We start from the raw sequence: 57344 nt of genomic DNA, 5'->3' as shown, positions 1-57344 counted from the left end.
TTTCAGTCGTGCCGCCTGGGTAAAGTCCAGCATGCGGTTCAGCGGCTTGATCGCCTTCGGCACCAGTGCCGGGTCGACGAAGATCTCGTTGGTACCCTTGCGCAGGCAATCCAGCACCCGCTCCAGGGTATTCATCGCCATCCATGGGCAGTGCGCGCAGCTGCGGCACGCCGCGCCGTTACCGGCGGTCGGGGCTTCGACGAACTCCTTGTCCGGGCACAACTGCTGCATCTTGTAGAAGATGCCGCGGTCGGTGGCGACGATGAAGGTCTTGTTCGGCAGGGTCTGGGCAGCCTTGATCAGCTGGCTGGTAGAACCGACCGCGTCGGCCAGCTCGATCACCGCCTCCGGCGATTCAGGGTGCACCAGGATCGCGGCATCCGGATACAGCGCTTTCATGTCGGCCAGCTGGCGCGACTTGAACTCTTCGTGGACGATGCAGGCACCGTCCCACAGCAGCATGTCGGCACCGGTTTGCTTCTGGATGTAGCGGCCCAGGTGCTGGTCGGGCCCCCAGATGATGGTTTCGCCGTTGTCCATCAGGCTTTCGACGATCTCCAGCGCGCAGCTTGAAGTCACCACCCAGTCGGCACGGGCTTTCACCGCCGCGGAAGTGTTGGCATAGACCACCACGGTGCGCTCGGGGTGCTGGTCGCAGAAGGCCGAGAACTCCTCCACCGGGCAGCCCAGGTCGAGCGAGCAGGTAGCCTCCAGGGTCGGCATGAGCACGCGTTTTTCCGGGGTGAGGATCTTGGCCGTCTCGCCCATGAAACGGACACCGGCAACGACTACGGTTTGCGCTGGGTGGTTCTTGCCGAAGCGGGCCATTTCCAGCGAGTCGGATACGCAGCCGCCGGTTTCTTCGGCCAGCGCCTGGATGACCGGGTCGCAGTAGTAATGGGCGACCAGCACGGCGTTCTGGGCCTTGAGCTCGGCAGCGATGGCCGCACGGTACTCGGCCTCCTGCTCGGCTGTCAGCGGGCTGGGCTGCTTGGCGTCGAGGTGGGCCTGAACCAACAGGCGTTCGGAAATCTGGGTCATGATCGCTGGACCTGCAGGCGCGTGCGCGCGTCAAATCGAGTGTATCACCCGGCCCTGACAGATCGGCTAAGGGTGCCGGACGGCATGCAGGCCGCCACGGCCCTCTGCGGGCGCGGATTATTATCGGAGGCCGAAGGCTACAGATAATCCAGCGATTTCTAAAGCGGTTTTTGTGTTGCCTGTGCCGGCCTCTTCGCGGGCACGCCCGCGAAGAGGCCGGCACAGGAGAAGCGATCAACCCTGCGGCGACATGGCCGCCAGGTGCGAGGCCATGAGCATGGCGAACTCTTCCACGGTCATCTTCTGGCCGTTGAAATCGACCATGCCGTCGGCATAGTGCAGGCTGCTCACCACATCGGTGCCCTGCACCGTGGCCATGCCGCTCTGCAGCGCCATCACGCCGACCATTTCCCCGGCCTGGCTCGATTGCAGTGCGATGGCCTGGGCGTCGGTCTGGCCGTCCAGCAGCGCCTGCAAGGTCGCCAGGTCACCAATCATCGGCTTGGACAGCGACAGCTTGCTCTTCACCTCGGTGATCAGCTGCTTGCCGAGCTGATCGGGTGGCAGGTCGAAGCTGGCCGGGGCGGCAAAGCCCATCGACAGGTCGAAGCGGCTTTCGCCATTGGCAGTCTTGAACGACAGGTTTTCCACCGCCACCCGCGGCTTGGCGGCCAGCAGCTTCTGCAGGTCGGCCTGGAACCGGGCTTTTTCTGCCTCGTCCATCTGGATTTCCGGCATTGGCTCGCCGGCGGCTGCAGCGGCCTCGAACTCCGGCAGGTGCGACTGGTACCACGCCGACAGCGCCTGCAGCGCCGGCGCATTGAGCGAAGAAACGCTTACCGCCATCTGCGCCTTGCCCACCGCCCGGTCATCCCAGCGGATATCCTCGACCTTGTACTCCACGCGGCCACCGACAGTGTCCGCCCCCTCCAGGGTTTGCCGGACATTCTGCTGCAGGCCCTTGACCAGCAGCACCTGCTGCTTGGGCCCCAGGGTGACCTTGGTTTCGGCCAGCGCCAGGTCGACGTTGCCCACATAGATGGCCTCGTGCCCGGTAGCCGACAACTGGCCATTAAGCTTCAGGCCCGTGAGCTCGACCGTGGCTGGCGGCTGGTCATCGCTTACCAGCTTCATCAGCAAACGGTCGGCCTGGCCGCTGAAGGTCGAGGCCTTGCCTTGCTGGTCACCACTGACCTGCAGCTGCATGCCCGAGAAGTCGAGGCGGCTGCCGTCCGCTTCATCAAGCTTGACCGGCGCCAGCTGGATCAGGCTGGTCACATTGCCGCCGTAACCCAGGCTGGTCTGCGCGCTGACCGGAGCCTGCTCGCCGGCGGCCGCGAACCACGGCGCGGTGGTGTCGTCCTTCTGCAGCGTGCTGCTGCTGAATGCCAGCACCGGCATCAGCTTGAACGCCTTGACCCGCGACCAGGGGAACGGGCCGTGCTCGATCTGGTCGGTCACGCCTACGTCGAAGTTCAGCACCTCGCCATCACCCAGGCGGATGTCCCGGGCCTTGAGCCGGTACTGGGCGGTACTGCTGAACCAATGCTGCTCCAGCGACACCCGCTCGATGCTCATGCTGCCGCCGGTGCTCACCAGCGCCTTGTCGAGTTCGGCGTTGCTGCGCGACAGGGCGTTGTCGAGCTCTGTGGGAAGCTGCTTGCCGGTGTACCAGGCGCCAGCGGGGATTGCGACGGCAATAGCGATAGCCAGGCCGGAAAGGATGCCAACTGATTTCTTCATGAATAGAACCGATTGCTGTCCGTAAGGGGTTCGTATGCGGCCCTGGGCCGCAGGACGCCAAGAGTACCACTGCAACCCCAGGCATGGCGCTGGGCCAGCTGGAGAAATTGCGTTTTGGGAAAGGCCTGACATTCGCCGCAAGGCGGCTCACTACTTGTAAATTTTTACGAACACACAAATTGATCAAAATCGCAAAAAAACGCGCAAAAACCGAACAAAAACCTGTTTTGATCGACACATATTTCAAATCAGTAACATTTTGTCATGTTTAACTTGACACCAACCTACGCATCGTTTTTTATTTTCACCACTTTGCGCGCTCCCCCCGCGCCTCCCGCCGCTCCGACATAAAAGGTGAACAACATGGAGCCCACCCGCTCGCCCTTGCCGCATGCGCAATATCCCGTGCCCGTCGTTTACGCCCCGTCGCAGGAGCCATGCCAGCATGCAGCCTGACTACAGCGTTTCCGGCAACAGCCAACTGCGCAAAACCCTGCGCCTCTGGCACGTGATCATCATCGGCCTGGCCTACCTGACGCCGATGACCGTCTTCGACACCTTCGGTATCGTCTCCGGGATTACCGCCGGCCACGTACCCAGCGCCTACATCCTGGCGCTGGCCGGGATCCTGTTCACTGCCGTGAGCTATGGCACCCTGGTCAAACGCTTTCCGCAATCGGGCTCGGCCTACACCTACACCCAGCGCGCCATCAACCCGCACATGGGCTTCCTGGTCGGCTGGTCGTCGCTGCTCGACTACCTGCTGTTGCCGATGGTCAACGCGCTGCTGGCGAAGCTGTACCTTTCGGCCATGTTCCCGGAAGTACCGGAATGGATGTGGGTGGCCGCTTTCGTCACCCTGATCAGCCTGATCAACATGCGCAGCGTGAACCTGGTGGCGCACTTCAACCTGCTGTTCGTGGCGGTGCAGGTGGCGATCATCGCCGTGTTCATCTACCTGTGCGTGCGCGGCCTGGGCGAGGGTGAAGGGCTGGGTACCGCCTGGAGCCTGCTGCCGTTCGCCGACAACCAGACCCAGCTCAGCGCCCTGGCCGCCGGTGCGACCATCCTGTGCTTCTCGTTCCTCGGCTTCGACGCCGTCACCTGCCTGTCCGAAGAAACCCGCGACCCGGGCAAGACCATCCCGCGGGCAATCTTCCTCACCGCCCTGATCGGTGGCGTGGTGTTCATCACCGTGTCGTACTTCATCCAGGCCTACTTCCCGACCATGGCACGCTTCCACGACCATGAAGCGGCCCTGCCGGAAATCGCCCTGTATGTCGGCGGCAAGCTGTTCCAGTCGATTTTCATCGCCTGTACGGTGATCAATACCATCGCCTCGGGCCTGGCCTCGCAAACCAGCGTGTCGCGCCTGCTGTACGTGATGGGCCGCGACAACGTGATCCCGGCCAGCCTGTTCGCCCGCCTGCATTCGCGCTACAAGACGCCAGTGCTGAACATTGCCGTGGTCGGGCTGATCTCGCTGTCGGCGATCTTCTTCGACCTGGTCACCGCCACCTCGATCATCAACTTCGGCGCACTGGTCGCGTTCAGCTTCGTCAACCTGTCGGTGATCAACCATTGCTACCTGCGCGAAGGCAAGCGCCAGGGCCTGGCCAACCAGCTGACCTACCTGGTGGTGCCCACCATCGGCTTCTGCATCATCGTCTCGCTGTGGCTCGACCTGAATGCCAACTCGCTGCTGTTCGGTGGGGTCTGGGCGCTGCTCGGCCTGTTGTACCTGGCCTGGCTGACCAAGGCGTTCCGGGACGCCCCGCCCAACTACATCGCTGAATGACCCATGCTGCCGCCAACGCCCGCGCCTGATCGCGGGCGTTGCATTTGCTCGAAAAGGAAAGCCCTGATGCCGCTGCGTCGCCTCTCCATCCAGTGGAAAATCACCCTGCTCGCCGGCCTGTGCCTGCTGGCTATCGTCGCCCTGCTGGTGACCAACTCGCTGGCCCAGGCCCGGCGCAGCGCGGCACTGGTCAACCAGGCCAGCAGCGAGATGCTCGACAGCAGCGCGCGCCTGCGCCTGCAAACCCTTGCCGAAAACCAGGCGCTGCGCATCCAGCGCTATTTCATGGACGCCTATCAGTACGCCAATGGCTTCGCCCGCCTGGTGCAGGTGCTCAAGGCCCGCAGCGGCAGCGACCTGCGTGCCGAACTGACGCGCCAGGCGCAGGCCAGCCTGGGCGCCAACCCGGATGTGATCGGCCTGTACCTGGTGTTCCAGCCCGACGCCCTTGGCCCGGACAGCCAGTATGTCGGCCAGGATGCCGCAGGCAGCAATGACAGCGGGCGCTTCTCGCTGTACTGGTCCCAGCCCCGCCCCGGCACCCTCGAGTTCGAAGCCATGCCGGAATCGATGCTTGGCGATGCCGGCATCGGCAGCAATGGCGTGGCCAAGAACCGCTGGCTGACCTGCCCGCAGGACACCGCCAGCGCTTGCGTGCTGGAGCCCTACCTCGACGAGGTGAATGGCCGCCAGGTGCTGATGACCAGCATCGCCCTGCCGCTGCTGGAGCATGGCAAGGTGGTCGGTGTGGTCGGCCTGGACATCGGCCTGGCCAACCTGCAGCAGCTGAGCCTGGACGGCCGCAGCGAACTGTTCGACGGCCAGGGCCAGGTCAGTATTGCCAGCGCCACGGGCCTGCTGGCTGGCAATAGCCGCGACGCCAGCACGCTCGGCAATCCGATGGACAAGACGGTCACCGAAGGCCTGCTGCGCGTGGCCCACCCTTTCACACCGATACCCGGCGCTGCGCCCTGGCAAGTGTTGCTGGACGTGCCGGAAAGCGCGCTGCAGGCCCCCGCCGTCGCCCTCAACCAGCGCCTGGGCAAGCACAACCAGAGCGCCAACCTGATCAGCCTGCTGGTGGGCCTGGGCGCTGCGCTAGCCGGCTTGTTGCTGGTCGGGTTGACTGCCCGCGGCGTGTCCCGGCCGATCCTGGCGGTGGCGGCGCGCCTGCAAGACATCGCCAGCGGTGAGGGCGACCTCACCCGGCGCCTGGACTACGCCCGGCAGGACGAACTGGGCCAGCTCACGGGTTGGTTCAACCGCTTCCTCGACAAGCTGCAGCCGGTGATCGCCCAGGTCAAAGGCTCACTGCAGCAAGCCCGCGACACCGCCGACCAGTCGGCAGGCATCGCCAGCCAGACCAGCAACGGCATGCAGCAACAGCACCGTGAAATCGAACAGGTGGCCACTGCGGCCAACGAAATGAGCGCCACCGCCCTGGATGTCGCCCATAACGCTTCGCAAGCAGCCCAGGCCGCACGCGCTGCCGACCAGGCCAGCCGCGAAGGCCTGCAACTGATCGACAGTACGCGCCAGGGTATCGACCGCCTCACCGCCGACATGGACGCCGCCATGGGCGAAGCGCGAGCATTGGAAGACCGCAGCGGGCAGATCGGTTCGGTACTGGAGGTGATCCGCAGCATTGCCGAACAAACCAACCTGCTGGCGCTCAACGCCGCCATCGAGGCAGCCCGTGCCGGCGAAGCCGGGCGTGGTTTTGCCGTGGTCGCCGATGAAGTGCGCGGCCTAGCCCAGCGTACGCAGACCTCGGTGGAGGAAATTCGCCAGGTCATCGAAGGCTTGCAGCAAGGCACCCAGGATGTCGTCGATGCCATGCATGCAGGCCAGCGCCAGGCCCAGGACAGCGCCTCGCGCATGGAACAGGCGCTGCCGGCGCTGCAGCGCATCGGCGAGGCGGTGGCGGTGATCAGCGACATGAACCTGCAGATTGCCTCGGCCGCCGAAGAGCAGAGTGCGGTGGCCGAGGAAGTGAACCGCAACGTGGCTGGCATTCGCGATGTGACCGAATCGCTGGCGGGCCAGGCCGACGAATCGGCGCGCATCAGCCAGGCCCTGAACCGGCTGGCCAACCAGCAGCAGGCGCTGATGGAGCAGTTCCGCGTCTAACCTGTCAGGGCCAATGCGCCTTTTCGCGGGCTTGCCCGCTCCCACAGGTTTTGTACCGACTCCGAAGGCGGCACCGGACCTGTGGGAGCGGGCGAGCCCGCGAAGAGGCCCTGACAGGCGATACAGAATCAATGTTTTTACCGAGCACATCTTATGCAAACCGCAACCAGATCTACCTTCTTCGACATCACCAGCGAGCAGGGCCTGCTACGTACCTCGATCGCCGTCACCCTGTTCATTGCCCTTATCGGTATCGCCTTCGGCCTGGCCTCCGGCTCGTTCTCCATCATCTTCGATGGCGTGTACTCGCTGGCCGACGCCAGCATGAGCGGGCTGTCGCTGGTGGTGGTCAGGCTGATCACTTCGCACACCACCAGCGTGCAGATGTCGCGCAAGCTGCGCGAGCGCTTCACCATGGGCTTCTGGCACCTGGAGCCGATGGTGCTGGCGCTGAACGGCATCCTGCTCAGCAGCGTGGCCATCTACGCACTGATCAATGCCGTCAGCAGCCTGCTGCAAGGCGGGCGCCACCTGGAGTTCGGCATCGCCATGGTTTATGCGGTGCTGACCGTCATCGCCTGCGTGGCCATCGCCACCGTCGAGGCCCGTGCCAACCGCAGGCTGGGCTCGGATTTCGTGCGCATGGACGTCAAGGGCTGGGTGATGTCGGCCAGCATCACCGCCGCCCTGCTGATCGCCTTCTGCTTTGGTTACGCCGTGCAAGACACGCCATGGGAGTGGGTGTCGCCGTACATCGACCCGGCGGTGCTGGCGCTGGTGTGCCTGGTGATCGTGCCACTGCCGATGTCGGTGGTGCGCCAGGCGCTTTCGGAGATTTTCCTGGTGACGCCGGGCGACCTCAAGTTGCATGTTGATGAAGTTGCCAAGGCTTTCGTCGCGCGCCACGGGTTGCAGTCGTACCGCGCCTATGTGGCCAAGGTCGGGCGTTCGCGGGAGATCGAGCTGTACTTCATCGTGCCCAAGGGCATGGCGGCGAAAACCATCGATGAATGGGATGCGTGGCGCAACGAGATCGGGGATGCGGTGGGTGGCGAAGGGCCGGACCGTTGGCTGACGGTGGTGTTTACCGGGGACCCGGAGTGGGCTGAGTAAAGCAGCTGACGGTCACTCGCCCGGTGCAGGTGCAGGAGCGGCCTTGTGTCGTGGTCGGGATGCAACAGCAGTGCATGATCTGCTGGGGCCGCTTTGCGGCCCGATCGCGACACAAGGCCGCTCCTACAAGCGGGCACAAGCCGGTTGATCGTATCTAGGCATTGAAAAACGAAAAAGCCCGCGGCCGTTGCCGGTAGCGGGCTTTGACGTACTGGCTGGTGGATAAGGAGCTTGACGCAACTATCACGCTAACCTCTGCCCACAAGTCGAAAGGCCAGGAGTGGGATTTCGTCGGGCTCTTCGACGACTTACGTCAGACCCGCTCTCACCCGATATCAATCCAGGCCGACGAGATGATGAGCTGAACCTTCTATATGTGGCCGTCACCCGAGCGATGAAGATCTTGGCGATCAACAGTCTGGTGCTGCCCCTTATGGAACGCTACGTCGACGCGCTCGCCCCCGGTGCACGTCAAGCGTGCGGCTGATTAAATAGAGGAAAAAACATGAGCAAGAAAATCGAACACCGCGCTGAGTTTGTCGCTATCCCATTCAAGAACGCGACTAGCGGCGCATGGATCTTCAAGAGCACCTCCTACCATCAGGGCAGTACATCGGTCGCCTAGTTGAATGACCCTCCCCTTCCTTCAAGGGGAGCAAATCTTGGCTTCGCGGTTTACAACAGTTTCGCGACGGATCTCTCCCGCCCCCTCATCCTTGACGATTTTTGCGATTTTGATGTAACACAAACCAGTAACGGCCTCATAGTCAGCTCCGGCCTCTGGAATAAAGTACAGGCTGGTAAAGCACTGATACCTTCGGCTTGATGGTACCCCTGCATAAACCAGAACAATAGGACTGCCCGGCTTAATATAAACTTCGGAGCTATTTTTTACTCTATCACCACCCGGCACTCCCAGCATGCGGTCATTGAACTTACGATTATTTGCAACAGCCAACGACCTTGAATTAACTATTCCAGCACCAGGCACGGACCAATCGACACAGGTACTATCTGGTACCAGGCGAACCGTTTGATCAGTTATAACTCTTAGCCTACTTGAGGTCGCAGCCGACGGCTCCTGGTATGCCGTGGTAAAAGATTTTAGATTTGCCACTGTGGAACAGCCGGACAGCATCAATACCGAAATAAAAATCGAACCACATTTCCAAATGCATTTCTTGTTTTGCATGACTTATGTCCTATAAACTGTCAGCAGACTGGAATACACCACCTCTCGCCATTAACCAAACACGCACTGAACGGACGTTGATTTAGTTCAAGACGGCTGGCACTAACCCGGAAAATGCCTCATGCATATTTCATATGAGGAAGTTGTCTATTCCCCAAAGGACACTGCTCGGACCGGTACAGCTTCGATGAATGGCCGAACCTCCCTCTTCACCATCGCCACTGTTTCTCTCTACATCGTGCCGCATCAGCTTGGACTTAGTATTGCCTCAAGGGCAGGATTGTGATCCTAGTGAAGATTCGCTTCAAGAAGAGATTCCTCTAGTCCTGTCATAAAATCCGAGCATCCTCTGTTTCCTATTTTCTGCTGCGCGTGAAGGGCTGATCCGTTTTCCTAAATCGGTCCCCACCCAAGGTGCAGCTCCATGACTCACAACCGTGCAAGGGAGCGATGATGAGGCGCCCCCAGACTCACCCTGACCGGTCTTCTTACAGCAGCACTCCCGTTCTCAGCATCAGCGGCCATCAGCTCGGCGGCGATTATCGCCTCCACCCGTTCGCCTACCTGCCTTGAGTACAAAGTGGTCGGCATCTGCTACTGGCTGCTCTGCACGCCTGCTGCGGATATCGAGACTACTCCCAGAGAAAACTACCCCCACGGAAATTCGCAGCCTACTCGAACTCGAGTCACCTACCGCCTACGAATTACTCGCCGCGCTACCAAAGCAGAAGCGCCCTGACAAATATCCGCTGGAGCAAATTTCCGCACCTACGACGGAGCTCTCACACGAACTGGGGTGGGATGGCCTGGCACTCTCTGGACTGACCTTGGCCTCCCCCCATGCAGCCTCTCGGAAGACGCTTTCGACCCTGCCACCCTGATGGACATAGCGCCATCGGTCAACGCCGTCGGGTCGTATAGGTGGAGCTGACACCTCAGCTATAACTGCAGTTTTTTAAAGCATGCCGGAATAGGTAGGACTGGCCGTGGCGGAAAAACGATGATCTGCCTCAGCTACGAAGCTGTTTTTGATGATTTTTTCTTTGAGCACTAGGCGCAGGTGGGAGCGGAATGAAGGCAGGTGCTAACGCTGGCTGGACCAACGAAAAAGCCCGCAAACCAATGCAGGCTGCGGGCTATTTCATATTGAATCACGATGAAGCGAGCCTAAGGTTCGCTCCAAACGGCTGCAAGACTAGACATGGCTGGGACAAGCCCTCTTTCTAGCACTCACGAACCGCTGTGAATATGGTGGGTCGTGTAGGATTCGAACCTACGACCAATTGGTTAAAAGCCAACTGCTCTACCAACTGAGCTAACGACCCGTTGGATGGCGCGTATAATACTGATTTCTAACGGGAAATCAACACCCCACCACAACTTTTTTTAAAAATATCGCGTCGGGTCGGCAACACCGGCGGCCTTGAAGCCTTCGGCACGCAGGCGGCAGCTGTCGCATTTGCCACAAGCACGGCCGTCATCATCGGCCTGGTAGCAGGAAACGGTCAGGCTGTAGTCCACGCCACGGGCCAAGCCGGCCTGCACGATCTGCGCCTTGCTCATGTTCTGCAGCGGCGCCTGGATACGGAAGCCCTGCCCTTCGACACCGGCTTTGGTCGCCAGGTTGGCCATGCGCTCGAAGGCTTCGACGAACTCGGGGCGGCAGTCCGGGTAGCCGGAATAATCCACCGCGTTGACGCCGATGAAGATATCGCGGGCTTCCAGCACTTCTGCCCAACCCAGGGCCAGCGACAGGAACACGGTGTTGCGCGCCGGCACATAGGTGACCGGGATGCCTTCACCCGGAGCTTCCGGCACGTCGATGCTGCTGTCGGTCAAAGCCGAGCCGCCGATGCCGTTCAGGTTCAGGCCAATCACCTTGTGCTCGACCACGCCCAGGTCGCGGGCAACGCGGGCGGCGGCGTTCAGCTCGGCGCGGTGGCGCTGGCCATAGTCGAAGCTCATGGTATAGCAGCTATAGCCTTCGGCCTTGGCCATGGCGACCACGGTGGCCGAGTCCAGGCCACCGGACAACAGGATTACTGCGCGTTTCTCGCTCATGTGTAGTTGCTCCTCAACGTCCGGGTTCGTCGTTCCACAGCAGCTTGTGCAGCTGCAGCTGAAAGCGCACAGGCAGGTTGTCGGCGACAATCCAGTCGGCCAGCTCGCTGGCGTTCAGCTGGTGGTAGCTGGGCGAAAACAGCACCTCACCAGCACGCTCGGCGAGGTTGTACTGGATGAGTTTGGAAACCGCCCAGTCGTAGTCCTCGCGGGAACAGATAACGAACTTGACCTGGTCGTTGCCGGTCAGCTGCTCGATGTTCTCGTAGCGGTTACGGTGCGACTCCTCGGAGCCGGGGGTCTTCAGGTCGAGCACACGGCTGACCCGGGTATCGGTGCCGGCAATATCCAGCGCACCGCTGGTTTCCAGCGAAACCTCGTAACCGGCGTCACACAGGCGCTGCAGCAATGGCAAGGCGTTGGGCTGGGCCAATGGCTCGCCACCGGTCACGCAGACGTAGCGCGGCTTGAAGCTGGCGACCTGCTCCAGGATCGAATCGAGGGTGCGCAGGGTGCCGCCACTGAAGGCATAGGCACTGTCGCAGTACTGGCAGCGCAGGGGGCAACCGGTGAGGCGCACGAATACCGTGGGCAACCCAGCCGTTCGTGTTTCACCCTGCAAAGAGTAAAAGACTTCGGTGATGCGTAATGTGTCTTGCATGCTCGCCACGGGCGTGACAGCTAAACAGGCTGTCCGCCTCCGTCAGGCACTGTCGCGAACTCGACATAGCGTTATCCGCAACAGCGTGTTTACGAAAAAAGGGCAGTGATTCTAACGAAAAAACCCGCGACAGGCGCGGGTTTCTTTCAAACGGTACGGCTCAGAGCTTCTGCAGGTCACGTTGCGCCAGTTGCGCGGCCGAGGTGCCGGGGTACTGGCTGATGACTTGTTGCAGGATACCCTTGACCTTGTCGGTATGGCCCATGCGGCGCTCGACATCGGCCAGCTTGTACAGCGAATCCGGTACCTTGCTGTGCTTCGGATACTTCTGGCTGACCTGGGCGAAGGCCTGGCTGGCAGCTGGCAGGTCGCCCTTGGCCAGGTTCACCTCACCCAGCCAGTACTGGGCATTGCCGGCATACTGGCTGTTGGGGTACTTGCGCAGGAAGGCGTTGAACGCCTGGCTGGCCTTGTCGAAGTCTTTCTGCTTGATCAGGTCGAAAGCGGCATCGTAGTAGAGTTTCTCTTTCGCCGGATCACCGGGCTCGCTACTGGCGGCCGGTTGTTGCGCAGCAGCACCTGCTGCTGCATCGGGGGCGGCACTGGAGGCACCACCACCGGAGGAATTGTCAGGGGTCGCGGCAGGCGCGGCGCCACTGTTGATGCGACGGTCCAGGTCCTGGTAACGCTCCAGGTTTTCCTGCTTCATGCGCGACACATCGTTCTGCAGCTCTTCGATGATGCCTTGCTGGCGGGAAAGCTGATCCTGCATCTGTTGCAGCTGCATGAACAGCTGGCCCTGTGCAGAGGCAGGGGCCGAAGCCCCTGACCCGGCATAGGCGCCGCTCGTGCCATAACCCGCGGGCGGATAACTGCCCCCGTTGTCATCAACTACAGGAACCTCAGCCCAGGCCGCGAGCGGCAGGCTGAGTGCGAGGACGGTTACTACACGGCGGCCCATACGCATGAGAACTTACTTACGCAGTTCTACGCGACGGTTCTGAGCCCAGGACTGCTCGTCGTTGCCAGTGGCAACCGGACGCTCTTCACCGTAGGAGACCAGTTCCAGCTGAGCAGGGGAAACGCCCTGCAGAACCAGGTAGCGCTGGACGGCCTTGGCACGACGCTCACCCAGAGCCATGTTGTACTCGCGGGTGCCGCGCTCGTCGGTGTTGCCTTCCAGAACAACGCGGTTGCCGTTGGCTTTCAGGTCCTTGGCGTGAACGTCCAGAGCGCGCATGGCTTCTGGCTTCAGGTCCGAGCTGTCGTATTCGAAGTAGAAGGTGGTGATTGCGCGCAGAGCAGCTTCTTCGCTCAGGGAGCCGTCAACAGCACCAGCGTTGGCACCGTAGCCAGCGTTCGGGTCTACAGCAGCGCCTTCGCCTGCGTTGTCACCGCCCTTCGAGGAGCAACCTACAGCTACGGCCATGGCCAGAGCCAGCGCAGCAAATTTACCAAACTTCAGCATTTCCATCGTGAAACTCCTAATGAAACCCCAGTGTGTTAAGCAAAAGTATTACGCCGCAATCAGTTCAGGTAAGGGGACCAGGACGGTTCTCTGACTTCGCCTTGAGCGGTAGGAAGTGGGAGCCTCACGCGTCCATTAAGCGACACGAGCATCAAGACTCCCCGGCCCTGCTGGCGGGTGGCGTAGATTAGCATGGTGCCGTTTGGCGCAACAGTGGGAGACTCATCAAGACTCGTCTCCGAGAGAATCTTTACACTTCCGCGCTGCAAATCCTGGGCCGCAACCTTGAAGTTGGTGAAGCCCTGCTGGCGATGGATCATCACCAGGGTCTTTTCGTCCGCCGACAGTTTCGGGTTGGCGTTGTAGTTACCGACGAAAGTGACGCGCTCGGCACCACCGCCACCGACCGACTGCTTGTAGATCTGCGGCTTGCCGCCACGGTCGGAGGTGAAGTACAGGGTGTTGCCGTCCTTGCCCCAGAACGGCTCGGTATTGATACCCGGGCCTGCGGTGACACGGCTGATCTGGCGCGAGGCCACATTCATCACGTAGATGTCCGGGTTACCGTCCTTCGACAGCACGAACGCCAGGCGGGTACCGTCCGGCGACCAGGCTGGTGCGCCATTGAGGCCTTCGAAGTTGGTGACCTGCTCGCGGCGGCCGGTATCGATGTGCTGGATGAAGATGCGTGGGCGCTTCTGCTCGAACGAGACATAGGCGATACGCTTGCCATCCGGCGCAAAGCGTGGCGACAGGATCGGTTCACGCGATTGCAGCAGGGTCACTGCACGTGCACCGTCGTAGTCCGAACGCTGCAGGGTGTAGCGGGTGTTGTTGGTGGAGAAACGCTCGGCCGTCACGTACAGCATGCGGGTGGAGAACGCACCCTTGATGCCGGTGAGCTTCTCGAACGACTGGTCGGAAATGTAGTGGGCCATGTCACGCAGCTGGTCGACGCTGCCCGCCACGCTGCCGGTCAGCACTTGCTGCTCGGTGGCGACGTTGAACAGCGCGTACTGCACCTGCAGGCGACCGCCCGACGGCACGATGCTGCCGACCATCACATACTGTGCGCCCAGTGCTTTCCAGTCACGGAAGATCACTTCGCTGGCCTGCGACGGCTGGCTGATCATGTTCTGCCGCGGAATCGGCGAGTAGTAGCCGGAGTTGCGCAGGTCGTTACCGATGATGTCGGCCATGTCTTCCGGCAGCACGCTGCCGCCCTGCAGACCGAACGGCACTACCGCGATGGGGGTGGCCCGGTCGCTGCCGCTGGTGACCAGGATGTTCTTTTCCTCTGCCACGGCCATGCCTGCCACGCAGCACAGCATGACCAGCAGCCCTCTCAGACGTTTAATCACAACGCTAGATCCTCAGGTGTAAATGTCATCTTGAACGAACGATATTGGTTGAAATCGCTCGGCTTCATACCCTGCATTTCGGTCAGGCGACCGATGTTCTTCACCGCAGCCACCGCCGAACTGTCATACGGGCCGTCACCACTGGACCGGGCCACGCTGACGTTGGTGATGGTACCGTCCGGCAACATGTTGATCTGCAGGACCACCGTCATGCCCTTGCGCGCGGAAGGCGGACGTGCCCAGCCCTCGGCCGCGCGCAAGCGGATCAGGTCGTCGAAGTCGCCGGCCACCTGGTCACCCTGCTCGTCGGCCAGCGCCTGCTGCCGTTCGGTGGTGTCGGACAACAGCTCGGCCAGGGCCTGGGCTTTCTTGTCTTCCGCCGCCTTGCGGGCCGCTTCCTGTGCCTTTTTCTTCTGGGCGTCTGCAGCGGCCTTCTTCTTGGCCTCTTCAGCTGCCTTCTTCTTCGCTTCCTCGGCTGCCGCTTTCTTCTTGGCGTCCTCGGCTGCTTTCTTCTTGGCCTCTTCGGCCGCCTTTTTCTTGGCGTCCTCGGCGGCTTGTTTCTTCGCCTCTTCAGCGGCCTCTTTCTTGGCCTCTTCTTCGGCTTTTTTCTTGGCTTCTTCCTCGGCCTTCTTCTTGGCGATGTCAGCCTGCTGCTTCTCGGCGGCTTTCTTCGCCTCCTCGGCCTTCTTGGCTTCGGCGGCTTTCTTGGCCTCGGCAGCCTTGGCGGCTTCGGCAGCGGCTTCGGCTTTCTTGGCTTCGGCAGCCTCGCGGGCCTCTTCGGCCTTTTGAGCGGCGTCGGCTTTCTTTTGTTCCGCGGCCTTCACGGCCTCCTGCTCGACCTTCTTCTGTTCCAGCTGCTCGACCTCGGTCTGGCGCGAAGCGGTTTTCTTCGCTTCCCCGGCAATCTTCTGATTGGTCTGGGTGGTCGCCTGGCTCTTGGACTTGAGCTGGTACAGGGTAGCCTGAACGATCGGCTTGGATGGCGGCAGCTCAGGCGTCATGGCAAAACTGACGAACAGCAGGGCGAACACCAGCACATGCAGGCCGATGGCCCAGATACTGGGCCAGAAGTAGCTTTCCGAGGCGGATGGCTCTCGCTGTTGCATCAGGGCGCCTCGGTAATCAGGCCAACGTTACCGACACCGGCCTTCTGCAACCCGCCCATGGCACCCATGACCGCGCCATAGTCGACAGCCTTGTCGCCACGAATGAACACCTGGGTCTGCTTGCCCTGGTCACGGCCGGCAGCAATGATCTTGGTCACTGCGTCGGTCATGGCTGGCAAGGTCATGGCCTTGTCCATCTGCTTGTCGGTATCGACTTCGCTGCCGAGGTTCCAGTAATAGGTCTTGTCGGCCTTGATGGAGATGGTGAGGATCTGGACGTTGTTGTCCTGCGGCAAGGCTTCGCTGGAAACCTTGGGCAGGTCGACCTTCACGCCCTGGTTGAGCATGGGCGCCGTCACCATGAAGATGACCAGCAGCACCAGCATCACGTCGATGTAGGGCACCACGTTCATCTCGGCGACGGGCTTGCGTTTGTGGCGAACTCGGGCCATGGGCTTCTACCTGATTACTCTTCGCTGGTGTGCACTTTACGGTGCAGGATCGCCTGGAACTCGTCGGCGAAGGTGTAGTAACGACCGATCAGCACTTCGCTGCGCGCCGAGAAGCGGTTGTAGGCGATGACCGCCGGGATTGCCGCGAACAGGCCGATGGCAGTGGCGACCAACGCTTCGGCGATACCCGGGGCGACCGTGGCCAGGGTGGCCTGCTGGGCGCTGGCCAGGCCGCGGAAGGAGTTCATGATGCCCCACACGGTACCGAACAGGCCGATGTACGGGCTGGTCGAACCAACGGTGGCCAGGAACGGCAGGCTCTGCTCGAGTTTTTCTTCCTCGCGCGAAATGGCCACGCGCATGGCACGGGCAACGCCTTCCATGACCGCGTCAGGGTCAACCCCCGGCTGCTGGCGCAGGCGCGAGAATTCCTTGAAGCCGGCACGGAACACCTGCTCGACACCGGAATCCGGGTCCGGGTTGCTGCCTGCCTGACGGTACAGCTTGGACAGGTCGATGCCCGACCAGAAGCGCTCCTCGAAGGCATCCAGCGCACGACGACCGGCGCGCAGCATGGTGCTGCGCTGGAAGATCATGATCCATGAAGTGACCGAGGCGGCCACCAGGGTCAGCATTACCAGCTGTACCACCACGCTGGCATTGCTGACCAGACTCCACATGGAGGTATGGTCGACGACGTTAGCTTCCACGCTTATTCTCCTGCGTTCGATTGATTACCCGAGCCGTCCGCCGCAAAGGCGTCGCGCAGCTCCGGGGGTATGGCTCGGGGTTTGAAAGTGTCGGCGCGCACGGCGGCCACCAGGAACTGCCCTTCGCAGAGCAGCGTTTCATCCTTTTCCCGCCAGACCTGCTGCACGAAGCGCAGGCTGGCGCGATTGAGTTCAGTGACATGCGCGGTGACCCGCAGCTCGTCGTCCAGGCGCGCCGGCGCGTGGTAACGCGCTTCGCTGGAATGGACCACGAACAACAGGTTTTCCCCGGCCAGTTGCGCCTGGGAAAAGCCCAGGTGCCGCAGCCGCTCGGTGCGCGCACGTTCCATGAATTTCAGGTAGTTGACGTAATACACCACGCCACCGGCATCGGTATCTTCGTAATAGACGCGACAACGGTGTGCGAACGGTTCCAGGCCATTTTGCGCGCGCATACTCTAGTGCTTACTCCTCAGCTTGCCAATCCGCTGTGGCAACTGTTTTTTCTTCATTAATGTCTTATTGCCAGCGCACCCTCGGCGTGCCAGCGCTAGGACCACGAAAAGCCGTTTTCGATCTGTCAGTCATCGCCCGTTTCGGAAAAATCCCCACCCTCCCCCAGGCGCCCGGGCACATTCAGGCCAAAGTGCAGGTAGGCATGCCGGGTAACCACACGGCCACGCGGGGTACGCATCATGTAGCCTTGCTGGATCAGGTACGGTTCGAGCACATCCTCGATGGTATGACGCTCTTCGCTGATGGCGGCGGCCAGGTTGTCCACCCCCACCGGGCCACCGTCGAATTTCTCGATCATGGTCAGCAGCAGGCGGCGGTCGGAATGGTCGAAACCGCGCTCGTCGACGTCCAGCAGGTTGAGCGCCATGTCGGCCACGGCCTTGGTGATCTGGCCCTTGCCGCGCACCTCGGCGTAGTCGCGCACGCGGCGCAGCAGGCGGTTGGCAATACGCGGCGTGCCACGGGCCCGGCGGGCGATCTCGTAGGCGCCCTGGTCCTCGATGGCCAGGCCGAGGATGCCGGCCGAACGACTGACGATGGTGGCCAGGTCCCTGTCGCTGTAGAACTCCAGGCGCTGGACGATACCGAAGCGGTCGCGCAGCGGGTTGGTGAGCATGCCGGCACGGGTGGTGGCCCCGACCAGGGTGAACGGTGGCAGGTCGAGCTTGATCGAGCGGGCCGCCGGCCCTTCGCCGATCATGATGTCCAGCTGGAAGTCTTCCATTGCCGGGTACAGCACTTCTTCGACGACCGGTGACAGGCGGTGGATCTCGTCGATGAACAGCACGTCGTGCGGCTCGAGGTTGGTCAGCATGGCCGCCAGGTCGCCCGGGCGCTCGAGGATCGGCCCCGAGGTGCTCTTGACCGACACGCCCATTTCCTGGGCGATGATGTTGGCCAGGGTGGTCTTGCCGAGACCCGGCGGGCCGAAGATCAGGGTATGGTCAAGCGACTCGCTGCGGCCACGGGCGGCCTGGATGAACAGCGCCATCTGCTCGCGTACCACCGGCTGGCCGATGTACTCGTCCAGCCGCAGCGGGCGGATCGCACGGTCCTGGACTTCTTCACGGTCGCGGCCACTGGCGGCGATCAGGCGGTCGGCTTCGATCACTTGGTAATCATCCCTTTCAGGCTGCGGCGGATCAGCTCTTCACTGCTCAGGCCAGCCTTGTCCTTGATCGCGGCGATCGCCTTGCTGGCTTCCTGCGGCTTGTAGCCCAGCGAAACCAGGGCGCTGACGGCATCAGCCTCGGCCGTGGAGCTGCTGCTGACCGGCAGCGGCCCATCGGAGACCAGGGTGAACATGGCTGGCGAGGTTTCCCAGGCCTTGAAGCGGTCCTTGAGTTCGACCAGCAGGCGTTCGGCGGTCTTCTTGCCGACCCCCGGCACGCGCACCAACGCCGACGTGTCCTGGGCCTGCACACAGCGCACCAGCTCGTCGACTTCCAGGCCGGACATCAGCGCCAGCGCCAGCTTCGGCCCCACGCCATTGAGGCGGATGAGCTCACGGAACAGCTCGCGCTCGCGCTTTTCGGCAAAACCGTAGAGCAGGTGGGCGTCTTCGCGCACCACCAGGTGGGTGTGCACGGTGACGCTTTCGCCCACCTTGGGCAGACGGTACAGCGTGGTCATCGGCACTTCCAGCTCGTAACCCACGCCGTTGACGTCGATAATCAGGTGCGGCGGCTGTTTCTCCGCCAGGGTGCCGCGCAAACGTCCAATCACGTTCCGATCCTTCCTCTCGGGGAGCCGGTCAAAGACCGCTCAACCCTATCAGCAAATGCGGCGGGTGCACGTATCACCCGCACAAAATGTGTATCAGGGCATGAAGCGCCTACAGACGCAAGCGCCCGCCGCGTCGCCGCGCCGTGGCCAGGCCGTGCGGCACCAGGCTGGAGCGGGTATGCGCATGGCACAGGGCGATGGCCAGGGCGTCGGAGGCGTCGATCTGCGGCTTTTGCGTCAGTTTCAGCAGGTGCATGACCATCATCATCACCTGTTCCTTGTTGGCCCCGCCGGTGCCGGCTACCGCCTGCTTGACCTGGGTGGCGCTGTACTCGGCGATTTCCAGGCCGGCTTCGGCGGCAGCGACGATGGCCGCGCCACGGGCCTGGCCGAGCTTGAGCGCCGAATCGGCGTTGCGGGCCATGAACACCCGCTCGATGCCCATGGTCACCGGGCCGTGCTGGCTGATGATTTCACTGACACCGCGAAAAACGATCTGCAGCCGCTCGTGCAACTCGCCGCTGCCGGTGCGGATGCAGCCCGACGCCACGTACTCGCAACCACGGGCGGTCTGGCGTACCACGCCATAGCCGGTGATGCGCGAGCCGGGGTCGATACCAAGAATCAGAGTCATAGTGCCCGTCTAAAAATTGATGCATCCCTGCAAACTGTGCCGGCCCCTTCGCGGGTAAACCCGCTCCCACAGGTACTGCACCCCATTCAGGGTCGGTGCAGTACCTGTGGGAGCGGGTTTACCCGCGAAGGGGCCGGCACAAGCGCAGACAAATTTGAAGACCCGGCATGGAACGCCAGGACCACCTTAGCCGAGGTTTTCCATGATCTCATCGGAAATCTGGGCATTGGAGTAGACGTTCTGTACGTCATCCAGGTCTTCGAGCATGTCGATCAGCTTGAGCACCTTCTCGGCACCGTCCTGGTCAAGTTCGGCGCTGGTGGTGGGCTGCATGACGATTTCCGCGTCAGCGGCCTTGAACCCCGCCTCTTCCAGGGCATTGCGCACGGCATAGAAGCTGTTGAACGAGGTGAACACCTCGAACGAGCCGTCATCGTTGGCCACCACGTCATCGGCATCGGCTTCCATCGCCGCTTCCATCAGCGCATCTTCTTCCACGCCGGGGGCAAAGCTGATCTGCCCCTTGCGCTCGAACAGGTACGCCACCGAACCGTCGGTGCCGAGGTTGCCGCCACACTTGGTAAACGCATGGCGCACGGCAGCGGCCGTGCGGTTACGGTTGTCGGTCATGGCCTCGACCATGATCGCCACGCCGCCCGGGCCGTAGCCTTCGTAGCTGAGCTCTTCGACGTTGTCGCTTTCGTTGGTGCCAGCACCACGGGCCACGGCGCGGTCGATGATGTCGCGGCTCATGTTGGCGCCCAGCGCCTTGTCCAGCGCCAGGCGCAGGCGCGGGTTGGAGGCCGGGTCAGGGCCGCCCTGCTTGGCGGCGACCGTCAGCTCGCGGATCCACTTGGTGAAGATCTTGCCTCTCTTGGCATCCTGGCGCTCTTTGCGGTGCTTGATGTTCGCCCACTTGGAATGACCAGCCATAACGACTCCGAATCCTTTGAATCACAAACAGCCCCGCCCCTGTACGGGGCGGGACGGGAAATTGCCTGCGCCGAAACGCAAAGGCGCATCCCTGTGGATGCGCCCGAGGACTGCTTACTCGACCTTGGTCTGTTCGCGCAGTCGGATGTGCAGCTCGCGCAGGGCCTTGGCGTCGACCATGCCAGGGGCCTGGGTCATGACGCACGCGGCGCTCTGGGTTTTCGGGAAGGCGATCACTTCACGGATCGACTGGGCGCCGGTCATCAGCATGACCAGGCGATCCAGGCCGAAGGCCAGGCCACCGTGAGGCGGAGCACCGAACTTCAGGGCGTCGAGCAGGAAGCCGAACTTCTCTTCCTGTTCTGCCGCTTCGATGCCCAGCAGGCGGAACACGGCCTGTTGCATCTCCTTGCGGTGGATACGGATCGAACCGCCACCCAGCTCGGTACCGTTCAGGACCATGTCGTAGGCACGCGACAGGGCTGCGGCCGGGTTGGCCTCGAGCTCTTCCGGGGTGCACTTCGGCGCGGTGAACGGGTGGTGCAGCGCAGTGAAGCTGCCGTCTTCGTTCTCTTCGAACATCGGGAAGTCGACCACCCACATCGGCGCCCACTCGCAGGTCAGCAGCTCGAAGTCGTGGCCCAGGCGGATACGCAGCGCGCCCAGGGCTTCGCTGACCACCTTGAACTTGTCGGCACCGAAGAACACGATGTCGCCGTCAACGGCACCAACGCGGTCGAGGATGGTATTGAGGTTGGCCTCGGGGATGTTCTTGACGATCGGCGACTGCAGGCCTTCGACGCCCTTGGCGCGCTCGTTGACCTTGATGTAGGCCAGGCCCTTGGCACCGTAGATGCCGACGAACTTGGTGTACTCGTCGATCTTGCTGCGCGGCATGCTGGCACCGCCTGGCAGGCGCAGGGCGGTAACGCGGCACTTCGGATCGTTGGCCGGGCCGGCGAACACCTTGAAGTCCACGTCCTTCAGCTGGTCGGCGACGTCGACCAGTTCCAGCGGGATACGCAGGTCCGGCTTGTCGGAACCGTAGCGGCGCATGGCTTCTTCGAAGGTCATGTGCGGGAATTCGCCGAATTCCAGGTCCAGCACTTCCTTGAACAGCTTACGGATCATGCTTTCGGTCAGGCCCATGATCTCGCTTTCATCGAGGAAGCTGGTCTCGATGTCGATCTGGGTGAATTCCGGCTGGCGGTCGGCCCGCAGGTCTTCGTCACGGAAGCACTTGGCGATCTGGTAGTAGCGGTCGAAGCCGGCGACCATCAGCAGCTGCTTGAACAGCTGCGGCGACTGCGGCAGGGCGAAGAAGCTGCCGGCGTGGGTACGGCTTGGCACCAGGTAGTCACGCGCGCCTTCCGGGGTGGCCCGGGTCAGGATCGGCGTCTCGACATCGAGGAAGCCGTTTTCGTCGAGGAAGCGACGGATGCTGCTGGTGATGCGCGAACGCAGGCGCAGCTTGTCGGCCATTTCCGGGCGACGCAGGTCGATGAAGCGATAACGCAGGCGGGTTTCCTCGCCGACGTCGGAGTATTCGTTGAGCGGGAACGGCGGGGTTTCCGCTTCGTTGAGCACGTTCAGCTGGTAGCCGAGAATCTCGATGGCGCCGGACGCCATGTTGGCATTCACCGCACCCTCAGGGCGCTTGCGCACCTTGCCGGTGATCTGCACGACGTACTCGCTGCGCACGCGGTCGGCAGCGGCGAAGGTTTCGGCGCGATCCGGGTCGAACACGACCTGGGCCATGCCTTCGCGGTCACGGATGTCGAGGAAGATCACCCCGCCGTGGTCGCGGCGACGATGGACCCAGCCGCAAAGGGTGACTTCCTGGCCGTCCAGGCTCTCGTTCAGTTGGCCGCAATAATGGCTGCGCATCATGATGGTGGTTTCGCTTCTCGTGATTCGTGTATTCGGTGGAGGCCTTGGCCGCCCGGAGGGCTAATACTGCAAGACCCGGTCACAGCATTCAACTCAGTCGGCCTTGTCGCCGCCTGCCAGATTCTTTTTCGCCCCGGTCTTGAAGTCGGTTTCGTACCAACCATTACCGCTCAGGCGGAAGCCTGGCACCGACAGCAGCTTCTTCAGCGCCGGCGCCTGGCAGGCCGGGCAATCGGTCAGCGGCGCGGCGCTGATCTTCTGCAGCACTTCCATGCGGTGCTCGCAGGATGCACATTGATAGTCATAAAGGGGCATGGGTGTCTCTCGTCAACCATAACGCTGGCTGCCGGGGCAGCAAAAAGCGGGATTATATATGGTTAGCAAGCACTGCGCAGCCCGCCCGGCGATCAGCGCACGCTTGGCGGGTCCTGCAGCCAGGCGACGCAGATCACCCGGATCAACCCGCTGAAGTTGCGCACCCCACCCTGGCGCAGGTGCACTTCGCGGTCGACGTAGGACAGCACGGCGCTGACCGAACAGCGGTTGGCCGCGGCGATGCGTTCGAGGATACCCCAGTAGACGGCTTCCAGGCGCAGGCAAGTGGAAAAACCGTTGAGCCTTACCGAACGCGACACCGGCTGGGTCTGCTGCATGTCGAAATCCGCCTTGAACGGATCGATGCACTGTTTACCGGGCCAACGCCCCTGGCCAGCCACACGCTTGCTCGCTTGCATCATGCGCCACTCCTCCTCGTCACAGGTAGCAGGTGGCCTATGAAGCGCTGACGAGCGCGGTTAGAGCAGCGGCAAAATATTCCTGATCAGAATCCACGACGGATGTGCGCCAGGCAGGAGCGGCCTTGCGTCGCGATGGGCTGCGCAGCAGCCCCGGCGATTGGTGCACTCACGCTGAACCTTGGGGCTGCTGCGCAGCCCATCGCGACGCAAGGCCGCTCCTGCAGACAGACTGGCGATTACTGGCCGTCGAGCAGCACTCGCAGCATCCAGGCCGTCTTCTCATGCACCTGCATGCGCTGGGTCAGCAGGTCGGCGGTCGGCTCGTCACTGACCTTGTCCACCACCGGGAAGATGCTGCGCGCGGTACGCACCACAGCCTCCTGCCCCTGCACCAGCTGGCGGATCATCTCGTCTGCAGGTGGTACCCCTTCCTCCTCCTTGATCGAGGAGTGCCGCGCATAGAAGGCATAGGAACCCGGCGCCGGGAAGCCCAGGGCGCGAATGCGCTCGGCGATCGAGTCGACCGCCAGCGCCAGCTCGTTGTACTGCTCCTCGAACATCAGGTGCAGGGTGCGGAACGACGGGCCGGTGACGTTCCAATGGAAGTTATGGGTTTTCAGATACAGCACATAGGTATCCGACAACAGGCGGGACAGCCCATCGACGATGGACTTGCGATCTTCTTCACTGATACCGATATCGATTGCCATGAAGTTCCCCTTTCCATAAGGCTTGAGACTCAAGCGGGTGCCGACCACTTTAGCAACACTTGACGCAGGGTGCATGCGACATGGCGCAGCACAGCGCCTGGCAGCCTGTGGTTTGAGTAGCCTGCGGCTTTACTGTTAAATAGGCAGCGTGCCACCCGTGCGGACTGTCATTGCCGGGTGCATAGGCCGGCCTGTCACGTGTTCGCGCTCTACACCTCATGCGCACCGCGCCGCCGGCTCTTCCTGTGACCAGCCTTATCAACTGTGAGCCAACCCATGTTCAAGATCGTCCATCTGGTGACGGGCGTGGCAGCCTTGCTGCTATCGCTCATACCCAGCCTGAAAACCGATGCAACTCCCTTCCTGCAACAACCCGATGCGGTCTACCTGGCCCTGCTCGGCCTGCTCAACCTGATCCTGGCCCCGGTGCTGCCGCTGTACTACCGCGGCGCCCGCCAGCAGTTGCAGCACCTGGCTTGCGCGCTGCTGGTGGTGGCGGTGGTACTGCAGACCCTGACCCTGCTGGCCCGCCCGGAAATGGGCAACCTCGCCGCACTGGTCTGCGCCGCCCTGGCCGTGGCCGCGCACCTGGCCGCAGGCCTGGCCCGCAGCCCGCGCAAGGCACGCGCCAGCCAGCCCGCCACGCAGGACTCCGGCAACCGTGATACCGGTACCGTCAAGTGGTTCAACACGTCCAAAGGCTTCGGCTTCATTTCCCGCGATTCGGGCGATGATATCTTCGTGCACTTTCGCGCCATTCGCGGCGAAGGCCACCGCATCCTGGTCGAGGGCCAGCGCGTGGAGTTTTCGGTGATGCACCGCGACAAGGGCCTGCAGGCCGAAGACGTGGTCGCCGTGACCCGCCGCTGATCCTCTGCAATGGCTATCCCTGCAAGGCGGGCTCGCCGGCCTTGCAGGGTTGCTGCTCATCCAGCCGTATCGGCTTCAATAATGAGGCGGCGGCGCCTCTTCCCCTTCGTTGCCGTACTGGCCGACCATCTCTTCGTAACGCTTGATCAGCTCGGTCACCTGCAATTGCAGGCGCTCGATCACCCGCGCCTGCTCGACCACAACGTCATTCAGCGCCTGGATGGTGTCATCCTGGAACGCCTGGCGGGTTTCCAGCTCGACCACTCGCATTTCCAACGACATATCAGGCCTCTAGGTAACCTTCGAGTTTCAATTCACCCAGGCGCTGGCGTATGGCTTGCACCTGCTCGTCGCCATACGCCACCGCCGGGCACTTGCCCCACACCGGCGCAGGCCAGGCAGCGTCGTGGTGGTGACGCACGATTACGTGCACATGCAGCTGACTGACCACATTGCCAAGGGCGGCAACGTTCATCTTGTCGGCGTTGTAGCTGGCCTTCAGCGCCCCGGCCAGGCAGCTGGCCTCCTGCCACAACTGTTGCTGGTCCGCCGCATCCAGTTCGAACACCTCACTGATACCGGCGCGCCGGGGCACCAGGATGAACCAGGGGTAGTTGGCATCCTTGCTCAGCAGCAACTGACACAGCGGAAAATTTCCCAGCACCAGGCAATCCTGCTGCAAACGCGAATCGAGGACGAACACGGCATATCTCCTTGAGGCAGAACCCACCCGCTACACGCGGAATACAGGGCAGCAAGGATACCTTGCACGTTCCCGGTAACACAGCGCTACTTTTCGCACCAAAATGAGGCCTGCGACACCTCACTCAGCCCCCATAAATGACTCTGGTTGAACTAGTTGCGGTAACACATTGACTTTCATGACAGCTTTTTTATTTTTAATGATTCTCGACTGCAACAGCCTCACAACCCGCTTCGCCCCGTGTTTACGGCATCTTCCGACCCCCGGTAGCAGATTTTGTGAAAATTTCATGAAGTGTTGCGTATTTTGAGCACGCTTGTTGCATTCCCTTCACGCCAAGTCGGCACGACATCTGCTACGGCAGCTGTACGCGACAAATGACAACAGCGGCATTGGTTACCAGGGAGTTTGCCGCGCCTGCCTGCATGTACAAATGCAAGGCGGCGACGGAAACAACGCTGGCGTTGTACGACCCTTTACCGGGGCGTGATTTGCGACATGGAAACACCTGTAAGCGACATGGCAAAAAAGTTCCGTAAAGGATGCATATAGCCATATCGCCAACAACAGTCAGCGTGCTATACATTTTCGCCGACATAACAAGAAAGAGCTGCACCATATAACTAGAACAGATGGCCGCAGCGGTACTCTTCCTAAAAAACCAAAGGAGCAAATCACGATGCGCGTGATGAAGTGGAGCATGATCGCCCTGGCCGTTGCGGCAGGCACCTCGCAGTTGGCTTTGGCCTCGTCCCAGGACGAATCCAAAGGTTTCATCGAAGACAGCAAGCTGAGCGTCAAGACCCGCATGCTGTACTTCAGCCGTGATTTCCGTAACAACGATCGGGATCCAATCACTGGTGATCGCCAAAGCCGCCGCGAAGAAACCGGCCTGGGCTTCCTCGGCACCTTCGAGTCCGGCTTCACCCAAGGCACCGTGGGTGTGGGTGTCGACGCCATCGGCATGCTCGGCCTGAAGCTGGACAGCGGCAAGGGCCGCGCCGGTACCGGCCTGTTCCCGACCGGCTCCGACGGCCGTTCGGAAGACGAGTATTCCAAGGGTGGCGGCGCGGTCAAGTTCCGCGTCTCCGACACCGTGCTGAAAGTGGGTGACCAGTTCACCGCACTGCCGGTCTTCGCCACCGACGACAGCCGCCTGCTGCCAGAAATCGCCCAGGGCACCCTGATCACCAGCAACGAGATCAAGGGCCTGACCCTTCACGCTGGTCACTTCACCAGCCTGACCGCCCAGGAGCAGACCGACCGTGACAGCCTGCGCCTGAAGGAAGCCAACGTAGTCGGCGGTACCTACGCCATCACCGACACCCTCAGCACCAGCCTGTACTACTCGAAGGTCGAAGACTACTGGCGCAAGTACTACGCCAACGTCAACTGGGCACTGCCGATTTCCGACAAGCAAGGCCTGGTGTTCGACTTCAACATCTATGACACCAAGAGCGAAGGCTCGGCCGACTACCGCGCATTCGATGGCGACAAACTGGACAACCGCGCGTTCAGCCTGTCGGGCGCCTACAACATCGGCGCTCACACCTTCACCCTGGCCTACCAGAAAGTCAGCGGCGACGGCGACTATGGCTACGGCGTCGACGGTGGCGGCACCATCTTCCTGGCCAACTCCGTGGCCCGTTCCGACTTCAACGCCGAAGACGAGAAGTCCTGGCAGGCTCGCTACGACCTGAACTTTGCCGAGTACGGCATTCCGGGCCTGACCTTCATGACCCGTTACGTACGCGGTACCGACGCCAACGTCGCCGGCACCAGCAACGGCAAGGAATGGGAACGCGACGTCGACGTCAAGTACGTGCTGCAGGAAGGCCCGGCGAAAGACCTGAGCTTCCGCGTGCGCCAGGCTACCTACCGCTCTTCCGACGGCGTCTACTACGGTTCCTCGTCGATCGACGAACTGCGCCTGATCGTGGAATACCCGCTGAGCATCCTGTAAGCCTGGCTTGCAGTGCCCCGCACCTGAAAAAGCCCGGCGATCACGCCGGGCTTTTTCTTGGCTGACAAGCGTCACGCCCTGGGGCATCCTGTACGCCTTCGTTTCGCCCCCGTACAATGCGGGGTCATTTCAATGTCTTAGGCAATCGACACGGCTCACCATGCGCACCAGTCAATATTTGCTCGCCACCCAGAAAGAAACCCCTGCCGACGCAGTGGTCATCAGCCATCAGCTCATGCTGCGTGCCGGCATGATCCGCAAACTGGCCTCCGGCCTGTACACCTGGCTGCCGATGGGCTTGCGGGTGATGCGCAAGGTCGAGGCCGTGGTGCGTGAGGAAATGAACGCCGCCGGCGCCCTGGAAGTGCTGATGCCCAGCATCCAGCCCGCCGAACTGTGGCAGGAATCCGGCCGCTGGGAACAGTACGGCCCCGAGCTGCTGCGCCTGAAGGACCGCCACCAGCGCGACTTCTGCGTCGGCCCGACCCACGAAGAAGTCATCACCGACCTGGCCCGCAACGAGCTGTCCAGCTATAAACAGCTGCCGCTCAACATGTACCAGATCCAGACCAAGTTCCGTGACGAGATCCGCCCGCGTTTCGGCCTGATGCGCGGCCGCGAATTCATCATGAAGGACGCCTACTCGTTCCATGCCGACCAGGCTTCCTTGCAGGAAACCTACGACCGCATGCACCAGGCGTACACCAACATCTTCACCCGCCTGGGCCTGGACTTCCGCCCAGTGCAGGCCGACACCGGTTCCATCGGTGGCAGCTACTCGCACGAATTCCACGTGCTGGCCGAGTCTGGCGAAGACGACGTGATCTTCAGCGACAGCTCCGACTATGCCGCCAACATCGAGAAGGCCGAGGCCATCCCACGGGAAACCGTGCGCCCTGCGCCTACCGAGGAGCTGCGCCTGGTCGACACGCCGAACGCCAAGACCATCGCCCAGCTGGTGGAAAACTTCGGCCTGCCGATCGAAAAAACCGTCAAGACCCTGATCGTGCATGGCGCGGAACAGGGCAAGCTGGTTGCACTGATCGTGCGCGGCGACCACGAACTCAACGAAATCAAGGCAGCCAAGCTGGAACAGGTAGCCGACCCGCTGGTCATGGCCAGCGACGCCGAACTGCGCGAGGCCATCGGTGCCGGCGCTGGTTCGCTCGGCCCGTTGAACCTGCCGCTGGAAATCATCATCGACCGTTCGGTTGCCCTGATGAGCGACTTCGGCATCGGTGCCAACATCGACGACAAGCACTACTTCGGCGTGAACTGGGAACGCGACCTGCCGGTGCCACAGGTTGCCGACCTGCGTAACGTGGTCGAAGGCGACCCGAGCCCGGACGGCCAGGGCACCCTGGTGATCAAGCGCGGCATCGAAGTGGGCCACATCTTCCAGCTGGGCACCAAGTACAGCGAGGCACTGAAGTGCCAGGTACTGGGCGAAAACGGCAAGCCGGTCACCCTGGCCATGGGCTGCTACGGTATCGGCGTGTCCCGCGTGGTTGCCGCTGCCATCGAGCAGAACCACGACGACAAGGGCATCATCTGGAATGACGCCCTGGCCCCGTTCCAGATCGCCCTGGTACCGCTGCGCTACGAAACCGACGTGGTCCGCGAGGCGACCGACAAGCTGTATGCCGAGTTGACCGCCGCCGGTTACGAAGTGCTGCTGGACGACCGCGACAAGAAGACCAGCCCCGGCATCAAGTTTGCCGACATGGAGCTGATCGGCATCCCGCACCGCATCGTCGTCAGCGATCGCGGCCTGGCCGAAGGCAACCTGGAATACAAGCACCGCACCGAGCAGGACGCCCAGGCATTGCCGCTCGCCGAAGTGCTGACCTTTCTGCAGGCCCGCGTTCGCCGCTGATAACCAATGCACGAGTGATCATGTACAAGCGAAGTACCTTTACCCTGGGGGGCGCCGCACTGTGCGGCGCCCTGCTCGTCAGCGGTTGCGCCAACCAGATGTCCCAGCGCAGCGACCATGAGGAGCGCGTCGAGCGCAAACTGCTCGAGCACACCCTGCAGATCGATGTCGGCGAGCCGAAGGTGATGGAGCTTCCGCAACGCCGTGTGCGTGTGCATGAGCAGCAGCGCTTCGAAGTCACCGAGTTCGAAGTCACCCGCCGCTATGACCGCTATACGCCCTACCAGCCCTGGCGGGAGATCTACGAGATCCCGCTGGGGGCAGTGGCCGTGGTGGCGGGCGTCGGCGCCAACGTGGTCAACGTCTTCGCCCTGGGCAATCTGCCGGACAGCATCACCCACGACTGGCTCAGCTATGGTGTGGACGGGCTCAACCCGTTCATGAACGTGCCGTCCAACGGCCGTGCCCAGCAGAACCTGGCCGGGATCAGCGAAGTGCAGAAGGGCAAGCGCGAGGAATCCACCAGCGTGCCGTGGAGCGAACGCCTGGTCGAAGTCAAGGCCGGCAGGATGACCCACGAGCTGACCACCGACAGGAATGGCGTGCTGCGCCTGAACCTGCTCGACAGCCCGTTCTCCGAGCAGAACCTCAACCACATCGGCACCCTGCACCTGCAGGTGGTCGACGAGGACAACGCGGTACGTGGCGATGCCAGCCTGCTGGTCAGCGCCACCCTGCGCAACAAGTTGCTCGAGGCCCACGAATTGATCTTCGATGACCTTGAGGATGACGACGTCGGCCAATGGGTACACCGGGTCAAGCGCCTGTCCGAACTGGGCCTGGAAGAAGAAGCCAGTGAAATGGAGCAGAGCCTGATCGAGCTGACCCGCAACGATCCGGAGCTGCAGCAGGAGTTTCTGCAGTCGCTGACCAAGGCCACTGGCCGCCTGGTCGCTGACCCTGGGGCGCAATAACCGGCATTACGCATTCCCTTGTAGGAGCGGCCTTGTGTCGCGATGGGCTGCGAAGCAGCCCCGGCAATTCATGCATCAAGGCTGAAATCATGGGGCTGCTTCGCAGCCCATCGCGACACAAGGCCGCTCCTACAGGGGCCGCGTTAAATTGGCGGGCCATTTATCGAGGCGGGAACAGCTCCAGCTGCTCATGCGCCCCGCGCAAATCGCGCAACCTCACCCCCACCCCCAGCAGGCGTACCGGCTTGCCCCCACGGGCAAACGCCTGCCCCAGCAATTGCCGATAACTCTCCAGGTCCCGGCCTGCCCCGGCCTGCTCCAGGGTGGTCTGGCTGAAGTCATGGAACTTGACCTTGACGAAGGGTTTTTCCGGCCGGTAACTGCTGTCCATGCGGGCGATGCGCTCGTCCAGGCTGGCCAGCAGTTCGGGCAACCGAGCCAGGCAACTGGCCAAATCCGGCAGGTCGGTGTCGTAGGTGTTTTCCACGCTGACCGACTGGCGGCGGCTGTCATTGTGCACTGCACGCTCATCGATACCGCGCGCCAGCCCCCACAAACGCTCGCCAAAACTGCCGAACTCACGCACCAACGCCAGCCGCGACCATTCGCGCAGCTCCAGGCAGGTGTCGATCCCCAGCCGCGCCAGCTTGTCTGCCGTCACCTTGCCCACCCCGTGCAACCTGGCCACCGGCAAGGCCGCGACGAATGCTTCCACTTCGCCCGGGGTAATCACGAACAGCCCGTTGGGCTTGCGCCAGTCACTGGCGATCTTGGCCAGGAACTTGTTCGGCGCCACGCCAGCCGAGACAGTGATATGCAGGGTGCGGGCGACGCGGCGACGAATATCCTCGGCGATGCGCGTGGCACTGCCCGAATACCACTGGCTGTCCGTCACATCCAGGTATGCCTCGTCCAGCGACAACGGTTCGATCAGCTCGGTGTAGTCACGGAAGATCGTGTGGATTTCCCGCGACGCCTCACGGTAGGCCTCGAAGCGCGGCTTGACGATCAACAGGTCGGGGCACAGCTTCAGGGCATGCCGTGAGGACATGGCCGAACGCACACCATAGGCGCGCGCCTCATAGTTGCAAGTGGCAATCACCCCACGGTGATCCGGGGAGCCCCCTACGGCCATGGGCCGTCCGGCCAGGCGCGGGTCGTCACGCATTTCGATGGCGGCATAGAAGCAATCGCAGTCGACATGGATGATCTTGCGCAAGGACATGGATGACCGTCAGCACTGTAAATTCATACAGATAGTATCGCATGCGTACTGTTATGAAACAGCTCACCCGCGTCGGCACGCGATAATCGGCCTGAAAGCCCCGTCGTGCCTGAGCTGCACGCGACTGAAGACGCTAAGGGATTGAACAAAAAAGGTTTTTCCGCAACATTTGCTTGACAATGGAACGCAAATCCGTAGAATTCGATCTCACAGGCGCGGGATGGAGCAGCCTGGTAGCTCGTCGGGCTCATAACCCGAAGGTCGTCGGTTCAAATCCGGCTCCCGCAACCAGATTCGAGAAAAGGCCACTGTTAACGCAGTGGCCTTTTTCTTTGTGCGCAGAAAACCTCTGCCAGCAAAAATGCTCGAGAAATCAAACGTTAGCGCTTGACACCCCCGCCACACACTGTAGAATCCGCCCCACTGACGCGGGATGGAGCAGCCTGGTAGCTCGTCGGGCTCATAACCCGAAGGTCGTCGGTTCAAATCCGGCTCCCGCAACCAGATTCAAGAAAAGGCCACTGTAGACACAGTGGCCTTTTTCTTTGCCCGTGAAAATGTGCATCGCTAGCCTGAAACGCAAAAACCTTGACAGCGACCGCTCAAGCTGTAGAATGCGCCCCTCTGACGCGGGATGGAGCAGCCTGGTAGCTCGTCGGGCTCATAACCCGAAGGTCGTCGGTTCAAATCCGGCTCCCGCAACCATATTCGTCAGAACAAACCCCGCCTGTGTAACAGCAGCGCGGGGTTTGTTGCTTTTCCCTCCCCTGCTTTTCGTCGCTGCCGTTTTCCCCGCCTTGCCGCCAACCCGCAAGCTTGAGAGTTCGCACCGAGGATGAACTATCTTTAACCCTGCCAGCCCGCTGAAAATGCCGGAGGCCGGAGTAACATTGGATACGTTTTTCTAAGGGACTATCACTTGGCCATCTCTTCCGTTCTCCTCGCGCTGCCAGCCCGGGGCAATCCATGACTTCGCACAATCCCGAAACGCCGGCACCGCTCGCCTCGGCACTGCCCGGTGCCGCGCAGCGCCTGCCCTTGCTCGAACGCCTGAGCCGCTATCGCCAGCCGATTAGCCTGATGGTGACCCTGGTATTGTTCGCCATGGCCTTGATCGCCTGCCGCCACCTGCTGAGCGAGCTGGACATCTATGCCCTGCACGATGCCATGCTCAGCGTGCCAGCCCAGGCATTGCTGGGTGCGTTGCTGGCTACCGTGCTCGGCTTCGTCATCCTGCTGGGTTACGAATGGTCGGCCAGCCGCTATGCCGGCGTGCATTTGCCGGCGCGCAGCCTGGTGCTGGGCGGCTTCAGTGCCTTTGCCATCGGCAACGCCATCGGCCTGTCGATGCTTTCCGGTGGTTCGGTGCGCTACCGCCTGTATGCACGGCAAGGGGTGGGCGCAGGCGAAGTGGCACGGATGACCGTCTTCGCCAGCCTGTCACTGGGCTGCGCGCTGCCACCGCTGGCGGCCCTGGCGACCTTGACCGACCTGCCGGCAGCCTCGGCCGCCCTGGGCTTGCCAGCTGGCTTGCTGGCAGCTGTTGCCGCCGCCGTGCTGCTGCTGTGCGGGGTAATGGTGGTCGGCTTGTACCGCCGACGCCTGGCCGAGCAGCCCTTGGCCGACAACCTGCTGGTACAGCTGGGCCGCCGCACGCTGCGCCTGCCCGGCGCGCGCCTGGCCGCCATGCAACTGCTGATCACTGCGCTGGATGTCGCCGCGGCTGCTACCGTGCTGTATCTGCTGCTACCCGAAGCCCCGCCGTTCGGCGCCTTTGTCCTGGTGTACCTGCTGGCCCTGGCCGCAGGCGTGCTCAGCCACGTACCGGGCGGCGTCGGGGTATTCGAAGCGATCCTGCTGGCAGCCTTTGCCGACCAGCTCGGCGCGGCCCCGCTGGCGGCGGCCTTGCTGCTGTATCGGCTGATCTACGTCGTGCTGCCCCTGCTGCTGGCCTGCGTGTTGCTGCTGGCCAACGAAGCCCGGCGCCTGCTGTTCGCGCAGCAGGCGATCAAGGCGGCTTCCGGGCTGGCGGCGCCAGTTCTGTCGATCCTGGTATTCCTCTCCGGTGTGGTGCTGCTGTTTTCCGGGGCCACGCCCGAGATCGACACGCGCCTGGAGCACATGGGTTTCCTGGTGCCGCACCGCCTGATCGATGCCTCGCACTTCGGCGCCAGCCTGATCGGCGTGCTGTGCCTGCTGCTGGCCCAAGGCCTGCGTCGACGCCTGTCCGCCGCCTGGCTGCTGACCACGGTACTGTTGCTGGTCGGCGCGCTGCTGTCGCTGCTCAAGGGGTTCGACTGGGAAGAAGCCAGCCTGCTGACCTTCACCGCCGCCCTGCTCGCCCTGTTCCGCCGTTCTTTCTATCGCCCCAGCCGCTTGCTGGAACTGCCGTTCTCGCCAGTGTTCCTGGTGGCCAGCGCCTGCGTGGTCGGGGCATCGGTATGGCTGTTGCTGTTCGCCTACCAGGATGTGCCCTACAGCCATCAGCTGTGGTGGCAGTTCACCCTTGATGCCGACGCGCCACGTGGCCTGCGCGCCGCCATGGGTAGCGCACTGCTGCTGGCGGCCGTGGCCCTGACCTGGTTGCTGCGCACCGCACCGCCGGTGATCCACCTGCCCGATGAACAGGAACTGCAGCGCGCCAACCGCATTCTGCTGGCCTCTGACCAGCCCGATGGCGGCCTGGCCCTGACCGGCGACAAGGCGCTGCTGTTCCACCCGGGCGACAACGCCTTCCTCATGTACGCGCGCCGTGGCCGCAGCCTGGTGGCCCTGTATGACCCGATCGGCCCGGCCCAGGAACGCGCCGAGATGATCTGGCAATTCCGTGACCTGTGCGACCTGCACCACGCCCGGCCGGTGTTCTATCAGGTGCGCGCCGAGAACCTGCCGTTCTACATGGACATCGGCCTGACCGCGCTGAAGCTGGGCGAAGAAGCCCGGGTCGACCTGCGCCGTTTCGACCTGGAAGCCAAGGGCAAGGAGATGAAGGACCTGCGCTACACCTGGAACCGCGGCAGCCGTGACGGTTTGAGCCTGGAAATCCACGAACCCGGCCACGCCCCGCTGGCAGAGCTGAAGGAAATTTCCGATGCCTGGCTCGACGGCAAGAACGTCCGCGAGAAAGGCTTCTCGCTGGGGCGTTTCAGCCCTGAGTACCTGCAGCACTTCCGCATTGCCCTGATCCGCTTCCAGGGCCGCCCGGTGGCCTTTGCCAACCTGCTGGAAACCCACGGCAAGGAGCTGGCCAGCCTCGACCTGATGCGCGCACACCCCGAGGCGCCGAAGCTGACCATGGAATTCATGATGATCGGCCTGATCCTGCACTACAAAAGCCATGACTACGCCCGCTTCAGCCTCGGCATGGTACCGCTTTCCGGCCTGCAGCCGCGGCGTGGCGCGCCGCTGACCCAGCGCCTGGGTTCGATGGTGTTCCGCCGCGGCGAGCAGCTGTATAACTTCCAGGGGCTCCGTCGCTTCAAGGACAAATTCCAACCGGACTGGGAACCCCGCTATATGGCCGTGCCGGCCGGGCTTGACCCGCTGGTGGCACTGGCCGACACCGCCGCCCTGATCGCAGGCGGCTTGACTGGATTGGTGAAACGTTGATGACCCGTCGCTTTTGGCTGTACTTGCTGATTCCCCTGCTGCTGGCCGCCCTGGGGGGTGCGCTGGCGTTCTGGCTGTGGACGCGCCCGGCCCCCGAGGCGCGCCTGGAGCAACTGAGCATCAATGACACGCCGATTACCCGTGTGACGCCAGGCGTGCACCCCAAGGCCCGGGTGGCCATCGGTGTGCCGCAGGACCAGGCACTGACCGACAAGCAGCTGCTGGACTTGGCCAAGGCCGGCGAAGCGCAACTGGTGCAGGTGATCCTGCCGCCCAATGACTGCAGCAAGCAGCAGCAAGCCATGGACCAGGCCCTGGCCCAGTTGCCGCAGAAGCCGACCCTGGTTGCCGGTATCGGCCCTGGCGCGGCCCAGGCCTGGCGCTGGCTGGCCAGCCAGAACGACGACAAGGCGCGGGCGATTTCCGTGGACTTCAACCTGGAACAACCCGGCTGCCAGGCGCCCCTGCCGAAATCGGCCGCCCACGGCCACTGGAATGTCGCCTGGAACGACAACCCGGATGACGCCAGCGCCGCTTTCGTGCGTGACCAGGCCAATGCTGAAACCAGCATCAGCGACTACGACATCCACCTGCCCCAGGTGCTCAAGGCGCAACTGACCCAGGCCCTGGTCGGCCACGACGGTAACGCCTTGGCCATCCCGGTGGTCGAGGTACCTGCCGGACAGACCACCGACACGGTCACCCTGTTCCTCTCGGGTGATGGCGGCTGGCGTGACCTGGACCGTGACGTGGCCGGGGAAATGGCCAAGCTGGGCTACCCGGTGGTAGGCATCGACACGCTGCGCTACTACTGGCAGCACAAGACCCCGGAACAAAGCGCCGCCGACCTGTCCGAGCTGATGCAGCATTACCGGCAGAAATGGGGCACCAAGCGCTTCGTGCTGACCGGCTATTCGTTCGGTGCCGACGTGCTGCCGGCGATCTACAACCGCCTGCCGGTCGAGGACCAGCAGCGTATCGACGCGGTGATGCTGTTGGCCTTTGCCCGCAGTGGCAGCTTCGAGATCGAAGTTGAAGGCTGGCTCGGCAAGGAAGGCCAGGAAGCCCCGACCGGGCCGGAAATGGCCAGGCTGCCGGCGTCCAAGGTGGTGTGCGTGTACGGCGTCGAGGAAACCGACGAGAGCGGCTGCACCGACAAGACCGCGGTAGGCGAGCGTCTGAAGCTGCCGGGTGGGCACCACTTCGACGAGAACTACCCGGCACTGGCCAAGCGCCTGATCGGCGAGATCGAGACGCGTCAGGGCAAGTCGAACGTGGCTGCACAGAACTGATAGCCCCTGAGGCCCATTCGCGGGCACGCCCGCTCCCACAGGTACTGAAGCCGCGATCACTGGCGTAGCCGGTGCCAGCCATCGCGCCGCCTGCTTCGCGGATAAATCCGCTCCTACAGTTTGAACGCCGTACCCGTAGGAGCGGCTTCAGCCGCGATCACCGGCACAGCCGGTGCCAGCCACCGCGCCGCCTGCTTCGCGGATAAATCCGCTCCTACAGTTACCGCCGCAAGCGCCCGCGCCTGCCCTGAAAATCAGATCTCGACCTGGGTCCCCAACTCGATCACCCGGTTCAACGGCAGGTTGAAGAAGCGCAGGTTGCCGTTGGCGTTCTTCAACAGGAATGCGAACAGGTTGCCGCGCCAGCGCGACATACCCTCCAGCCGCGATGCGATCACCGTCTCGCGGCTGAGGAAGTAGGTGGTACGCATCGGGGTGAAGTCCAGTTCGTCCAGGTGGCACAAGCGCAACGCCGCCGGCACATCCGGTTCATCCATGAAGCCAAAGTGCAACAGCACGCGGAAGAACCCGTCGCCATAGGCCTCCACCTCAAAACGCTCCTGCTCCGGCACCCGCGGCCGGTCCTCGCTGACCACCGTCAACAGCACCACCTGGCTGTGCAGCACCTGGTTATGCAGCATGTTGTGCAACAGCGCATGGGGCACGGCATCGGAGCGCGCCGTGAGGAACACCGCCGTGCCTTCGACCCGGTGCGGCGGCTGGATGCGGATACTGCTGATGAACAGCTGCAACGGCAGCGCGCCTTCGTCGATACGCTCCACCAGGATCTGCTTGCCGCGCTTCCAGGTACTCATCAGCAGGTACAGCACGCCCCCTGCCAGCACCGGGAAGGCACCGCCCTGGGCAATCTTCGGCACGTTGGCAGCAAAGAACAACCCGTCGACCAGCAGGAACCCCAGCAGAATCGGCACTGCCAGCAGCGGCGGCCACTTCCACAGCAGCAGCATCACCGCCGACACCAGGATAGTGGTCATCAGCATGGTACCGGTCACCGCCACGCCATAGGCCGCCGCCAGGGCGCCGGACGACTCGAAACCAACCACCAGCAATACCACGCCGACCATCAACGTCCAGTTGATCGCGCCAATGTAGATCTGCCCCTGTTCGTCACTGGAGGTGTGCTGAATCTGCATCCGCGGGATATAGCCCAGCTGGATGGCCTGGCGGGTCAGGGAAAACGCCCCGGAGATCACCGCCTGCGAAGCAATCACCGTGGCCAGCGTCGCCAGGCCGACCATCGGCAGCAGCGCCCAGCCCGGCGCCAGCAGGTAGAACGGGTTACGGGCGGCCTCCGCATCCTGCAGCAGCAACGCGCCCTGGCCAAAGTAGTTGAGCACCAGCCCCGGCAGCACCAGGGCAAACCAGGCCCGGGCGATCGGCTTGCGGCCAAAGTGGCCCATGTCGGCATACAGCGCCTCGGCACCGGTCAGCGCCAGCACCACCGCCCCGAGAATGGCGACGCCCATGCCGGGGTGAACCACGAAGAAGTTCACCGCCCAGATCGGGTTGAATGCCTTGAGCACTTCCGGGCTCTGCGAGATGCCATACACCCCCAGCGAGCCCAGCGCCACGAACCAGGTGACCATGATCGGGCCGAACAGCTTGCCGATCTTGTCGGTGCCGTGCTTCTGCACCAGGAACAGCGCTACCAGTATCACCAGCGAAATCGGCACCACCCAGTGGTCGATGCCCTCGAACGCCAGGCCCATGCCTTCCACCGCCGAGAGTACCGACACGGCCGGGGTGATCATGCTGTCGCCGTAGAACAGCGAAGCCCCAATCAAGCCGCACACCACCATCAGCGTGCGCAACCGCGGGTACGCCGCCGTGGCCCGCCGCGCCAATGCGGTCAGTGCCATGGTGCCACCTTCGCCCTGGTTGTCGGCACGCAGGATGAACATCACGTACTTGAACGACACCACCCATAACAGCGACCAGAGGATCAGCGATAGAATCCCCAGCACGCCGTCATGGTTGACCGGCACCCCGTAACCGCCGGTGAAGACTTCCTTGAGGGTATATAACGGGCTGGTACCGATATCGCCATAAACCACCCCGACCGCTGCCACCAGCAGGCTCAGCGACCGCGTCGCGCCCTGCTTCCCCTCGTGCCCGCCCTCGGCGTGACTGCTTGCCTGAACCATCGACCACTCCCGCAGACGGCCTTGTAGACCTTGGTATTCTCAATTCCTGCCCAGGCTGGCCTGCAACCTGGCGCAATGGCGCGAAGCATAGCGCAGCGTTCGTCGTATTTCTGCTGGTCAAGCGACGCAGTGCTCGCTAGAATTGCGCACTTTTTGATCAGAGGCGCCAAAAGCGCCCGTCAAGATCGCCCCCGATTCCGGCCGGGCGACCTGCATTCAATTCCGAGGTTAGTCATGTCCACCACGCCCGCCACCCCCAAGGTAGGTTTCGTAAGCCTGGGTTGCCCGAAAGCCCTGGTCGATTCCGAGCGCATCCTGACCCAGCTGCGCATGGAAGGCTATGAAGTCGTGCCCACCTATGAGGACGCCGACGTGGTGGTGGTCAACACCTGCGGCTTCATCGACAGCGCCAAGGCCGAGTCGCTGGAAGTGATCGGCGAAGCGATCAAGGAAAACGGCAAGGTCATCGTCACCGGCTGCATGGGTGTCGAGGAAGGCAGCATCCGTGAGGTGCACCCGAGCGTGCTGTCGGTCACCGGCCCGCAGCAGTACGAGCAGGTGGTCAACGCCGTGCACGAAGTGGTGCCGCCACGCCAGGACCACAACCCGCTGATCGACCTGGTGCCGCCGCAGGGCGTCAAGCTGACCCCGCGCCACTATGCGTACCTGAAAATTTCCGAAGGCTGCAACCACAGCTGCAGCTTCTGCATCATCCCGTCGATGCGCGGCAAACTGGTCAGCCGCCCGGTCGGTGAAGTGCTGAGCGAGGCCGAGCGCCTGGTCAAGGCCGGGGTCAAGGAGATCCTGGTGATTTCCCAGGACACCAGCGCCTACGGCGTCGACGTCAAGTACAAGACCGACTTCTGGAATGGCCGCCCGGTCAAGACCCGCATGCTCGAGCTGTGCGAAGCCCTGAGCAGCCTGGGCGCCTGGGTACGCCTGCATTATGTCTACCCGTACCCGAACGTCGATGACGTGATCCCGCTGATGGCCGCCGGCAAGATCCTGCCGTACCTGGACATCCCGTTCCAGCATGCCAGCCCGAAAGTGCTCAAGGCCATGAAGCGCCCGGCCTTCGAGGACCGCACCCTGGCACGCATCAAGCACTGGCGCGAACAGTGCCCGGAGCTGGTGATCCGCTCCACCTTCATCGTCGGCTTCCCGGGCGAGACCGAGGAAGACTTCCAGTACCTGCTTGACTGGCTGAGCGAAGCCCAGCTGGACCGTGTGGGCTGCTTCCAGTACTCGCCGGTGGAAGGCGCCCCGGCCAACGACCTGGGCCTGGAAGAAGTACCGGACGAGGTCAAGCAGGACCGTTGGGACCGCTTCATGGCGCACCAGCAGGCCATCAGTGCTGCCCGCCTGCAACTGCGTATCGGCAAGGAGATCGACGTGCTGATCGACGAAGTCGAAGAACAGGGCTCGGTTGGCCGCAGCTTCTTCGACGCCCCGGAAATCGACGGCAGCGTGTTCATCGACGGCGATCATGGCTTCAAGCCAGGCGACAAGGTGCGTTGCCGGGTGGTGGATGCCGACGAGTACGACCTCTGGGCTGAACCGATCTGACCCCGCGGTAGCACGAAAAGGCCCTGTTCCGGCTGCCGGAGCAGGGCCTTTTTGCATCAGGGCAGCGGGTGAGCGCTGACTGACGGCTGGCCTGCTATGTTGTCAGGGTGCCCCTCGAGGAATCCTGCCCATGCATTCGACAATGACCTTGCAAACCCCGCGGTTGAGGGACTACGACGAACTGGTACAGGTGTGGGAAGACTCGGTACGCGCCACCCACGACTTTCTGCCTGAGGGCTACATCCAGTTGCTGCGCGAACACGTGCTGCGCCGCTACCTCGATGCGGTGATGCTGGTCTGCTGCAAGGATCGCCAACGCATCTGTGGCTTCGCCGGGGTCGCCAACGGCCGCGTGGACATGCTGTTCGTCGCCCCGGACTACCGCGGCAAAGGGGTTGGCAAGCGCCTCTTGCACTATGCCATCGACGAGCTGAATGCCGAACGCCTGGACGTCAACGAACAGAACCCACAGGCCCTGGGCTTCTACCTGCATGAAGGCTTCGAGGTGATTGGCCGTTCGGCAACCGATGGCCTGGGCCAGCCCTACCCGTTGTTGCACATGCGCCTGCGCAAAACGGCGTAAATGACACAGATTCCCAGCCCCTGCGCCGCGCAGGCAGGTACAATGCAGTCTTTCCCCTGCCTTTGCGAAAACGCCGTCATGTCCGAACCCGTCCGCCTGTCCAAACGCCTCATCGAGCAGCTCGGCTGTTCCCGCCGCGAGGCCGAGCTGTATATCGAAGGCGGCTGGGTCACGGTCGATGGCCTGGTGGTCGAACAGCCGCAGTTCAAGGTCGCGCAGCAGCGCGTCGAGTTGCTGCCTGGCGCCCGTGCCGAAACGCTGGAGCCGGTCACCCTGCTGCTGAACCAGCCGGCGGGAGTAAGCAGCGAAGCCGCCCGCGCCGAGATGAGCATGAGCAACCTCAGCGCGGCCCACCGCGAAGGCGTACGTGCCCTGCACGGGCACTTTGCCCGGCAGGCCTGCGTGGCACCGCTGGAACCCGGCGCCAGCGGCCTGCAGGTATTCACCCAGGACTGGCGGGTAACCCGCAAGATCGACGCCGACCTGCGCCGCCTGGAGCAGGAGTTCATCGTTGAAGTGCGCGGCGAGACCACGCCCCAGGCGCTGGAACGCCTGGCACGCGGGGCCAGCCGCAATGACCGCGAGCTGCCCAGGGCCAAGGCCAGCTGGCAGAACGAGACCCACCTGCGCATGGCCCTGAAGAACCCGCAGCCAGGACAGATTGCCGAGCTGTGCGCGTACCTGCGCCTGGAGCTGGTCAGCATGCGCCGCATCCGCTTGGGCGGTGTGTCGATGGGCAAGCTACCGCTGGGCCAGTGGCGCTACCTGGCCGCTACCGAACGTTTCTAAGCAATACGCCGCGCCCACAGCGCGGCACCTGAACAGGATTCTGCAGCAATGAACCACAACGACGTCCTGCGCAGCCTGCGCTACATGCTCAAGGTGAACGACGCCAAGATGGCCGAGATCATCGGGCTAACCGGCCTCGACGTGCATCCCCTGGTGCTGGCCACCTACCTGAAGAAGGAAGACGAGGAAGGCTTCGTGCGTTGCCCGGAGCGGGTCATGGCGCACTTTCTCGATGGCCTGGTGATCCACCGTCGCGGCAAGGATGACAGCCGCCCGCAGCAGCCGATCGAACTGCCGGTGACCAACAACCTGATCCTGAAGAAGCTGCGGGTAGCCTTCGAGCTCAAGGAAGATGACCTGCATGCCATCCTCAAATCGGTCAACTTCCCGGTCAGCAAACCCGAGCTCAGCGCGCTGTTCCGCAAGGTCGGCCATGACAACTATCGCCCGTGTGGCGACCAGTTGCTGCGCAACTTCCTCAAGGGCCTGACCCTGCGCGTACGTGGCTGAGCGGCCATGCAGCATACGGTTGCTCCGGTCGGTTTCGTCCGCTCCTGTTTCAAGGAGAAGTTCGCCATCCCGCGCCAGCCACAGCTGGCGCCCGCGGCACGCGGCGTGCTCGAGCTGTTGCCGCCGTTCGACCAGGGTGATGCGGTCGCGGGCCTGGAGCAGGTCAGCCATGTCTGGCTGCTGTTCCTGTTCCACCAGGCGCTGGAGGACAAGCCACGCCTGAAGGTGCGCCCGCCGCGCCTGGGCGGCAACAAGAGCATGGGTGTGTTCGCCACCCGCGCGACCCACAGGCCCAATGGCATCGGCCAATCGGTGGTGCGCCTCGAGGGCGTGGAGCCCGGGCGCCTGCTGCTGTCCGGGATCGACCTGCTCGATGGCACGCCGGTGCTGGACATCAAGCCTTATGTGCCCTACGCCGACAGCATCGCCGGCGCCAGCAACCAGATGGCCAGCGAAGCGCCTGCCGCGATCAGCGTGCAGTGGAGCGACACTGCCCTGCCCCAGGCCCGCGAGCATGCCTTGCGCCTGGGTGAGCCGGTGGTCGAGCTGATCGAGCAATGCCTGGCGCAGGACCCACGGCCGGCCTACCAGGTGCCCGCGGCAGAGCGGGTGTATGGGGTGAAGTTCTGGGATGTGCAGGTGCGCTGGCATTACCCGCAGCCGGAGATTATCCGAGTGCTGGAGGTGGTGCCCGCCTGATCTCGGCCCCGGCTGGAGCCCCTTTGTAGGAGCGGCCTTGCGTCGCGAAGGGCTGCGTAGCAGCCCCGGCGATCTTGTTGGAAGGCTGAAACCCTGGGGGCACTACGCACCCCTTCGCGACGCAAGGCCGCTCCTACACAGGGGCCGCGCTGGCATGAAAAAGGCGACCCTAGGGTCGCCTTTTGGTTTTACAGCAGCGCGATCAGCGAGCCGGGCCTTCAGCAACACCCAGGTCGTCGGTTGGACGGTTATCGACCAGCGGCGCACCACCGGAGGCCAGCTCCGAGGCCAGCTTGTCGTTGTCCATTTCCTTGACCCACTTGGCCACGACCACGGTAGCCACAGCGTTGCCCACCAGGTTGGTCAGGGCGCGGGCTTCGGACATGAAGCGGTCGATGCCGAGGATCAGCGCCAGGCCGGCAACCGGCAGGTGGCCGACGGCGGACAGGGTCGCAGCCAGGACGATGAAGCCCGAACCGGTGACGCCGGCAGCACCTTTGGAAGCCACCAGCAGCACCAGCAGCAGGGTGATCTGGTGAGTGATGTCCATAGTGGTGTCGGTGGCCTGGGCAATGAACACCGCAGCCATGGTCAGGTAGATCGAGGTGCCGTCCAGGTTGAACGAGTAACCGGTCGGGATGACCAGGCCAACCACCGACTTCTTCGCACCCAGGCGCTCCATCTTGGCCAGCATGCGTGGCAGGGCCGATTCCGAAGAGGAAGTACCCAGCACGATCAGCAGTTCTTCACGGATGTAGCGGATCAGCTTGAGCACGCTGAAACCATGGGCGCGGCAGATGCCACCCAGCACCACCAGCACGAACAGCAGGCAGGTGATGTAGAAGCAGGCCATCAGGTAGCCCAGCTGCACCAGCGAGCCAACGCCGTACTGGCCGATGGTGAAGGCCATGGCGCCGAAGGCACCGACCGGGGCCAGCTTCATGATCATGTTGATGATGTTGAACATGACATGGGCGAAGCGGTCGATCAGGTCCAGCACCGGCTTGCCGTAGCTGCCCAGGCGGTGCAAGGCGAAGCCGAACAGCACGGAGAACATCAGCACCTGCAGGATGTCGCCATTGGCGAAGGCGCCGACCACGGTGTTGGGGATGACGTTGAGCAGGAAGCCGACGGTAGTCTGCTGCGCGCCGGCGGCGGCATAGGCAGCCACGCTGCTGGCGTTCAGGGTGTTGACGTCGATGTGCATGCCAGCGCCCGGCTGGACCACGTTGACGACTACCAGGCCGATGATCAGGGCGATGGTGGAGACGATTTCAAAGTACAGCAGCGCGTAGCCGCCCGTCTTGCCGACCGACTTCATGCTCTGCATGCCGGCGATGCCGCTGACCACGGTACAGAAGATGATCGGGGCGATGACCATCTTGATCAGTTTGACGAAGCCGTCACCCAAGGGTTTGAGGGCAACGCCGGTTTCCGGGTAATAGTGGCCGAGCAGGATGCCGATGGTGATGGCGACCAACACCTGGACATACAGGGATTTGTACAGCGGCTGACGTGTCGTCATGGCTAAATTTCCTCAAGTGTGCCGGTTCACCCTTCCCAGGGCGATGCGGCACCTGAATCGCTAACCCTCCTGCACCTGGAGGGATTTGTCGTTGTGTTCGAGCTGCCTGGGCAGGCCTCTGCGAGGATCAATAGCAAGGGTGGTGCCAAAATGCCCAGCAAGGGTGCAGGTGCCGTATTTGCTGGGGATAAATGCCCAACGACGGGGCGATCTGGCTGGGCAAGGCTGGCGGATTTCCGCCCGCTGGCGGGATTTGTACAGGGGAGATGGCGGGAATCCGCCCGTTGGGGTTTTGCCGGTAGCGGCGCTTTCGCGGGTTCACTTGCGACAAGGCCGCTACCGGCGAGCACTCAATCCAGGTTGAAGGTGATCCTGAATGCCGCGCCGCCCAGTGGCGAGTCGCCCAGGCTCAACGCCGCGTCATAACTGTCGACGATGTCCTTGACCACCGCCAACCCGATGCCCTGCCCCGGGTGCTGGCTGTCCAGCCGCTCCCCGCGTTCGAGGATGCGCTCACGCTGATCGGCCGGCACCCCGGGGCCATCGTCCTCGACGCACAAGGTCAACTGCCCGGGCGCCTGTTCCAGGCTCACCCGCACCTGGCCCAGGCTCAGGCGGTAGGCGTTTTCCAGCAGGTTGCCCAGCAGCTCCAGCAACGCCCCCTGCTCCATCGGCACCTGCGCCGCATCGGGCAGTTGCAGGGTCACGTCGACCCGTTTGTCCCGATAGACCTTGGCCAAGGTGCTGCACAGGCTGTCGAGCACCGGCCGCAACGCAACGCGGTGGCGAACCAGGCCGCTCTTGCGCAGGCTGGCGCGTTGCAGCTGGTAGTCGATCTGCTGGCTCATGCGCTCGATCTGGCTTTGCAGCACCCGTGCCTGCTCGCGCTCGCCGCTACGCTGCTGCAGGCTTTCGCCCACCCCTTGCAGCACTGCCAACGGCGTCTTCAGGCTGTGCGCCAGGTCGTCGAGCGAATCACGGTAGCGCTGGCGCTGCTCGCGCTCGCTGCGCAGCAGGCGGTTCAACGAGCCGGTCAGGCGCAACAGTTCACGCGGGTGCTCACCGCTCAGGCCATCGCGTGCCCCTGCCTCCACCTCGTCCAGCTCGCGGCTGAGCCGGCGCAACGAACGCAGGCCCCAGGTCAGCCCGGCCCACAGCAGCACCAGCAGCGCCAGCAGGGCCGCGCCAAAACCGAGGTAGAGCTTTTCACGCAGGCCGTCGAGGGTGTGCTGGTATTCGCGCACCGGCTGCAGGGCGACGATGCTGTAGGCCGCGCTCTGGCCCCCCAGCAGCTTGATCTCGACGTCGTAGACGAAGAACTCCTCGCCATCGGCCTGGCGAATGCGCGCGAACTCGTTGCCGCGGCCATCGTAACGCGGGCGGTAGTTGACGTTCTGCGCGGCGGTGGCCCGCGACTGCCAGACCAGGTTGCCGTCGCGATCGAAGATATAGCCGAGCAACCCGGTGTACGGCAGGTTGTAGCGCTCATCCGGCAGCAGCGTGGGCATCTGCAATTGGCCATGCTCGATGCGCGCGGCAGAAATCAGCGTGGTCACGTCCGAGGCCAGGCGTTGTTCGATCGACTCCTGCAGGGCCAGGCTGAAGGCCTTCTGCAAGGCTGGCAGCAGCGCCAGCATGAACAGCAGCGCCAGCACCGCAGCCGCCAGCATCAGGCGTACCCGCAGGGAACGCATCATCGGCAGCGCTCGGTGAACAGGTAGCCCAGGCCGCGCACGGTGTCGATGGGCTTGAAGGCGCGCTCGCCCTCGAGCTTGCGGCGCAGGCGGCCAACCAGCACTTCGATGACATTCGGGTCGCGTTCCTCGTCACCCGGGTACAGCTGCTCCATCAGGCGGTCCTTGGCCACCACCTGCTGGTTATGGCGCATGAGGTATTCGAGGATACGGTACTCGTATGCGGTCAGTGCCAGGGTCTGTTCGTCGAGGCTGGCCTGCTTGCGGTTGAGGTCGAGTACCAGGGGGCCGGCGGCGATGGTCGACTGGGTGAAGCCGCTGGAGCGGCGCAGCAGCGCGTTCAGGCGGGCCTCGAGTTCTTCGAACTGGAACGGTTTGACCAGGTAATCGTCGGCACCGGCGGCCAGGCCTTCAACCTTGTCCTGCCAATTGCCACGGGCGGTGAGGATGAGGATGGGGAAGGTCTGGTCCTGGCTGCGCAGCCGGGAGATCAGCTCCAGGCCGCTGATGCCGGGCAGGCCCAGGTCGATGATGGCCAGGTCGAAGTGGTACTGCCCGGCCTGGTACAGCGCTTCCTCGGCATCGCCTACGGCCTCGACCACATGGCCGCTTTCGCCCAGGCGGGTAAAGAGGTGATGGCGAAGCAGGGCTTCGTCCTCGACCACCAGCAGTTTCATGTGCAGCTCCTTGATGTGTATTGCCTGTACCGGCCCTTTCGCGGGCACGCCCGCTCCCACAGGTGCTGCACAAGCCTCGGCAGTTGTGCAATCGCTGTGGGAGCGGGCGTGCCCGCGAAAGGGCCGGTACAGGATAACCCGGCTCGCCCGTCAGAACTTGTAGGAAGCCGCCAGGTAGGTCTGCGCACTGCTGGTCAGGCGCAGGGTGCCGTCCTTCGGCCCGCCATGTGCGCCCACTTCGGTGGCGGCATTGCTGCGCAGGTAACGATAGCCCAGCTCGACCGAAGCCTTGTCGGTGATGTCCTGGATGACACCGGCCTGCAGGCCGTAAGCATAGCCGTAGTCGGTATCGCGGCTCGCACCTGGCGAGTCCTGGGTCAGCTTGGTGACGCCCAGGCTGCCACCGCCGAACAGCTTGGTGGTGTCGCCTACCGGCAGGAACAGGTCATAGCTGCCCAGCAGGTTCTCCTGGCGCAGCTTGAGGCCGCTGTGGTCGCCCGAGACGTTGTCATAGGTCATGTAGTAGCGGCCCTGGTCATTGATCTTGCCCAGGCGCACGCCCCAGGTGTCATCCTTGCCGATGATGCCGTCGGCGTTGAGGTGGTCGGTGTTGCGCTGCAGCAGGCCGGACTTGCGAACCTTGTCGCTGGTCTGGCCATAGGTCAGGCTGGCGAAGTTGTCGTCGGCGGCCTGGGCCGAGGTGATGCCAGCGGCGCAGACGGCCATGGCGGCGAGCAGGGTATTGAAGGTTTTCATGGCTGGATACTCCAGTTGGGTGCGCTGTTACTGTCTGGAAGCTAGAGTAAGCAGGGCACCCTGAACCGCGACTGAACCCTGGCTGAACACCGGCTGAACGAACCGTTTGCAAGAACAAGGAGTAGTGACCATGCGCGCCCTGCTGGCCCTGACCCTGATGTGCAGCGCCGCCCTCGCCCAAGCGGCGGTACAAACCCGCGAGATCCCCTACCAGGACGCCGATGGCAATCGCCTGGTTGGCTACTACGCCTATGACGACGCCGTCGAAGGCAAACGCCCCGGCATCGTCGTGGTGCATGAATGGTGGGGGCTCAACGACTACGCCAAACGCCGTGCCCGCGACCTGGCGGCGCTGGGCTACAACGCGCTGGCCATCGACATGTATGGCGATGGCAAGCACACCGAGCACCCCGCCGATGCCCAGGCGTTCATGGCCGAGGCGCTGAAGGACCCGAAAGCTGCCGAGCGCCGCTTCGACGCCGGGCTTGAACTGCTGAAACTGCAGCCCAATACCAACAAGCATCAACTGGGGGCGGTAGGCTACTGCTTCGGTGGCAAGGTGGTGCTGGATGCCGCGCGGCGCGGTGAGAAGCTGGATGGCGTGGTGAGCTTCCACGGCGCGCTGGCCACGCAGACTCCGGCCAGGCCCGGGGTGGTACGGGCGGATATCCTGGTCGAACACGGTGCGGCGGACAGCATGGTGACCCCGCAGCAGGTAGCCGCGTTCAAGGCCGAAATGGATGCGGCGAAGGTCAACTACCAGTTCGTCAGCATCGACGGGGCCAAGCACGGGTTTACCAACCCGGACGCAGACCGCTTGAGCCATGGCGAGCATGGTGGGCCGGATATCGGCTACAACAAGGCAGCGGATGAAAGCTCCTGGGCGGACATGCAGGCGTTCTTCAAGAAGGTCTTCAAGTAAACCACGCGAGGGGCCGCTTTGCGGCCCCATCTCCCACGCCGCCGCCTCGGCTGGCACAATAGCCCCATGAATACACTCCCTGCCTGCTGCGCCCCTCTCCAGCATCACTGGCCCCTACCCCGCCCATTACCCGGCGCGGTGCTGGTCAGTTGCGCCTTCGACCCCAGCCGCCTGGCCCCCGACGACTTCCAGCGTGCCGGGGTGGTGCCAAGCGCCAGCCTGCAGCGCTCGGTAGCCAAGCGCCAGGCCGAGTACCTGGCCGGCCGGGTCTGCGCCCGCGCTGCACTGCAGCGCCTGGACGGCCGGGACTACGTGCCCGGCACCCACGAAGACCGCTCGCCGATCTGGCCCGCCGGCATCCACGGCTCAATCACCCATGGCAAGGGCTGGGCCGCCGCCGTGGTCGCCGCCGAGGGCAGTTGCCAGGGCCTGGGCCTGGATCAGGAAACGCTGCTGGACGATGAACGCGGCGAACGGCTGATGGGCGAAATCCTCACCCCGGCCGAGCTCGAACGCCTGGACCGCAACCAGCTCGGCCTTGCCGTGACCCTGACCTTCTCGCTGAAGGAAAGCCTGTTCAAGACCCTCTACCCGCTGACCCAGCAACGCTTCTATTTCGAGCACGCCGAAGTGCTGGAATGGTCCAGCGAAGGCCTGGCCCGCCTGCGCCTGCTCACCGACCTGTCGCCGCAGTGGCGGCATGGTGCCGAGCTGCAGGGCCAGTTCTGCCTGCAGGACGGCCACCTGCTGAGCCTGGTCAGCGTCTGATCGTCATGCCGGTGGCTGCTGGCGTGGCCAGTTCAGGCTGAAGCAGGCACCTCCCAGCGCGGCACTGCGCCCCACCGTAGCCCGGCCGGCGTGCCAGTAGATGATCCGCCGTACGATCGACAGGCCCAGGCCATGCCCGCCCGAGGCGCGGGTACGGCTGTCATCGAGCCGGGTGAACGGCGTGAAGATGCGGTCCCAGACGCCCTCCGGAATCCCCGGGCCGTCGTCTTCCACATCGATGCGACAGCGCTGTTGCCCCAACTGGTAGCTCAGGCGCACCTCGCCCTCGGCATGGCGCATGGCGTTGCCCACCAGGTTCTGCAGGGCCCGGTGCAGGTAACGCGGCTCGGCCTCGACCCAGGCGCCTTCGGCATCGGCGCCCTGGCATTCACCGCGCAATACGCGTACCCCGGCCCGCAGCGGCGCCAGTTCTGCGATCACCCGCTCGAACAAGGCATCCAGGTCGACCCGCTCGAACTTCAGCGCAGGTGCCCCCTGCTCCAGGCGGGCATAGGTGAGCATTTCGTCGACCAGCTTGTCGAGGTCCTGGATATCCCCGTCCATGCCAGCCAGGTGCTTGGCCCGGGCCTGCTCGGTAGTCGCGCTTTCGATCATCTCCAGGCCAAAGCGCAGGCGTGCCACTGGCGTGCGCAGCTCGTGGGAAACCGCACGCACCAGCTCGCGCTGCATGCTCAGCGAGCGCTGCAGGTGCTCGGCCATGCCGTTGAACGCTGCCGCCAGGCGCCCTACCGAGTCGGCATCGTCGGCTGGCACGCGGGTGTCCAGGCTGCCCTGGGCGATGCGCGTAGCCGCCACCTCCAGGCCCGACACGCGGCGCTCCAGCTGGCGCACCAGCAGGTACACCACCAGGCCGATCAGGCACAGGCCGAGGAAGGCGATCAGGATCAACAGCTGCGGCGGATAAGGATTGAGCTGGTACAGCGGGCCGATTTCCAGTACCCAGGGCGAACCGGCCAAGCCGGCGAAGACGCGGATCGAGTCGCCATCCTTGCCCAGCGCCATGACCGTGTCGCCCTCCTCGACCCGGCGCCGCTGGTCGTCGTCCAGGCTCACCCGCTCGATGCGCTGCAGGGCCACGCCAAAGCCAAAGCCCTTGTCGCGCTTGAGCTGCTCCAGGCGCTGCTGCTGTTCTGTCACCGGGTAGCGCACCAGCTCGTCGGCCAGCAGGTACAGGGTGGCCCGCGCCAGCTGCTCGCTGACCTGCCGGACCTCGGCGACCAGCAGCACATCCTGCTGGCCAACCTTGCGCAATACCTGGGCGGCGTGCGGGCCGGTCTTTTCGACGACCACCAGGCCGCGGCCCAGACGCGCCCGCTGGCCGCCATCCAGCGCCCGCGCGGTGATTGGCTGCAAGGTCAGCGGCACCCCGAGCAGGCGCTCCCACATCAGCAGCGAGCGCTTGCGCTCGGTGTCGTTCTGCAGGGCCAGGTTGTCGGCCATCAGGCTGAAGGTACCCTGGGCCAGGCGCTCGCGATGCTGGGCGGCACGCACCTCGTTGACCAGGTGCAGGCTCAGCGCCCCGAGCAGGGCCACCAGCACCAGCACGGCCAGCATGCCGCCGTAGATGCGCAGGAAGATCGAGTTGTTCATGACGCCTCGCCGACGAACAGGTAGCCCTTGCTGCGCAGGGTCTTGATCAACCTTGGCTGGAGCGGGTCGTCGCCGATCTTGGGGCGAATCTTCGAAATGCGGATGTCGATGGAACGGTCTTGGCCGTCGTAGCCGACGCCGCGCAACGCGGTGAAGATCTGCTCGCGGGTCAGCACCCGGCCGGCGTTGCTGGCCAGCAACCAGAGCAGGTCGAATTCGGCGCCGGTCAGTTCGATCAGCTGTTCGCCCAGGCGCGCCTCGCGCAGGCGGTTGTCGATGCGCAGGGCACCGAAGGCCAGCGCCTGGGCTTTGCTGTCCGCTGCCTCGCTGCGGCGCAGCAGGGCCTGGATGCGCGCCAGCAGCAGGCGTGGGCGCACCGGTTTGCACACGTAGTCATCGGCCCCCAGGTCCAGGCCCTGGACCTGGTCGAGCTCGTCGCTGCGGGCGGTGAGCATGAGGATCGGCCCGGAGTACTGGCTGCGCACCCGCCGGCAGATGCTCAGGCCATCCTCGCCGGGCAGCATGAGGTCGAGGATGACCAGGTCGGGCTGGCCGTCGACGATGCGCCGCGCGGCACGCGCGCCATCGCCTTCGACGCTGACCTCGAAGCCGTTGGCCTGCAGGTACTCGGCGGTGAGCTCGGCCAGGCGCTGGTCGTCTTCGACGATGAGGATGCGGGGTGCGAGGTGGTCCATGGCTTGTGCCTATGTTTGTTGTTTTTCTATGGCCTGCGCCGGCCTTTTCGCGGGTGAACCCGCTCCCACAAGGACCGCACCGCTTTCGAACCCTGTGCAGTACCTGTGGCGGGTTCACCCGCGAAAGGGCCAGCACAGGCAACATAACCCTTTAACCAAAAAGCAACATCCCCTCGGAATACTACGGCTGTCATCCGGTACTGCCAACCTGCCAGCACCCCCCCGACTGAACCGTTTTTTGTGATAGGGTTCGCGCCCGAAAAATTCTGCCCAGAGGCAGCAGAACGCAGAAAAATACTGCAAACCACTTGGCACAAGGCCTACAGCGAATACCCACCATTCACTCACAAAGTACGCACAAGTTATCCACAGGCGATCGCCTTGCAAAGCCCCCGATACCGCATTATCTTGTATCCCGATCGCAGCGAACCACTAGATATTGGGGTTCGTGCAAAATCACACACAAAAGTCAACCCGCAAAATCAAGCGATTTTTCGGCTGAGCTTCAAGTGATTTCAGCAGCCAAACCGCTCCTGCGGAGGCGACCGAGGCAAGCCCTTCCAGGGCCTTGTTCGGGTATGGGTGTGGCAGGCCAGGCCTGGCATCCATCAGCAACAGTTTTTGGGCACGGCCCAGAACCTTTGACTTCGGCCAGGGAGCGGCAAGCCATTGCCCCTTATTCCTGAGTCTGTCCCGAAGTCGGTACGCCCGTGCGGGCGGATGCGCATGCCTTTGCGCAACCCCCGCCAGGCCATCGGGCAAGTGGACGGAACGGTGGGCGCCCAAAAGGCGCCTGAACAATATAGAAACTGTGGAGACACCCACCCATGCAAACCGATACGACTCGCGAGAACCCGCAGGCCAAGGTGCCGCAGGCCGCCGATTCCACCCAGGATCTGGCTGCCACCGCCCCCGGCCAACTGCGCGTGATCAAGCGTAACGGCACTGTCGTCCCCTACACCGACGACAAGATCACCGTGGCCATCACCAAGGCGTTCCTCGCAGTTGAAGGCGGTACCGCCGCCGCTTCGTCGCGCATCCACGACACCGTTGCACGCCTGACCGAGCAGGTCACCGCCACGTTCAAGCGTCGCATGCCATCGGGTGGCACCATCCACATCGAAGAAATCCAGGACCAGGTCGAACTGGCCCTGATGCGCGCCGGCGAGCAGAAAGTCGCCCGTGACTACGTGATCTACCGCGAGCAGCGCGCCAAGGAGCGTGCCACCCGCGTCAACACCGATGCCGTGGTCGAGCCGCACCCAAGCATTCGCATCACCCTGGCCGACGGCAGCCTGGCGCCGCTCGACATGGCCCGCCTGAACACCATCATCAGCGAAGCCTGCGAAGGCCTGGCCGAGGTCGATGGCGACCTGATCCAGCGCGACACCCTGAAGAACCTGTACGACGGCGTGGCCATCAAGGACGTCAACACCGCCCTGGTGATGACCGCCCGTACCCTGGTCGAGCGCGAACCGAACTACTCGTTCGTCACCGCCCGCCTGCTGATGGACACCCTGCGCGCCGAAGGCCTGGGCTTCCTCGGCGTCGCCGAGAGCGCCACCCACCACGAAATGGCCGAGCTGTACGCCAAGGCCCTGCCGGCCTACGTCGAGAAAGGCGTCGAGTTCGAGCTGCTGGACCCGGCCCTGAAAGGCTACGACCTGGAGCGCCTGGGCAAGGCCATCGACCACGAGCGTGACCAGCAATTCACCTACCTGGGCCTGCAGACCCTGTACGACCGCTACTTCATCCACAAGGATGGCGTGCGCTTCGAGCTGCCGCAGGTATTCTTCATGCGTGTGGCCATGGGCCTGGCGCTGGCAGAGAAAGACAAGGAAGCCCGCGCAATCGAGTTCTACAACCTGTTGTCGTCCTTCGACTACATGGCCTCGACCCCGACCCTGTTCAACGCCGGTACCCTGCGCCCGCAGCTGTCCAGCTGCTACCTGACCACCGTGCCGGATGACTTGTCGGGCATCTACCACGCGATCCACGACAATGCCATGCTGTCGAAATTCGCCGGTGGCCTGGGCAACGACTGGACCCCGGTACGTGCACTGGGCTCGTACATCAAGGGCACCAACGGCAAGTCGCAAGGCGTCGTGCCGTTCCTGAAAGTGGTCAACGACACCGCCGTTGCCGTGAACCAGGGTGGCAAGCGCAAGGGCGCCGTGTGTGCCTACCTGGAAACCTGGCACCTGGACATCGAAGAATTCATCGAGCTGCGCAAGAACACCGGTGATGACCGCCGTCGTACCCACGACATGAACACCGCCAACTGGATCCCTGACCTGTTCATGAAGCGTGTCTTCGATGACGGCAAGTGGACCCTGTTCTCGCCCTCGGAAGTGCCAGACCTGCACGACCTGACCGGCAAGGCTTTCGAAGAGCGCTACGAGTACTACGAAGCCCTGACCGAGTACAACAAGATCAAGGTGTTCAAGACCGTCCAGGCCAAAGACCTGTGGCGCAAGATGCTGTCGATGCTGTTCGAGACCGGCCACCCGTGGCTGACCTTCAAGGACCCGTGCAACCTGCGTTCGCCGCAGCAGCACGTGGGCGTGGTGCACAGCTCGAACCTGTGCACCGAGATCACCCTGAACACCAACAAGGACGAGATCGCGGTCTGCAACCTGGGCTCGATCAACCTGCCGAACCACATCGTCGACGGCAAGCTGGACACCGCCAAGCTGCAACGCACCGTGAACACCGCCGTGCGCATGCTCGACAACGTGATCGACATCAACTACTACTCGGTGCCGCAAGCGCGCAACTCGAACTTCAAGCACCGCCCGGTCGGCCTGGGCATCATGGGCTTCCAGGATGCGCTGTACCTGCAGCACATTCCGTACGGTTCCGATGCTGCCGTCGAGTTCGCCGACAAGTCGATGGAAGCGGTCAGCTACTATGCGATCCAGGCGTCCTGCGACCTGGCCGACGAGCGCGGTGCCTACGAGACCTTCCAGGGTTCGCTGTGGTCCAAGGGCATCCTGCCGCTGGATTCGCAACAGATCCTGATCGAGGCCCGTGGCGCCAAGTACATCGACGTCAACCTGGAAGAGTCCCTGGACTGGGGCCCGGTACGCGAGCGCGTCAAGAAAGGTATTCGTAACTCGAACATCATGGCCATCGCGCCGACCGCGACCATCGCCAACATCACCGGCGTATCGCAGTCGATCGAACCGACCTACCAGAACCTGTACGTGAAATCGAACCTGTCGGGCGAGTTCACCGTGATCAACCCGTACCTGGTCCGCGACCTGAAGGCCCGTGGCCTGTGGGACTCGGTGATGATCAACGACCTGAAGTACTACGACGGTTCGGTGCAGCAGATCGAGCGTATCCCGCAAGAGCTGAAGGACCTGTACGCCACCGCGTTCGAAGTCGAGACCAAGTGGATCGTCGATGCCGCCTCGCGTCGCCAGAAGTGGATCGACCAGGCTCAGTCGCTGAACCTCTACATCGCCGGCGCTTCGGGCAAGAAGCTCGACGTGACCTACCGCATGGCCTGGTACCGTGGTCTGAAGACCACCTACTACCTCCGTGCCCTGGCCGCGACCAGCACCGAGAAGTCGACCATCAACACCGGCAAGCTCAACGCCGTTTCCAGCGGTGGCGACAGCGCCCCGGTCCAGGCAGCCGGCCCTGCGCCAGTGCCGAAGGCCTGCGCGATCGACGAGCCTGACTGCGAAGCCTGCCAGTAAGGCTTGGCTGAGGCTTCCCCCGGGAAGCCTCTTTTCCGTGTAGCCACACGGAACCCTGTGGGAGCGGGTTTACCCGCGAAGAGGCCGGCACTGCCGCCTCCCGCCCCACAGCCAAACACAATAGGCCCGGGCGCCAATGCCCAGGCCAGCCCCTAAAAGGGCACTCAGATTTGCGTGCACTGCTGTACCCCCTCCGGGGCCAAAGCAACGCAACCAAGATCCACCGGCCATACTTCACAGATGGCCCTCAAGCAGGAGAATCTCACCATGCTGAGCTGGGACGAATTCGATAAAGAAGACGGCGAAGTCGCCGCCAAAGGCAATACCCCTGCGCAGGCCGCTGCCGCCGCCACCCTCGACAAGCTCGACAGCGCCGGTGGTGCCGCTGCCCTGGAAGCCCGTGCCGCCAGTGCCGACGACTCCGACGCGGTCAAGCGCGCCAAGGCTGCCCTGAACGACCTCGACATCGCCGAAGGCCTGGCCGAGCTGGAAGGCTCCAGCGCCCGCGTGCGCGTTGACGAAAAGCGCATGATCAACTGCCGCGCCGACCTCAACCAGCTGGTCCCGTTCAAGTACGACTGGGCCTGGCAGAAGTACCTCGACGGCTGCGCCAACCACTGGATGCCGCAAGAGGTCAACATGACCGCCGACATCGCCCTGTGGAAGAGCATGGACGGCCTGACCGAAGACGAGCGTCGCATCGTCATGCGCAACCTCGGCTTCTTCTCCACCGCCGACTCGCTGGTGGCCAACAACCTGGCCCTGGCCGTGTACCGCCTGATCACCAACCCGGAGTGCCGCCAGTACATCCTGCGCCAGGCCTTCGAAGAGGCGATCCACACCCACGCCTACCAGTACTGCATCGAGTCGCTGGGCATGGATGAAGGCGAGATCTTCAACATGTACCACGAGATCCCGTCGGTGGCGAAGAAAGCCGCTTGGGGCCTGAAGTACACCCGCGCCATCTCCGACCCGGAATTCAACACCGGCACCGTCGAAACCGACAAGGAGCTGCTGCGCAACCTGATCGCCTACTACTGCGTGCTGGAAGGCATCTTCTTCTACTGCGGCTTCACCCAGATCCTGTCCATGGGCCGCCGCAACAAGATGACCGGCGTCGCCGAGCAGTTCCAGTACATCCTGCGTGACGAGTCGATGCACCTGAACTTCGGTATCGACGTGATCAACCAGATCAAGATCGAGAACCCGCACCTGTGGGACGCGGCGATGAAGGAAGAAGCGACCCAGATGATCCTGCAAGGGACCCAGCTGGAGATCGAATACGCCCGTGACACCATGCCACGCGGCGTGCTGGGCATGAACGCGGCGATGATGGAGGACTACCTCAAGTTCATCGCCAACCGTCGCCTGACCCAGATTGGCCTGAAGGAAGAGTACCCGGGGACTACCAACCCGTTCCCGTGGATGAGCGAGATCATGGACTTGAAGAAAGAGAAGAACTTCTTCGAGACTCGTGTAATCGAGTATCAGACTGGTGGGGCGTTGAGCTGGGACTGATAGTTCGGGCGAAGCATAGAGAAGGCTGCCGATTGGCAGCCTTTTTTTCGCCTGGATCCACCGCGTCGTCTGTTTCGCGGGCTTGCCCGCTCCCACAGGTAATGCGCTGGCTTTGAGTTCACGCTGTACCTGTGGGAGCGGCCGTGGCCGCGAACACCGGCGCAGCCGGTGCCATGCACCGCGTCGCCTGCTTCGCGGGCTTGCCCGCGCCCACAAATGCCGGTGACACCCACAGCTAGTTCATTTGCCTGCCTACAACACCACCGCCCTGCTACTTCCCTTCACCAACCGGCTCGACCCGCTGCACCACGATCTGCATATGGCTCGCCATGTCAGTCAGTATCACCTCCCCCTCCTTGTACTCCGGGGTGATCATCAGCGAGCGGACAAAATGCTCGTTACCACCTTCGCGCTTTTGCACGTTCTCGAACGCCACGATGATCGTGTCGTTGCGCCAGTTGCTGATGTCGAAACCGCCCGCAGCAACGAACTCACTAATGTCGCGCTCGTCGTTGAACACATTGGCCGGCAGGATCAGCAGGCGTTCCTTGAGAAACACCTGATAATATTGGCGAGGCCCCACCGGCCAGTTCTGCTCCACCACGTGCTCGATGCGCCAGTGATGGACGTTGTTCTCATAAACCACGACGCGCTCGACCTTGTGCC

Annotated in this window: 49 protein-coding genes, 4 tRNA genes and 3 pseudogenes (2 of these 56 cut by a window edge); 24 read left to right on the top strand and 32 right to left on the bottom strand. The window is 63.1% G+C overall.

Annotation, left to right across the window (positions count from 1 at the left end; translation table 11 throughout):
• Window positions 1-1041: the 5' portion of a quinolinate synthase NadA gene (gene nadA / locus JKP78_RS20340; RefSeq protein WP_200627417.1), read on the bottom strand. The gene continues 18 nt to the left of window position 1, outside the view; only the first 1041 of its 1059 coding nucleotides appear in the window; the start codon lies at window positions 1039-1041; its stop codon lies beyond the left edge, outside the window.
• A gap of 234 nt (window positions 1042-1275) precedes the next feature.
• Complete coding sequence (locus JKP78_RS20335; protein ID WP_200627415.1) at window positions 1276-2784, bottom strand: YdgA family protein; 1509 nt, start codon at window positions 2782-2784, stop codon at window positions 1276-1278.
• 445 nt (window positions 2785-3229) lie between these two features.
• On the opposite strand from JKP78_RS20335, the gene JKP78_RS20330 reads away from it, so the two are divergent.
• From JKP78_RS20330 to JKP78_RS20315, 5 genes and pseudogenes are all read left to right on the top strand, one after another.
• Entirely contained in the window at window positions 3230-4582 is a 1353-nt protein-coding gene (locus JKP78_RS20330; protein WP_170031531.1) for an APC family permease, read from the top strand.
• 3 nt (window positions 4583-4585) lie between these two features.
• Window positions 4586-5854, top strand: a pseudogene (locus tag JKP78_RS25530) (PDC sensor domain-containing protein); the annotation flags it as partial.
• Window positions 5855-5956: 102 nt separating this feature from the next.
• Window positions 5957-6712, top strand: a complete 756-nt coding sequence (locus JKP78_RS25525; RefSeq protein WP_442794040.1) for a methyl-accepting chemotaxis protein — start codon at window positions 5957-5959, stop codon at window positions 6710-6712.
• Window positions 6713-6865: 153 nt separating this feature from the next.
• Entirely contained in the window at window positions 6866-7825 is a 960-nt protein-coding gene (locus JKP78_RS20320) for a cation diffusion facilitator family transporter (protein ID WP_200627411.1), read from the top strand.
• A gap of 218 nt (window positions 7826-8043) precedes the next feature.
• Window positions 8044-8312, top strand: a pseudogene (locus JKP78_RS20315) (ATP-binding domain-containing protein); the annotation flags it as partial.
• A 159-nt stretch (window positions 8313-8471) separates the two neighbouring features.
• Here JKP78_RS20315 and JKP78_RS20310 read toward each other — a convergent pair.
• Window positions 8472-9017 carry a hypothetical protein gene (locus JKP78_RS20310; RefSeq protein WP_186687923.1) on the bottom strand — a complete coding sequence of 182 codons (546 nt, stop codon included), beginning with the start codon at window positions 9015-9017 and terminating at the stop codon, window positions 8472-8474.
• 475 nt (window positions 9018-9492) lie between these two features.
• On the opposite strand from JKP78_RS20310, the pseudogene JKP78_RS25520 reads away from it, so the two are divergent.
• Window positions 9493-9633: pseudogene (locus tag JKP78_RS25520) on the top strand (TIGR03756 family integrating conjugative element protein); the annotation flags it as partial.
• Between the two features lie 633 nt (window positions 9634-10266).
• Here the strand turns inward: JKP78_RS25520 and JKP78_RS20305 are convergent.
• From JKP78_RS20305 to JKP78_RS20220, 18 genes are all read right to left on the bottom strand, one after another.
• Window positions 10267-10342, bottom strand: a tRNA-Lys gene (locus JKP78_RS20305).
• Between the two features lie 61 nt (window positions 10343-10403).
• Window positions 10404-11078: a 7-cyano-7-deazaguanine synthase QueC gene (queC, locus tag JKP78_RS20300; protein ID WP_170031540.1), complete on the bottom strand. Its 675-nt coding sequence runs from the start codon at window positions 11076-11078 to the stop codon at window positions 10404-10406.
• A 13-nt stretch (window positions 11079-11091) separates the two neighbouring features.
• The gene (gene queE, locus JKP78_RS20295) at window positions 11092-11739 is read right to left on the bottom strand and encodes a 7-carboxy-7-deazaguanine synthase QueE (protein WP_200627409.1); all 648 of its coding nucleotides are present in this window, start codon (window positions 11737-11739) and stop codon (window positions 11092-11094) included.
• Between the two features lie 160 nt (window positions 11740-11899).
• Window positions 11900-12706 (bottom strand): tol-pal system protein YbgF, encoded by an 807-nt coding sequence (ybgF, locus tag JKP78_RS20290; RefSeq protein WP_170031546.1) that lies wholly within the window; start codon window positions 12704-12706, stop codon window positions 11900-11902.
• A 6-nt stretch (window positions 12707-12712) separates the two neighbouring features.
• Window positions 12713-13213 carry a peptidoglycan-associated lipoprotein Pal gene (gene pal, locus JKP78_RS20285; RefSeq protein WP_015271469.1) on the bottom strand — a complete coding sequence of 167 codons (501 nt, stop codon included), beginning with the start codon at window positions 13211-13213 and terminating at the stop codon, window positions 12713-12715.
• Window positions 13214-13266: 53 nt separating this feature from the next.
• Window positions 13267-14538, bottom strand: coding sequence for a Tol-Pal system beta propeller repeat protein TolB (gene tolB, locus JKP78_RS20280; RefSeq protein WP_189665511.1), 1272 nt, complete (start codon window positions 14536-14538; stop codon window positions 13267-13269).
• A 26-nt stretch (window positions 14539-14564) separates the two neighbouring features.
• Complete coding sequence (gene tolA / locus JKP78_RS20275; RefSeq protein ID WP_170031552.1) at window positions 14565-15674, bottom strand: cell envelope integrity protein TolA; 1110 nt, start codon at window positions 15672-15674, stop codon at window positions 14565-14567.
• Window positions 15674-16126, bottom strand: a complete 453-nt coding sequence (gene tolR / locus JKP78_RS20270) for a protein TolR (RefSeq protein WP_003254760.1) — start codon at window positions 16124-16126, stop codon at window positions 15674-15676. The genes tolA and tolR overlap by 1 nt, the downstream gene beginning before the upstream one ends.
• A gap of 14 nt (window positions 16127-16140) precedes the next feature.
• A complete protein-coding gene (gene tolQ, locus JKP78_RS20265) occupies window positions 16141-16836 on the bottom strand; it encodes a protein TolQ (RefSeq protein WP_170031555.1) in 696 nt (231 codons plus the stop codon).
• Between the two features lie 2 nt (window positions 16837-16838).
• Window positions 16839-17291 (bottom strand): tol-pal system-associated acyl-CoA thioesterase, encoded by a 453-nt coding sequence (gene ybgC, locus JKP78_RS20260; protein WP_170031559.1) that lies wholly within the window; start codon window positions 17289-17291, stop codon window positions 16839-16841.
• A 125-nt stretch (window positions 17292-17416) separates the two neighbouring features.
• Window positions 17417-18463, bottom strand: coding sequence for a Holliday junction branch migration DNA helicase RuvB (gene ruvB / locus JKP78_RS20255; protein ID WP_200627407.1), 1047 nt, complete (start codon window positions 18461-18463; stop codon window positions 17417-17419).
• Window positions 18460-19077 carry a Holliday junction branch migration protein RuvA gene (gene ruvA / locus JKP78_RS20250; RefSeq protein ID WP_170031565.1) on the bottom strand — a complete coding sequence of 206 codons (618 nt, stop codon included), beginning with the start codon at window positions 19075-19077 and terminating at the stop codon, window positions 18460-18462. Before ruvA ends, ruvB begins: the two co-directional genes overlap by 4 nt.
• 109 nt (window positions 19078-19186) lie before the next feature.
• Window positions 19187-19711 (bottom strand): crossover junction endodeoxyribonuclease RuvC, encoded by a 525-nt coding sequence (ruvC, locus tag JKP78_RS20245; RefSeq protein WP_085622805.1) that lies wholly within the window; start codon window positions 19709-19711, stop codon window positions 19187-19189.
• A 186-nt stretch (window positions 19712-19897) separates the two neighbouring features.
• Window positions 19898-20644: a YebC/PmpR family DNA-binding transcriptional regulator gene (locus JKP78_RS20240; protein ID WP_186675974.1), complete on the bottom strand. Its 747-nt coding sequence runs from the start codon at window positions 20642-20644 to the stop codon at window positions 19898-19900.
• 114 nt (window positions 20645-20758) lie between these two features.
• Entirely contained in the window at window positions 20759-22534 is a 1776-nt protein-coding gene (gene aspS / locus JKP78_RS20235) for an aspartate--tRNA ligase (protein ID WP_015271474.1), read from the bottom strand.
• Window positions 22535-22627: 93 nt separating this feature from the next.
• Entirely contained in the window at window positions 22628-22849 is a 222-nt protein-coding gene (locus JKP78_RS20230) for an FmdB family zinc ribbon protein (RefSeq protein ID WP_003254776.1), read from the bottom strand.
• Between the two features lie 92 nt (window positions 22850-22941).
• Window positions 22942-23271, bottom strand: a complete 330-nt coding sequence (locus JKP78_RS20225; RefSeq protein WP_170031570.1) for a ribbon-helix-helix domain-containing protein — start codon at window positions 23269-23271, stop codon at window positions 22942-22944.
• 236 nt (window positions 23272-23507) lie between these two features.
• Window positions 23508-23981 carry a Dps family protein gene (locus tag JKP78_RS20220; RefSeq protein WP_170031573.1) on the bottom strand — a complete coding sequence of 158 codons (474 nt, stop codon included), beginning with the start codon at window positions 23979-23981 and terminating at the stop codon, window positions 23508-23510.
• A 276-nt stretch (window positions 23982-24257) separates the two neighbouring features.
• Between JKP78_RS20220 and JKP78_RS25300 the strand changes: the two genes are divergently transcribed.
• Entirely contained in the window at window positions 24258-24851 is a 594-nt protein-coding gene (locus JKP78_RS25300) for a cold-shock protein (RefSeq protein ID WP_170031576.1), read from the top strand.
• Window positions 24852-24926: 75 nt separating this feature from the next.
• Here the strand turns inward: JKP78_RS25300 and JKP78_RS20210 are convergent, their stop codons facing one another.
• Both JKP78_RS20210 and JKP78_RS20205 read right to left on the bottom strand, forming a co-directional pair.
• Window positions 24927-25133, bottom strand: a complete 207-nt coding sequence (locus tag JKP78_RS20210; RefSeq protein WP_200627405.1) for a SlyX family protein — start codon at window positions 25131-25133, stop codon at window positions 24927-24929.
• 1 nt (window position 25134) lies between these two features.
• A complete protein-coding gene (locus JKP78_RS20205) occupies window positions 25135-25554 on the bottom strand; it encodes an HIT domain-containing protein (RefSeq protein ID WP_200627403.1) in 420 nt (139 codons plus the stop codon).
• A gap of 679 nt (window positions 25555-26233) precedes the next feature.
• On the opposite strand from JKP78_RS20205, the gene JKP78_RS20200 reads away from it, so the two are divergent.
• The 3 genes from JKP78_RS20200 (at window position 26234) to JKP78_RS20190 (ending at window position 30367) form a co-directional block, all read left to right on the top strand.
• Complete coding sequence (locus JKP78_RS20200; protein ID WP_170031585.1) at window positions 26234-27517, top strand: OprD family porin; 1284 nt, start codon at window positions 26234-26236, stop codon at window positions 27515-27517.
• Between the two features lie 160 nt (window positions 27518-27677).
• Complete coding sequence (locus JKP78_RS20195) at window positions 27678-29393, top strand: proline--tRNA ligase (protein ID WP_170031588.1); 1716 nt, start codon at window positions 27678-27680, stop codon at window positions 29391-29393.
• 20 nt (window positions 29394-29413) lie between these two features.
• On the top strand, window positions 29414-30367 hold the full coding sequence (locus tag JKP78_RS20190; protein WP_170031591.1) for a hypothetical protein: 954 nt from the start codon (window positions 29414-29416) through the stop codon (window positions 30365-30367).
• 160 nt (window positions 30368-30527) lie between these two features.
• Here the strand turns inward: JKP78_RS20190 and dinB are convergent, their stop codons facing one another.
• A complete protein-coding gene (gene dinB, locus JKP78_RS20185; protein WP_170034257.1) occupies window positions 30528-31586 on the bottom strand; it encodes a DNA polymerase IV in 1059 nt (352 codons plus the stop codon).
• A gap of 220 nt (window positions 31587-31806) precedes the next feature.
• Here dinB and JKP78_RS20180 point away from each other — a divergent pair.
• The 5 genes from JKP78_RS20180 to JKP78_RS20160 all read left to right on the top strand — a co-directional run bounded on the left by JKP78_RS20180 (window position 31807) and on the right by JKP78_RS20160 (window position 36493).
• Window positions 31807-31883, top strand: a tRNA-Met gene (locus tag JKP78_RS20180).
• 136 nt (window positions 31884-32019) lie between these two features.
• A tRNA-Met gene (locus JKP78_RS20175) sits at window positions 32020-32096 on the top strand.
• A 124-nt stretch (window positions 32097-32220) separates the two neighbouring features.
• Window positions 32221-32297 (top strand) — tRNA-Met (locus JKP78_RS20170).
• A 261-nt stretch (window positions 32298-32558) separates the two neighbouring features.
• Window positions 32559-35201: a bifunctional lysylphosphatidylglycerol flippase/synthetase MprF gene (gene mprF / locus JKP78_RS20165; protein ID WP_200627401.1), complete on the top strand. Its 2643-nt coding sequence runs from the start codon at window positions 32559-32561 to the stop codon at window positions 35199-35201.
• Window positions 35201-36493, top strand: a complete 1293-nt coding sequence (locus tag JKP78_RS20160) for a virulence factor family protein (protein WP_170031597.1) — start codon at window positions 35201-35203, stop codon at window positions 36491-36493. The genes mprF and JKP78_RS20160 overlap by 1 nt, the downstream gene beginning before the upstream one ends.
• Before the next feature lie 254 nt (window positions 36494-36747).
• On the opposite strand, the gene JKP78_RS20155 is transcribed toward JKP78_RS20160, so the two are convergent.
• Window positions 36748-38658 carry a potassium transporter Kup gene (locus JKP78_RS20155; RefSeq protein WP_186687969.1) on the bottom strand — a complete coding sequence of 637 codons (1911 nt, stop codon included), beginning with the start codon at window positions 38656-38658 and terminating at the stop codon, window positions 36748-36750.
• A 234-nt stretch (window positions 38659-38892) separates the two neighbouring features.
• Here JKP78_RS20155 and rimO point away from each other — a divergent pair, with 234 nt between their 5' ends.
• The 5 genes from rimO to tsaA all read left to right on the top strand — a co-directional run bounded on the left by rimO (window position 38893) and on the right by tsaA (window position 42805).
• Window positions 38893-40224: a 30S ribosomal protein S12 methylthiotransferase RimO gene (gene rimO, locus JKP78_RS20150; RefSeq protein ID WP_170031602.1), complete on the top strand. Its 1332-nt coding sequence runs from the start codon at window positions 38893-38895 to the stop codon at window positions 40222-40224.
• Window positions 40225-40354: 130 nt separating this feature from the next.
• A complete protein-coding gene (locus tag JKP78_RS20145) occupies window positions 40355-40807 on the top strand; it encodes a GNAT family N-acetyltransferase (RefSeq protein ID WP_170031605.1) in 453 nt (150 codons plus the stop codon).
• A 78-nt stretch (window positions 40808-40885) separates the two neighbouring features.
• Complete coding sequence (locus JKP78_RS20140; protein WP_170031608.1) at window positions 40886-41596, top strand: rRNA pseudouridine synthase; 711 nt, start codon at window positions 40886-40888, stop codon at window positions 41594-41596.
• Between the two features lie 48 nt (window positions 41597-41644).
• A complete protein-coding gene (locus JKP78_RS20135; protein WP_170031611.1) occupies window positions 41645-42106 on the top strand; it encodes a DUF1456 family protein in 462 nt (153 codons plus the stop codon).
• A 6-nt stretch (window positions 42107-42112) separates the two neighbouring features.
• Window positions 42113-42805, top strand: coding sequence for a tRNA (N6-threonylcarbamoyladenosine(37)-N6)-methyltransferase TrmO (tsaA, locus tag JKP78_RS20130; RefSeq protein ID WP_200627398.1), 693 nt, complete (start codon window positions 42113-42115; stop codon window positions 42803-42805).
• Between the two features lie 202 nt (window positions 42806-43007).
• Here tsaA and JKP78_RS20125 read toward each other — a convergent pair whose 3' ends face one another.
• The 4 genes from JKP78_RS20125 to JKP78_RS20110 all read right to left on the bottom strand — a co-directional run bounded on the left by JKP78_RS20125 (window position 43008) and on the right by JKP78_RS20110 (window position 47457).
• Window positions 43008-44330 (bottom strand): dicarboxylate/amino acid:cation symporter, encoded by a 1323-nt coding sequence (locus tag JKP78_RS20125; protein ID WP_170031617.1) that lies wholly within the window; start codon window positions 44328-44330, stop codon window positions 43008-43010.
• Window positions 44331-44680: 350 nt separating this feature from the next.
• A complete protein-coding gene (locus JKP78_RS20120; RefSeq protein WP_200627396.1) occupies window positions 44681-46027 on the bottom strand; it encodes an ATP-binding protein in 1347 nt (448 codons plus the stop codon).
• Window positions 46024-46701: a response regulator gene (locus JKP78_RS20115; protein ID WP_200627394.1), complete on the bottom strand. Its 678-nt coding sequence runs from the start codon at window positions 46699-46701 to the stop codon at window positions 46024-46026. The genes JKP78_RS20120 and JKP78_RS20115 overlap by 4 nt, the downstream gene beginning before the upstream one ends.
• 150 nt (window positions 46702-46851) lie before the next feature.
• Window positions 46852-47457: an outer membrane beta-barrel protein gene (locus tag JKP78_RS20110; protein WP_170031625.1), complete on the bottom strand. Its 606-nt coding sequence runs from the start codon at window positions 47455-47457 to the stop codon at window positions 46852-46854.
• A 130-nt stretch (window positions 47458-47587) separates the two neighbouring features.
• Here JKP78_RS20110 and JKP78_RS20105 point away from each other — a divergent pair, with 130 nt between their 5' ends.
• Window positions 47588-48379, top strand: coding sequence for a dienelactone hydrolase family protein (locus JKP78_RS20105; protein ID WP_200627392.1), 792 nt, complete (start codon window positions 47588-47590; stop codon window positions 48377-48379).
• Window positions 48380-48445: 66 nt separating this feature from the next.
• Window positions 48446-49147, top strand: coding sequence for a 4'-phosphopantetheinyl transferase family protein (locus JKP78_RS20100; protein WP_200627390.1), 702 nt, complete (start codon window positions 48446-48448; stop codon window positions 49145-49147).
• A gap of 3 nt (window positions 49148-49150) precedes the next feature.
• Here JKP78_RS20100 and JKP78_RS20095 read toward each other — a convergent pair whose 3' ends face one another.
• Together JKP78_RS20095 and JKP78_RS20090 are read right to left on the bottom strand one after the other, a co-directional pair.
• A complete protein-coding gene (locus JKP78_RS20095; protein ID WP_200627388.1) occupies window positions 49151-50758 on the bottom strand; it encodes an ATP-binding protein in 1608 nt (535 codons plus the stop codon).
• Window positions 50755-51453, bottom strand: coding sequence for a response regulator transcription factor (locus JKP78_RS20090; protein ID WP_186687989.1), 699 nt, complete (start codon window positions 51451-51453; stop codon window positions 50755-50757). The genes JKP78_RS20095 and JKP78_RS20090 overlap by 4 nt, the downstream gene beginning before the upstream one ends.
• 827 nt (window positions 51454-52280) lie before the next feature.
• Here JKP78_RS20090 and JKP78_RS20085 point away from each other — a divergent pair.
• Together JKP78_RS20085 and JKP78_RS20080 are read left to right on the top strand one after the other, a co-directional pair.
• Window positions 52281-55160 (top strand): ribonucleoside-diphosphate reductase subunit alpha, encoded by a 2880-nt coding sequence (locus JKP78_RS20085; protein ID WP_200627386.1) that lies wholly within the window; start codon window positions 52281-52283, stop codon window positions 55158-55160.
• 267 nt (window positions 55161-55427) lie between these two features.
• Entirely contained in the window at window positions 55428-56678 is a 1251-nt protein-coding gene (locus tag JKP78_RS20080; RefSeq protein WP_170031641.1) for a ribonucleotide-diphosphate reductase subunit beta, read from the top strand.
• Window positions 56679-56949: 271 nt separating this feature from the next.
• On the opposite strand, the gene JKP78_RS20075 is transcribed toward JKP78_RS20080, so the two are convergent.
• Window positions 56950-57344, bottom strand: the 3' portion of a protein-coding gene (locus JKP78_RS20075; RefSeq protein WP_186688036.1) for a hypothetical protein. 67 nt of this gene lie beyond the right edge of the window; only the last 395 of its 462 coding nucleotides appear in the window; the start codon falls outside the window, past its right edge; its stop codon occupies window positions 56950-56952.

The organism is Pseudomonas sp. LAM2023, from assembly GCF_016620375.1.
GTDB lineage: Bacteria > Pseudomonadota > Gammaproteobacteria > Pseudomonadales > Pseudomonadaceae > Aquipseudomonas > Aquipseudomonas anuradhapurensis.
This window is presented reverse-complemented; position numbering and strand designations above follow the sequence as displayed.

Coding starts and splice junctions, on each gene's coding strand:
- ruvC (WP_085622805.1), bottom strand. CDS start 19,711: ATGACTCTGATTCTTGGTATCGACCCCGGCTCGCGCATCACCGGCTAT.
- JKP78_RS20140 (WP_170031608.1), top strand. CDS start 40,886: ATGTCCGAACCCGTCCGCCTGTCCAAACGCCTCATCGAGCAGCTCGGC.
- JKP78_RS20135 (WP_170031611.1), top strand. CDS start 41,645: ATGAACCACAACGACGTCCTGCGCAGCCTGCGCTACATGCTCAAGGTG.
- JKP78_RS20335 (WP_200627415.1), bottom strand. CDS start 2,784: ATGAAGAAATCAGTTGGCATCCTTTCCGGCCTGGCTATCGCTATTGCC.
- queC (WP_170031540.1), bottom strand. CDS start 11,078: ATGAGCGAGAAACGCGCAGTAATCCTGTTGTCCGGTGGCCTGGACTCG.
- JKP78_RS20085 (WP_200627386.1), top strand. CDS start 52,281: ATGCAAACCGATACGACTCGCGAGAACCCGCAGGCCAAGGTGCCGCAG.
- JKP78_RS20210 (WP_200627405.1), bottom strand. CDS start 25,133: ATGTCGTTGGAAATGCGAGTGGTCGAGCTGGAAACCCGCCAGGCGTTC.
- rimO (WP_170031602.1), top strand. CDS start 38,893: ATGTCCACCACGCCCGCCACCCCCAAGGTAGGTTTCGTAAGCCTGGGT.
- JKP78_RS20105 (WP_200627392.1), top strand. CDS start 47,588: ATGCGCGCCCTGCTGGCCCTGACCCTGATGTGCAGCGCCGCCCTCGCC.
- JKP78_RS20320 (WP_200627411.1), top strand. CDS start 6,866: ATGCAAACCGCAACCAGATCTACCTTCTTCGACATCACCAGCGAGCAG.
- JKP78_RS20225 (WP_170031570.1), bottom strand. CDS start 23,271: ATGATGCAAGCGAGCAAGCGTGTGGCTGGCCAGGGGCGTTGGCCCGGT.
- JKP78_RS20095 (WP_200627388.1), bottom strand. CDS start 50,758: ATGAACAACTCGATCTTCCTGCGCATCTACGGCGGCATGCTGGCCGTG.
- JKP78_RS20090 (WP_186687989.1), bottom strand. CDS start 51,453: ATGGACCACCTCGCACCCCGCATCCTCATCGTCGAAGACGACCAGCGC.
- JKP78_RS20115 (WP_200627394.1), bottom strand. CDS start 46,701: ATGAAACTGCTGGTGGTCGAGGACGAAGCCCTGCTTCGCCATCACCTC.
- JKP78_RS20310 (WP_186687923.1), bottom strand. CDS start 9,017: ATGCAAAACAAGAAATGCATTTGGAAATGTGGTTCGATTTTTATTTCG.
- JKP78_RS20330 (WP_170031531.1), top strand. CDS start 3,230: ATGCAGCCTGACTACAGCGTTTCCGGCAACAGCCAACTGCGCAAAACC.
- mprF (WP_200627401.1), top strand. CDS start 32,559: ATGACTTCGCACAATCCCGAAACGCCGGCACCGCTCGCCTCGGCACTG.
- aspS (WP_015271474.1), bottom strand. CDS start 22,534: ATGATGCGCAGCCATTATTGCGGCCAACTGAACGAGAGCCTGGACGGC.
- JKP78_RS25525 (WP_442794040.1), top strand. CDS start 5,957: ATGCAGCAACAGCACCGTGAAATCGAACAGGTGGCCACTGCGGCCAAC.
- JKP78_RS20200 (WP_170031585.1), top strand. CDS start 26,234: ATGCGCGTGATGAAGTGGAGCATGATCGCCCTGGCCGTTGCGGCAGGC.
- JKP78_RS20190 (WP_170031591.1), top strand. CDS start 29,414: ATGTACAAGCGAAGTACCTTTACCCTGGGGGGCGCCGCACTGTGCGGC.
- tsaA (WP_200627398.1), top strand. CDS start 42,113: ATGCAGCATACGGTTGCTCCGGTCGGTTTCGTCCGCTCCTGTTTCAAG.
- JKP78_RS20240 (WP_186675974.1), bottom strand. CDS start 20,644: ATGGCTGGTCATTCCAAGTGGGCGAACATCAAGCACCGCAAAGAGCGC.
- JKP78_RS20080 (WP_170031641.1), top strand. CDS start 55,428: ATGCTGAGCTGGGACGAATTCGATAAAGAAGACGGCGAAGTCGCCGCC.
- JKP78_RS20125 (WP_170031617.1), bottom strand. CDS start 44,330: ATGACGACACGTCAGCCGCTGTACAAATCCCTGTATGTCCAGGTGTTG.
- tolB (WP_189665511.1), bottom strand. CDS start 14,538: ATGCTGTGCTGCGTGGCAGGCATGGCCGTGGCAGAGGAAAAGAACATC.
- JKP78_RS25300 (WP_170031576.1), top strand. CDS start 24,258: ATGTTCAAGATCGTCCATCTGGTGACGGGCGTGGCAGCCTTGCTGCTA.
- ybgC (WP_170031559.1), bottom strand. CDS start 17,291: ATGCGCGCGCAAAATGGCCTGGAACCGTTCGCACACCGTTGTCGCGTC.
- ybgF (WP_170031546.1), bottom strand. CDS start 12,706: ATGCGTATGGGCCGCCGTGTAGTAACCGTCCTCGCACTCAGCCTGCCG.
- JKP78_RS20145 (WP_170031605.1), top strand. CDS start 40,355: ATGCATTCGACAATGACCTTGCAAACCCCGCGGTTGAGGGACTACGAC.
- pal (WP_015271469.1), bottom strand. CDS start 13,213: ATGGAAATGCTGAAGTTTGGTAAATTTGCTGCGCTGGCTCTGGCCATG.
- JKP78_RS20160 (WP_170031597.1), top strand. CDS start 35,201: ATGACCCGTCGCTTTTGGCTGTACTTGCTGATTCCCCTGCTGCTGGCC.
- JKP78_RS20220 (WP_170031573.1), bottom strand. CDS start 23,981: ATGGCAATCGATATCGGTATCAGTGAAGAAGATCGCAAGTCCATCGTC.
- queE (WP_200627409.1), bottom strand. CDS start 11,739: ATGCAAGACACATTACGCATCACCGAAGTCTTTTACTCTTTGCAGGGT.
- JKP78_RS20110 (WP_170031625.1), bottom strand. CDS start 47,457: ATGAAAACCTTCAATACCCTGCTCGCCGCCATGGCCGTCTGCGCCGCT.
- JKP78_RS20100 (WP_200627390.1), top strand. CDS start 48,446: ATGAATACACTCCCTGCCTGCTGCGCCCCTCTCCAGCATCACTGGCCC.
- JKP78_RS20195 (WP_170031588.1), top strand. CDS start 27,678: ATGCGCACCAGTCAATATTTGCTCGCCACCCAGAAAGAAACCCCTGCC.
- tolR (WP_003254760.1), bottom strand. CDS start 16,126: ATGGCCCGAGTTCGCCACAAACGCAAGCCCGTCGCCGAGATGAACGTG.
- JKP78_RS20120 (WP_200627396.1), bottom strand. CDS start 46,027: ATGATGCGTTCCCTGCGGGTACGCCTGATGCTGGCGGCTGCGGTGCTG.
- JKP78_RS20230 (WP_003254776.1), bottom strand. CDS start 22,849: ATGCCCCTTTATGACTATCAATGTGCATCCTGCGAGCACCGCATGGAA.
- tolA (WP_170031552.1), bottom strand. CDS start 15,674: ATGCAACAGCGAGAGCCATCCGCCTCGGAAAGCTACTTCTGGCCCAGT.
- JKP78_RS20155 (WP_186687969.1), bottom strand. CDS start 38,658: ATGGTTCAGGCAAGCAGTCACGCCGAGGGCGGGCACGAGGGGAAGCAG.